Below are 57,671 nucleotides of genomic sequence, written 5' to 3'. Positions count from 1 at the left end.
GCTCTTCCGGCAGTTTGTCCGTATCCCAATGTTCAAACAAGACACCTTGCTTCTCCAAAAATGCTTTCACATTGTCATTTCCTTTAATACGCTCGTTTGTATTGCGGATGCGAATTTCAGCCATTGCCAATCCCTCTTTCTCCATAGTATTCCAATCGGAATTTATTGAATTCTCCCTAGTATTGTATCAAATATTTCGTAAAATTCCAGAGAATTTGCCAGCCCGAATATTTCGGTTCTACTTCCTTTATTATATCGCGGACGTCCACAAATAAAAACATCGCTGTTTGTCCTTTTGCTCCCATAAGTTGCTTGTTGCTTCCTCGGTCGTTTCCGGTTATATTGTTTGGTATCCAAATTGAATTACAATTTGCAACCGTCCCCTGTTTCTGGCACTTTTGATATCACGTCTTTGTATATTCTGTACACATCGGGAGGGCTTGCCATGAAAATTGAATTTAAAGGGAATCAACGAATCTCTGCTTACTTGGATCATGCCGAATTGACCGAACGAGGCTTCACGATCGGCGATTATGCCAAGAATGTCGAAATGATCAATGATTTGGTCGACGAACTGCTGTTGTTTGCCGAGTCTACTCAACAGTTCAGCAATGACCTCCCCTTCAAAACGGAAGTTTCTTATGTACCAGGCGAAGGAGCCTTCATCACCGTGACGATGCTCCAGGATGCGCCCGAACTTACGGAATCGGAAGTGTTTATCACTGCCGTTCCCACCAAAGACAACCTGGTCTTTCACTTCAAAGATGTGGAGGATTTGATTTCTTGCGGCATTCGGCTGGCGGACACGCCAGAGATTGACGGACAGTTGTTCCTTTATCAGGACAAGTACTATGTCGTCTTAGATAAATCACAGTCCATCGAAGAACAGGCTCTTGCCGAGATTGTTTCCATAATGGAGGAATACGCCGTTCACGCTGATCTCACCGTTTCTCTGTTGCAAGAGTACGGGAAGTCCCTGGTGGACAACCATCTGTTCCAACGATTTGCTGTCTATTTCGCATCATAACGAACCGCTGTTTGGGGTTAAAATACAGATAGCCTGGCGAATGGTGCTGCCGGGCTATCTTCATACATATGGGATGTCAAAAGATTTTTTTGCGATCCCGTTCTTCTTTTAGCAGTTCCACCGCTTCCCGGAATCGTTGCGAGTGCACGACCTCGCGCTGCCGCAAAAATTTCAAACCGTCCTGCAAATCAACATCGTCGGTCATGTCGATCAGCCATTGGTAGGTAGCCCGCGCCTTTTCTTCGGCCGCAATATCCTCATACAAATCGGCAATCGGATCGCCCTTGGCCTGAATATAGGCAGCCGTCCAAGGAACTCCCGAAGCATTTTGATAATATAACGCCTTGTCATGATTTACGTAATGATCAGCCAGCCCGGCCGCCCGCAACTGTTCCGGGGTGGCATCTTTTGTTAGTTTGTAGACCATCGTCGCGATCATTTCCAAGTGCGCAAATTCTTCTGTGCCGATATCGTTCAACAGCCCGATTACCTTGTTGGGAATCGTGTAGCGTTGATTCAAATAGCGCAACGCCGCGGCCAGTTCTCCATCGGCGCCGCCATATTGCTCCAACAATAATTTCGCCATATACGGATCACATTTGCTCACTCTAACCGGATATTGCAGTTTTTTCTCATAATACCACATATTCTTTTTCTCCTTCCCTTACACTTGCCACGGCCAAGGTGTGTCGTCCCATTGCCACGGAAAACCGGAAGCGCTGTTGCCAAAGCCTTGCAACGGTCCATAGGAGCTTTCGATTTCTCGCGCGATTTTCCAGCGCTCTTGCACATAATAGTTGAACTGGTTGAGCGCATCGACGTCATCGTTATGCGTATCCAGATAGAGGTTCAGTTCAACCAGCACAAAGTCCACCGCTTGCAATTGTTCAAGCAACTGGTAATAACGTTCATCCACCTGTCTCATATCGCTCATTTGATATCACTCATTTCTCGATCTCCTCGCCCTTCATAAGGACTGTAAAAAATTGGCCACAACGTCCCGTACTTCAAGGCAGCCGCCGGGGGGAATTGCTGCAGGTTCGGAGGCTGGAAGCCAACAAACAGGTTGGGAGGCACGATGTACGTTTTCACTTTTTGCGGCGGACACGGATCGAACGGGCTGATATAAGGGCGCCATGCCCTGATCTGTGAATGATGCAAATGAAATCCTCCTCGTATTTTTGTGTATTCAACTATTTCGAAATTACAATATGCGGCAAACGCACAGAGAGTGATGGGCAGCCGCCCTTTCCCCGCTTTCGCCAAAAAAATTAGCCCAACACGTTCTCCGTAGAAACACGCGTTGGGCTGCTTTGTTTAGCCAAAATTTCGTTCAAACCATGCGGTTGCCGCATCAACTTCCGTTTTCGTTAATTGATGGCCGGACCGTTCCCAGTGGATAGAAACGTCCGCTCCCGCGTCTCGCAACAAGCTGGCGAGCTCCTCCGTCTCTTCGCGGGAACAGATCGGATCGTTTGCTCCCGCTCCAATGAACACCGCTGTATCCATGAGTCCCGGCAGCTTGATGCCACGCCGGGGAACCATCGGATGGTGCAAAATGGCTCCTTTCAGCGATTGTCCATAATGAAACAACAGGCTGGCGGCGATATTGGCGCCATTGGAATAGCCGATGGCGACAAAATTGTCCCGCGCCACTCCGTACTGCCGGGCGGCATCCTCTAAAAATTGGTACAGTTCCGCTGTGCGCAGAACGAGATCTTCCTCGTCAAAAATCCCTTCGGCCAGTCGCCGGAAATAACGCGGCATTCCGTTCTCCAGTACATTTCCGCGGATGCTCAAAACGGACGAAGCGGGAGAAACGATCCGCGCCAACGGAAGCAGATCGCGCTCCGTCCCGCCGGTTCCGTGAAACAGGACAAGCGTTGGCGCGCTGCGATCTTCTCCTTGCGAAAACAGGTGGATCATTGCCGATCTTCCTCCAGTACCCGGACTTCGATCGGCAGCAAGCCTGCTTCAATTTGTCCGCGGTTTGCTTCAAACCATTCCGGCAACATCAATTTTTCGCCCAACCGGTCAAACTCCTCGTCGACCAGGAAACCTGGGGGATCGGTAGCAATTTCAAAAAGAATGCCGCCCTCTTCCCGGAAATAAATGGCGTGAAAATATTGCCGGTCAATAATTGGCGTTGGCCGAAAGCCGCTGGCCAAGAGATGGGTTCGCCATGCCTCGTGGTCGTCAAAATCTTGGGCCCGCCAAGCAATATGGTGGACAACACCTGCTCCGTCCGCTCCCCATGGCATCGGTCGTGCATTGATATCGATCACATTGCCCAGATCGCCGGCTGCCTGAAAACGAACGAGATCTCCTTCTTCCGCAACCTTTTGCAAGCCCATTACATCTGCCAATGTTTTCATGGTCCGATCAGGTACCGTGCTAAACAAAACAGCACCGCCAAAGCCTTTGATCGCCTTATCTGCCGGCACACCGCCAAACGACCACTTGCTGTCTTCGCCTGCTTCCCGTTCCACCAATTCCAACTGCAAGCCTTCATGGTCATTAAATTGCAGATAGGTTTCACCGAAGCGCATTGACTTGCGCACTTCAACGTTGAACCGGCCTAACCGCTCCTCCCAAAAGGACAGCGAACCAGGCGGCACGACAAAGCTGGTAGTTCCCACTTGACCGCCGCCAATCTTGCCGCGGCGAGCCGTTGGCCAAGGGAAGAAGGTCATAATCGTTCCGGGGCTTCCTTGTTCATTGCCAAAATAAAAATGATAAACTTCCGGCGCATCAAAATTAATCGTTTTCTTTACCAATCGCAGTCCCAGTACACCCACATAAAAATCAATATTTTGCTGCGGATTTTTGGCAAATGCGGTGATATGATGAATGCCTGTTGTTTGCTTGTTCACCGTTATCCCTCCGGCAAATTGTTTTGAATTTGCATATCTTAAATTTGAAATAATAGTACACCTGATTCTGACTCCTGTCAACGAGGCTTATAAAAAATCTCCCCATATACGAACGAAGGCAGGGGAGATCGTTGCGGAGATCAGCCAAGAAACGACTGCAACATCCATACATGCTTTTCCAGCGAAGTATGAATCGACAGCAGCATGTCCGCTGTTGTTTCATCATGGAGAGAAGCGGCTGTATCCATGCCCTTTTTCAATTCCTCGATCATTGCCGAAAAATCGGAGACAATCGTCCGCACCATCTGATCGGCTGTTTCCGTACCGGTCGCTTCCTTGATCGTCGAGAACTTCAGGTAGTCGCTCATCGTCGCAAGCGGCCGGCCATGAATGGCCAACAACCGTTCCGCCAATTCATCGATGTGCCCGGAGGCTTCGTTGTACAATTCCTCAAACTTGGCATGCAACGTAAAAAACTGATTGCCTTTGACGTACCAATGGTAATTGTGCAATTTGACAAACAGCACGCTCCAATTGGCAATCTGTTTGTTCAATACCTCTTCCATCTGTGCGTTTGTTGCCTTCATTGCAGAACCTACTCCTTTATTACGAATTTTGGACTCGCACCTTCTTCCTTAGTTTTCTTGGAAGCTTCGATTTCTAAACGGAAACGCCAAAAAATCACAACCAGCTTTGTCTGCCAACTGCTTTCTATTTATATATAGATAAAACTCGTCTGAGCAAAAAAAAGACTGCCGAGACGTTGCTCGACAGCCCCAAAAACGATATTTGCGATGGTTAAGAGCGGTTGGCTATCTTGAACTTGGCCAACTCTTCCTGCAGTTCCTGCGCCAGTTTGCTCAAATTGTTTGTCGAGCTGGAGATTTCCTCCATCGCCGCCAACTGTTGCTGGGCCCCAGTCAAAATTCCTTGCGAACGGTCATATGCCGCTTGCGACACATTGACGATATCGGTCATGGTTGCGGAAACTTCTTCTGTGCTCGCCGACATTTGCTGGGATGCGGCAGATACTTCCTGAATTTGCTCGGTAATTTGCTGGAACGTGTTGGAGATAGTATGGAAGACCTTGCCGGTATCATCCAGCAGTTCTGCGCCTTTCTCTACATCCACGACTCCTTCATTCATCGCTGTTACCGCTTTTACGATCATCCCCTGGATTTCGGTGATCAATTCGGTAATGTTGGCGGCAGAGTTTTTTGACTCCTCGGCCAATTTCTTCACTTCATTCCCGACAACAGCGAAGCCTTTGCCGTGTTCACCTGCCCGCGCCGCTTCAATCGAGGCATTGAGCGAGAGCAATTGCGTCTGATTGGAAATTTCCGTAATAACGGAAACGATCTGACCAATTTTTTGCGAATATTCCTCCAGCATCTGGACATCTTTCGCAGACGAGCCGACAGAATTCTTGATTTTCTTCATTTGCGAGATTGCATCGGCAATTCGCTGATTGCCCAGCTGCACCTCATCCATCGAAGAGAGGCATGCTTCCGAAACCGACGAAGAAGATTCGGCCACTCTTTGAATACCGATTGCCATCTCGTCCATAACGCGTGATGTTTGCTCGGAAGCCTGCAATTGATTTTCCGTTCCGCCCACAATTTCTTGAATCGAACGGGAGATTTGATTTGACGCCTGAACCGATTCAGCCGAAGTCGCTGTCAACTGTTCGGAAGATGCCGCCACTTGCTCCGACACTTGGCGAGCTTGTTCAATAATCGCGCTTAACGAATCGAGAGTGGCATTCAAATCGTGCGAGAGCTGACCGATTTCATCCTTGGAATTGATTTGCAGCCGCGGAGTCAAATCACCATTTGCCAGTGTCTTGATCGCACCGGATACTTGGAGGATCGGTTTGATCGCCCGGCGTGCCACGAAGATAGCCATAATGATCGCCAAAATCGCCACGACGACAATCAAGGTGATCGCCAACTGCATGGATGTGGTCAACTGTTCGAATACTTCTTCAGCCGGAACGACAATCACCAGTCTCCAGCCGAGATTGGGAATGGTTTTAAACGAACCGATTTTTTCGGAGCCATCGAGCGCGGTGAAGGTAAATGTACCGCTTTCTTTGGCAATTACATTATCTTTAAACACTTTGGCCAGTTCGGGGGTAAAGGCTTCATCCAGCGTTTTTCCGATCCGATCTGGTTCAGGGTGTGTCAATATCATACCGTTGGCAGAAATCAAATAACCATAACCGGTTTGTCCAACTTTGATACCCTTGGTCAGCTGCGACAAAATATCCGGATTGAGCACACAGTTTACTCCACCGATGTAGTTTTGGTTTTCATCCAGGATGGGAACCGCGGCGACGATAATATGTTTGCCATTTTTCTTGTTGATCAGCAAGTCGCTGATAAATGGCTTTTTCGTATCGCGGGATTGAATAAAATAATCCCGGTCGGTGACATTGGTCAGGACACCTTCAGCATTCACACTGATGCCGTCTTTGTTAATATAAGCAAAATATTCAACCTCGCTGTCCACTTCCGCAAACGCTTTCATCGTCTTCTTGATTTGTTCGACATCACCGTTGCGGAATTCGGGATGCTGTTTGATAATTTCCTGCGTCAGTTCAATTTTTTTGTTGACAAAATAGTCAACTGTCGTGGCATTCGCTTCCGCCAGGTTGTTCTCTTTTTCCTGAATCTCCTGGGTCATCATGTTGTCAAAATATGCCGAATAAAAAATAGTAGTACAGAGCATCGGCAACAAGGCGACAAGCAGTAATATTACGGCTAGCTTGAAGCGCAACGAAGTCGTATTGAACTTTTTGAAACTAAATTTCGTTTTCATTTCTTCTCCTTCTTCTTCGTTTTTTCGAGCTTGGTACTCTCATTCCCGGTTTTGGGTAAAAAAAAACCCACTTTTGGAAAGTGAGATCAGCTGAACCCTCTTCCTCACTTCGGCAGCCCGGCGATCATCGGATGTTGCCATCCATTAGACCCGTGGCTTTGCGTCCTCCCCTTTCGGCAGAGTTTGCCATTATCGTATTAGTAAAAAAGGATCTGTCAAAATTAAACACTACTTGCTATAACTAGTCAACAATCAAAAACATTTTTTTACATAATACGACATCGTTATTCAGTGTATTATCACCACTTTTCCATAATTTTAACATATGATTAAAATTTTATTTTATTAATTTAACCTTGTCGTATGCGTAATTGCTAATATATAATAAATTTCGACAAAAATCTCATTCACTGTTAGGGGGAAGTATTTTGCCGGAAAAAGATAGTAAGCAACCAGTAGACAATTCCCGACGCAACTTTTTGAAAAACTCTGGGTTTGCACTGGGTGGTCTCATCGTCGGCGGAGTCATCGGCGGTTCCTTGACTGGTCAGAAAGAAGCAACAACGAAAGAAGCGGAAAAAGTTGTTGAAAAACCGGTCGATTACAACAAAGCTCTGATGTTTTTCAATCAAGAGCAGTTCCAAACTACGGAAGCTGCCGTTGAATGCATCTTTCCGCAGGATGAGCACGGACCTGGCGCAAAAGAGTTGGGTGTCGCCTATTACATCGATCACCAGTTGGCCAGCCCATGGGGAATCAATGCGAAAGACTACATGCAAGGTCCGTTCTACAAAGGATCCGCGACACAAGGCATGCAATCGCCTCTTCGCCGTGCGGAAATCTTTACTATCGGTTTGCAAGGACTGAACACCTACAGTCAACAGAAGTACAACAAAAAATTCGCAGAATTGTCTGAAGCCGAACATGAAGAAGTTTTGACCGTTTTTGAGGAAGGCAAGGAGTTTCAGCTTACCGGAACGACAACGAAAGAATTTTTCAAAATGCTGCGCAGCCTGACACTTGAAGGCGTATACGCGGACCCGATGTATGGCGGCAACAAAGATATGCAAGGTTGGAAAATGCGAAAATATCCTGGCAATCAAATGGGTTATGCAAAAGACATCGAAAAAGAAGAGTTTATGACGATCGAACCCAAAAGTTTGCACGACCACATGGGTCATTAATCAAGAAAGGGCTGAATAAATAGATGGCAACCAAGTTACCTAAAGTTCCTGTCGTGATCGCCGGTATGGGCTGGTCCGGGGGAATCATCGCTGCTGAACTGACCAAGGCGGGCATCAAGGTAGTCGGGCTGGAACGCGGTAAAGGCAGAAGCACGGCCGATTACTATATGGCTCACGATGAATTGCGTTATGCGCAACGCAACGAAATGATGCAAGACCTGTCCAAAGAAACGATCACGTTCCGGCATAATACGAAAGAGCGCTCTTTGCCAATGCGTACATACGGTTCGTTCCTGCTGGGTGACGGACTGGGCGGATCTGGTTCTCACTGGAATGGACAAACCTACCGTTTCTTGCCGTATGACTTTGAAATCAAGTCCAAAACGATCGAACGGTACGGCGCCAAAAAGATTCCGGAAGGCATGACGCTGCAAGACTGGGGCATTACCTACGATGAATTGGAGCCCTACTTTGACAAGTTTGAAAAAATGGCAGGGATCGCTGGCGATCAGGAGCAAAATCCGATGGTTGGGAAACGTTCCAACCCATTCCCGCTGCCCCCGATGAAAAAGACGCCGATCATGAAAATGTTTGAAGAGGCTGCCAAAAAACTGGGATACCATCCTTACACCATTCCTTCTGCCAACTTGACCGACATTTACAAAAACCCGGACGGCATCGAACGCGCTGCTTGTCAGTATTGCGCTTTCTGCGAACGTTTTGGTTGCGAATACGGCGCAAAAGCCGATCCAGTCGTTACCGTTATTCCGGTTGCGCAAAATACCGGTAATCTGGAAGTTCGCACCTACTCCAATGTGACCCGGATCATTCATGATGGCAAAAAAGCTTCCGGCGTTGTTTATGTAAACACTTTGACCGGAGAGGAATTTGAGCAACCTGCAGATGTCGTCATTCTCGCCAGCTATGTATTTAACAACGTGCGCATTTTGCTCAACTCCAAGCTGGGCAAACCGTACGATCCGGTTGCGGGAACCGGGGTAATTGGCCGCAACTATGCCTATCAAGTGCAAGCGGGTAAAGCAATCGGCTTCTACGATGACAAAGAATTCAACACGTTTATGGGTGCCGGAGCTCTCGGTACGATCTTTGACGACTTCAACGGCGACAACTTCGACCATAGCGATTTGAACTTCCTGCATGGCGGCGGTATTCGCGTCGCGCAAACCGGCGCTCGTCCAATTGCCAGCAACTCGGTTCCAAAAGGCACCAAATCGTGGGGGAAAGAATTCAAGAGCACTTCCATCAAATATGCCAACTCGGTTATTACGGTAAGTACGCAAGGGGCAAACCTGCCTTACAAACACCATTTCCTTGATCTTGACCCTGTGTATAAAGACGCATATGGCATGCCATTGCTGCGCATTACTTACGATTTCGAGGATCAGGACAGAGAATTGACCAAATTCCTCGCTGAAAAAGCCGGCGAAGTCCTGAAAGAAATGGGTCCATCGAAAATGCAAGTTTCCGGTGAATTGGGACCATATGACATCACTCCATACCAATCGACACACAATACAGGCGGTGTCGTAATGGGAACAGATCCAAGCATTTCGGCCGTAAACCGTTACAGTCAAATGTGGGATGCGGAAAACGTGTTTGTCGTTGGCGCTTCTTCGTTTACGCACAACAGCGGTTACAACCCGACCGGTACCGTAGGCGCATTGTCCTACCTCGCCGCAGAAGGGATTCTCAAATATTTGCAAAAAGGCGGTTCTTTGGTGTAAACCATCCATCCGCATAACCGGAGCCTTGAGGAGCGCTTGTGGCGCTCTCTCAAGGTTCTTCTTCACCTTTCACAAAAACCGCTTGTGTACTTTCTTCCCGTCATACGTAAAGACAACGGGACGTTCTTCAACGATCGTCTCCAAATGGACATTTTTGCCCCAAAGCTGGTAAATGTAAGGGATTGTTTTCTCCAGGTATTTCAAATCCAATTCCAATCCTTCATAGCTGTGCTTGAGATAGAGCTCGCCCACCCTTAAATAATCGCCATCCTGTACCATCAGATAAGGAAATCCGCCATTAACCCGGCTGTTGGCCAGACCATCCCGCACCTGCTCCCATGCTTTTTCTTCGACAACCCAATCGTTCCCCTGCTTGGCAAACAAATAAAGGTCCAGATCGGTGACCAGTTCCTTGGTCAAGTAATTGCGGATAAAGCTAATATCGGATTCCATTTCCCGAACCTCAAAAATTTTGTTTCTTCCTTGCCCTGGTTTGCGGCCAAATCGCTCTTGCTCCTCTGCTGTCGGATGATCATATCTTTTTTCAATATCTTCAAAGATCTTTAGTCCCAAATGGTATGGATTGATGCTGGTCGTTGACGGTTGAATGACCGACGAATGAAGTTTGGCAAATTCGATCGTTTCTTCTTCGCTTAGATCCAGTTCGCGCAAAATCCGGCAATGCCAGTAGCTGGCCCAGCCTTCATTCATGATTTTCGTTTCCAGCTGCGGCCAAAAATAAAGCATTTCATCGCGCATGATCGTTAAAATGTCGCGTTGCCATTCTTCCAGAATGGAGCTGTATTCCTGAATAAACAGGAGCAAATCTTTTTCCGGTTGCGGCGGGAAACGTTTTGTCTTTTTGGGCTGCGGCTCCGCTTCCTCTTTTTGATCGAGATTCCACAGATCATCATACGGTGTCCGCCGTTCTGCCTTCACCGTTGCCTGTTCCGGCTCCTCCTGCTCTTTTTTCCAGCGAAGCTTGGGCTGCAACAGTCCGGGATCGATATGCTCCTGGATCGCCAGACAAGCATCGAGAAATTTTTCCACTTCCTCCTTGCCGTACTTGATTTCATATTGGCGGATACGTTCCGAACTGGCAGCCATGCTCTCCACCATGTCGCGATTGGTATTGGAGAAGCGCACATTGTTTTTGAAAAAGTCGCAGTGTGCCAGGACGTGGGCGACAATCAGCTTGTTTTGAATCAGACTGTTGCCATCGAGCAAAAAGGCATAACACGGATTGGAATTGATCACCAGCTCGTAAATTTTGCTCAGGTTCAAATCGTACTGCAATTTCATGCGGTAAAAGGTCTTGCCGAAACTCCAGTGCGAGAACCTTGTCGGCATCCCATAGGCACCAAACGTATAAATTATATCCGCGGGACAAATTTCATAACGCATCGGATAAAAATCGAGTCCAAAACCTTTGGCGATTTCCGTAATCTCATCGATCGCCCGCTCCAGTTCGAGCTTCTCGTCATTTTTCATTGTTCTCAGCTCCTTGCTTGCAGCTTGATTCATATATATGTTGATTCAAGCAAAAAGAAGCTAAGGAAATCACGCAAAGCGCCCGACGGAGTCCACGAATTTGTCCAAATTCAATTAGGCATTTTCCAGCCGTTTCATGTAAAATGAAAGCAGATAAAATTATTGCAAGTAAAGGAGATTTACATGGTGAAAACCTTTTTGCTGTTGGGCAGCCTGAACGGATTTCTTGCCGTAGCGCTCGGTGCGTTCGCCGCCCATGGTTTGAAATCGCGTTTGTCCGATTACTTGTTGGGCGTCTTTCAAACGGGTGTCCAATACGAAATGATTCATGCGATCGCTCTCATCCTTGTGGCCATTTTAAGCAAATGGTATCCAGACTCCACGTATCTCGTCTGGGCGGGCTGGAGTTTCTTTGCCGGCATCATCTTTTTCTCCGGCAGTTTGTATGCCTTGGCACTCAGCAACGTTCGCGTTCTCGGAGCCATTACGCCGATCGGCGGCGTACTCTTCCTGCTTGGCTGGATCATGCTGGCCATTCACGGCTGGAAAAGCGTCGCTTGATCAGAAATTCGAAATGATTTAAAGGAGTTACGCGCATGATTTACTGGTTTTGCCGAACAGCGGTCTACCTTTGGCTGCACATCCGCTTCCGCATTAAAATAGAAGGAATGGAGAACATTCCAGAAGGAAGCTGTATCTTAGGAATGAACCACACCAGCAACTATGATCCGCTCATGGTCGGCTCACACGTTCCCCGCAAAATGCACATCATGGCCAAAGAAGAGCTGTTTCGCAATCGCATCTTTGCCTGGTTGTTGTCAAAATTTGGCGCCTTTCCGGTAAAACGCGGACAAGCGGATGTCAAATCGCTCAAACAATCGCTCCGTTTGTTGCAGGAAGGAAAAATCTTCGCGATCTTTCTGGAAGGAACGCGCTCCAAAACGGAAGAAATGCAAGATCCCAAAAAAGGAATTGGCTTTTTGGTCGGAAAAAGCGAAGCGCCGGTCATTCCCACTTATATTTATGGTGTGAAGAAAGGCTGGCGGCAGCAAGCGGGCATTGTTTACGGCAAGCCGATGACTTTTGCCAAAGGCATGGATTATACGGAAATCGCCACAGCGATTGCCGAGGCGATCAAACAACTCCAGCACTCGATGCGACACTAGCCCCTTTTTCGAAAGGGGCTATTTGCCGAGCGCTCCAGTGACAGCAGTGACTGAAAAGATTTGGCTGGCCTTGTTGTCTGGATGGAGCCCTTGCATTTTGCTAGTATTAGAGTGGAATGATACAAGACCTAAGAACTAACAGACTGGAGTTAAGCAAACATGAAGATCGGTTCAACGATTCGTGCGATTCGCAAACGAAAAGGGATCACGATTGCTCAATTGTGTGAAGGCACCGGTTTATCCAAAGGCTTTATGAGTCATGTGGAAAACAACAAAACATCGCCATCGATCGCTACCCTCGACAGCATCGCCCAGTTTCTCAATGTCCCCCTGCCCTATTTGCTCTTGCATGAAGAAGAACGGCTGCGCATTGTGCGGAAGGATGAGCGTAAGCAAACGGTTTTGGGCAAGGAACAAATTCGCGTCGAGCATTTGATCGACGACGCAGGTTTGCGGCTGGTGATGATTGAATTGCCGGTTGGCGCTCCGGAAAATGAAGAGATGATGGTTCACGCCGGTTCAGAGGTCCATTATGTCTTGAAAGGAAAAGTGCTGATTCGGCAAGGGGAAGACTCCGCCGTCTTGGAAGAAGGCGACTCTTTCAGTTGGAAAGCTTGTGTTCCGCATCTGATTAAAAATGCCGGCGAAGAACCGGCCGTTCTGCTGATCGCCAACTATTCCGAGGAACGTACTGACATTACGTTATAACTGACCGCCTTGGCCCCAACGTTTTTTGTTGGGGCCGCTTGCTTTTCTCGACCGGTACGGTCAGGAGGAAAGCGACCTGCCTCGCCCGCTTGTGGCCGTTTGCTGCTTGGTTTAGGCCACTCTTTTCCCCAGCCAATGCGCGAACAGAACAAAAGGAAAGAATAGAAAAGCAAAAGGAATACTGATGGCAATCGTTTCCCAGGTAATCATCTGCCGGGCAAATAACTCCTGAAACAGGGCGGTACTATAAGGAAGAATAATGACGATGGAGGTGATGACTCCCGGTGTAAACGAACGGAAAAAAAGCGCCTGCCCGATATGAACGAAGGCATGCACAAAAAACACAAGCTGACAAACGAGGAAAAGATAAATATCGGAAACGGGAGCATGGTTGACATACTGGCTGGCCATCAGGGCCGAACAACTGATCAAAAGAAAGATAACCAGAACGGAAACGGCAAATTGTGCGGTAGTCAAGGAAAACTGCCGAATCATCCTCTCTGCCCATTTTCGCGGCAGCTTTTCATAGAGATTCGCCCGGTTCCGTTTGATCCATTTTTCCACCGTCACGATTTCTTCCAAATCATGCACTATAAACACGATCGGAAACAGCCAAATCAGCGTTTGAATGTCCAACATCGTCCTCCACTCCACGAACTTTTTACAGGAGGCTGCCTGTAGCAGTTGTTAAAGCCTTGCCAGTTAGTGCTGGTCATGGCGATTTTTCCACTTTCTCAGCGCGTACAAGTTAAGAAAATACAGGTAGGCGGCAATGACGCCCATCAGTTGAAACATTGCCGTAGGCAGAATCAATTCTTTGGCAATTGCCCAGAACAAGATCAGATTTGCGACATACCCGGCAAGCAGATAGAGGACACTTTCCGCCAAGAAAACGGCTTTGCTGCCCGATTTTCTGAACCGTTTCAGCAGCAAATCAATGCCGATCGACATGGGAATTCCCAAGAGAAAGATCGTGGGAAATGTAAACATGGCAAGCGGTATCACCATATTGCGATCAAAAAAAATCAACAAGGCCGAGCCAAAAGTGAACAATAAACCGGAGAGAAATCCGGCCAGCAGCCGTTGAATCATACCTTTCCCCTTTCTTCCTGATTCCGCCAGTTCAAGCGAATTTTTTGCCGAGACTTCTTTCCCACTTTCTCTCACGATTGTGAGTCTAGCAAAAAAGCAGTCAAGCGGTCCAGATCGTCAATCGCAAATACGGGCAGTCCGTCAACGGAAATGGGCGTCCAACTGACAATCGCCCGCACATTGCTGAGCTGCCCGATTAATTCGCGATCACGCGGGTCGCGCAGAAGTACGATCTTGGGGTAACTCTCCTGTTTAAATCCTTCCACAAACACATAGTCGGCGCCCGATTCGCGCATTCTTTCCACCAATGCGCCTAAAGAAACCGGGCGTTGCTCAATAAACGCGGTTTGGCTAAAAGAAGTAATCGCCACGAAGTCCGCACCTTTCTCCCGATACTTCCAGGTATCCTTGTCCGGCTGATCAATGGCTATGCCATGCCCGCCGCCTTCATGCTTGATCACGCCGATGCGCAGCTTGGGATCGGCGTGCTGCAGACGGCTGATCAGTTCGCCGATCAATGTCGTCTTGCCGGAGTTGGCATAACCGACAAACTGCATGACCATTGGCCGCTTCCTGCTCGTCAACATATTCTGTCCCCCTCAGCCCGTTTGTTTGAACCCATTCGCAAAAAAACCTCGACCACACCGGATAGGCGGTTTCGTGTTGGCCGCGTACGGTGGGGATCGAGGGTGTGTTTGCGCGAATCATTGCAAATAATGCTGGTAGCAGAGAATTTCTACTTCCTCACCCGCTCTTTTGCCGCGCCCGCCTGCCGGAATCACGATAAAACAATCGCTGCCTTTCAGCCTGCTGACATTTCCCGATTTGACAGGCGGATCAGGAATTGCATACAAAGTCGTGTTCCGCACTTCAATTCGTCCGCGCAAATAACGGGGAAACGGGCTCGGCTTTTCACAATCGGCGGCGAGGATCGCCCGCCAGCGAGGAGGCTCCGCTGGCAAATTTGCCATTTTTCTGATCACAGGGGCTACAAACAGGAAGAAGCCCAAATGACAAGCTCCCGGGTTGCCGGACAAAGCGCAGAGGGGCGTGCTCCCGATCATCGCCGCTGTCGTTGGACTGCCTGGCCGCATTGCGACATGGTTAAACAACAGTTCAACCTCCGCCTCATCGACCAGCGAAGCGATAATATCTTTGTCGCCGACGGACACGCCGCCGGTTGTAACCAGAAGATCCACACGGTCCGCGCAACGTTGGATCGTCGCTTTGACCGCTGGGGAATGATCGGACAGTCTGTCAAACAGGACGGGGATTCCCCCCGCCTGCAAAACGAGCATTTGCAACATCAGCGAGTTACTGTCGCGAATCATGCCCGGTCGGAGCGGCTGATCGAAATCGATCAGCTCGCTGCCGGTAGACAAAATGCCGATTGTTGGCTTGCGATAAACCGGCACTTCCGTGATGCCAAAGGAGGCCAAGAGAGCGACCATTCCGGCATCAACGGCCTCGCCGCTTCGGGCTATTACGCTCCCTTGCTCCACTTCTTCGCCCCGGCGGGAAACATTTTCCCAGGCGGTCAACTTGCGTTTGATTCCGACCTGTTGCACTTTCTCGCCAGGATTGACCGTTTGCTCAAACATGATCACAGCATCCGCTCCAACAGGCAGCATGGCGCCGGTCATGATCCGGCTGGCCATTCCTGGCCCTAGCGCCATTTTCGGCACATCTCCGGCCGCAATCTCTTCCACCACCTGTAAGTAGACCGGCTGCTGTACCGTCGCGCTTTCTGTATCGGTCGCTCTGACCGCATAGCCATCGAGCGGCGAGCGGTCAAAGCCCGGGTAATCGCAGGGAGAAACCAGGTCCTGGGCCAATATGCGCCCAAACGCTTCGCCAAGCGATACTTTTTCCTGCGTAGTCGGCGTGATTCGGGCCAACAATTTGCTGCGTGCCTGCTCCACGGTTATAGTTTGGCGATGAAAGCGCACCCTTTGTCCTCCTCTACCATTTCACCCTGTTTTCCTTGGTGATTAACTGATCTCTGTTTCCAGTTCGGCAATCCGTTTTTCCACGTATTTTGTATCTTTGTGAGCGTGGAATGTTTCCGCTTTTTCCACAATTACCGCTGTATTGTATTCGGGAATTCCCGCATAGCGCTCATATACCCCTTTGGGGATCAAGACGTTTCCTTCCGGCCAATACACTTGAATATTGCCCTGTCTGGTTGTGGCAAATTTGGCTCTTCCGTGGAAAGTCCCATATTCATTATATACGACGATAGCTTCGCCGTCTTTAATTCCAAGACTATTTGCGTCTTCCGGATGAATCAGCACATCGTAGCGATCGGCGCCGTTGAACGGATCGGTGTCACTGTAAAGCATGGAATTAAACTGTTTTCCCCGTCTCGTCGTCACATAGAAATGGCCTTCCGGTTTGCGCAGCTCAGGAATTTCGATCGCCAGCAAATTGCCGCGGCCATCGGGTGTCGGACAAATGCCGTCTTCGCACAGCCACGCCCCGCCCCACTGGAACACATCCCCCCGCTTTTTCAAATGCTGGATTCCATCGTAGTTCGGATTGGCGACAGCGATCTCCGCACGAATTTGCTCGGCCGTCTGGAACGCAATCAGGTGCTTTTTCTCGGGTCTGACCCGGGAAGCCAGATCGACGTAGATTTGCCATTCGCAGCGGGCTTCCTCAATGCGCGGGCCTTCAATCTCCGGACTGAAATAGACCATCCGCTCTGTGCTGGTCGATGTTCCGCCGCCCGGCTGCTCATAACGGGTCATCGCAGGCAGGACGATGACTTCTTCCTTCGCATCGACCAGAGTAGAAGTGTTGAAAATGATGTCCTGGTGAACACGCAATTCAACGTTCTCCAAGCATTGTTTCATAAAGTCAGGATTCGGCATCGTCTCCAGGAAGTTTCCTCCGCTCGTATAGAAGACGCGGGTCTTTCGTTCATGCTGATCGGGCAACAGCGCATTTTCCAACGAGACGCCGACAATATCCCCTTGCCATTTGGGCAGCTCAAATCCCCACACTTTTTCGATCCGCTGCACCGTTTTTTCGTCAAACTCACCGCCGGGCAAGCTGAACGGATCTGCGCCCATCTCGCCTGAGCCTTGCACACCGGAGTGACCGCGAATCGGCATCAAGCCACAGTGCGCCCGGCCGAGAAAGCCGCGCAGCAAAGCCAAATTGGCGACTTGTGAGATATTGTCCGTCCCGAAGCGGTGCTGGGTCAGGCCCATGCTCCAGACAAACACGCCGGAATTGGCATTGGCCAGCAGTTTGGCGAATTCCAGCATTCGCTCGCGGCTGACGCCGGCTGATTGTTCCAGCAGCGCCCAATCCTGCCGTTGCACGTGTTCCTTCAATTCCGCGAAACCGTTCGTATGCTCCTGCACGAATTTCAAATCGATGGCCGATCCTGGCCGCTCGTCCTCCATTTCAAACCAGTGTTTCATCACACCGTTCATAAAGGCGATGTCGCCGCCAATGTTGACCTGATAAACATCATCGACGATCTTCGTGCCGAACAGCGCGCTTTCCGCAATCGACGGAATCCAGTACTTCTCCATCGCCGGTTCGCGGTACGGGTTGATCATAATAATTTTCGTGCCGGCCTTTTTGGCCGCATACATATATTTGGTCGATACCGGCTGATTGTTGGCGGCGACCGAACCCCAAAACACCAAAACATCCGTGCCGATCCAATCTTTGTAGTTGCAGCTGGATGCGCCGATCCCGACAGAACGTTTCAATGCGGTTTTACTCGGGGAGTGGCAAATCCGCGAGGCGTTGTCAATGTTATTCGTTCCGATAAAGCGAGCGGCTTTGGCAGCGGTATAGTACACCTCATTGGTTATCCCGCGGGCAGTCAGGAAGAAAGCGATCTGTTTCGGATCAACCGCTTTCATTTTGTCGGCAATCCGCTGCAGGGCGTCATCCCAAGTGATCCGCGTAAACTTCTTCTCCCCGGGTTTGCGCGACAACGGATACGGAATCCGTCCCAGCTTTCGCAGCTCCGTGCTGTTCAGCTTGCGCATCTCCTCCACATTTTCCAGCCACTTCGGATCGATCGCGGGCATGGTGTTCAATCGCAGCACATTGAGCCGCGTGGTACACAAATGCGGTCCGGTCAAGGTTTGATCATGCAGACCGGATACCCCCAATGCGCAGCCGTCACAAACGCCCTGGGTCAGGATGCGGTAAGCGTACGGCAAATTGTCGCGGTTATCATAAACGACCTTCATCGTATCACGAATATGATGCGGCTTGATTTTGCCCAGTCCCATCGGCATCAGACCGGCCCAAAGCGACGGTTTCAGCGATGTATCCAATTTAATCGGACCCGTATGTTTTGTTTTTCCCATCTGAAACACTCCTTTCCGTGTATTCCGCTCATCTGTTTCCCTGCTGCGTATTCGTTTCCGCCTTGCTGCTATCTGTATTCAGCAGAACCGAAAAGCGGATCTGGCCAACCTTTGCACCTGACTTTAACTAAAAAAACGCCATGAACCACAACTTGCCTACTGCGACAAGAACGGGATCACGGCGGTATCTCTTTAGCAGGAACGCTGCCAAGCGTCTACGGTCCGTATGGATGCTATATTGTGCCAGACCAACAGCAGGAACGCTGCCTTGAATCGGCGGATTACTCGCAAAACTTTTTCTGAATGTCTTGATCGAAGACAAAGATTGACATGCCAAAGTCACGGTCGATATCAATATCAACAAATAAGTCGACAAGGTTTGCGCCTAGAAGTGCTTCCATTTCGACCGGACGGTTTTTCCGGTAAATTTCTTTGACCATTTCCGTCCGTGCCGCCCTGAGCATCTGTTTTCCTTCCTCGGCAGTGGCGATAAATTTCTCCACGGGCGACAAATTGCCTTCCATTTCGCATATCGCCCAGCACTTGCAGAAGGTGGTTACAATTTTGCTCGGGCCTTTTCCCATATGACGTTTGCGGAAAGCCCTTACCAGGTTGCTAAACTCTGCCTCGTATTTATTCATGGTAGTCGGTCACCTTTAATCGTAAGTTTCGTCAATCTCGTCCATCTATTACAAATTTACCGCATTGTTCCAGCTAATTCAACGGAAGATTCATGTGCTGATGCTTGCGCTTTCAATTTTTTGATATCCTGGCGAATCCACAGCGAGATCAGCAAAGCGACGGCAAACATCGCCGAGAACACCATCAGCGAAGTGACATAGCTGTGCGTTACCCCGTAAAGCCAGGTGTTAAACAATGGTCCTACCAACCCCGCTGCCGACCAGGCGGTCAAGATATAGCCGTGGATTGCCCCCAACTGCTTAGTGCCAAACAAATCGCCGATATAGGCGGGAATGGAAGAGAATCCTCCACCGTAACAAGTCATCACCAGGTAGAGAACGACTTGGAATAAAATCGCGCTGCTGAGATTCGGCATCAGGAAAAACGCAACGATTTGGATAATAAAGAAGGCGGTGTACGTGTTCGGTCTGCCGATGTAGTCGGACAACGATGCCCAGGCGATCCGTCCGCCGCCATTGAACAAGCCGTTCAAACCTACGACCGCTGCGGCTTGAACGGCAGTCAACCCGACAAGCTCTTGCGCGATCGGCGAAGCTACGGCAATAATCGCAATCCCGCAGGTGACATTGATAAACAGCATCAACCACAATAAATAGAAACGACGCGTTTTTACCGCTTCATTGGCGGTCAATTGAACCAAGTCCCGCTTCAATTGTTTGCTGCCCGCGTCCACTTGCTCTTGGAAGCCTTCTGGCAGCCAACCGGCAGGCGGCGGTGCGAGATATTGAGCAGACGCAAACATGATGATGAAATAGATGATACCAAGAATATAAAAGGTACCTGCAATGCCAACGCTTTCAATTAATGCCTGCATAATCGGACTGGCGATCAATGAGGCAAATCCGAAGCCCATAATCGCCAAACCGGTGGCCAACCCGCGCCGATCAGGGAACCATTTGACCAAAGTCGATACCGGTGTGATATACCCGACTCCCAAGCCGATTCCGCCGAGTACGCCATAAGAAGAAATAGAGCAAGTAAATGTTCTCAAAGTGGATGCCTAAGCCGGAACCGAAGATACCGACCCCAAAAAACAAGGATGCCAAAATCCCTGCCTTGCGCGGGCCGTGCTTTTCAACGTAATGGCCGAGAAAAGCGGCAGACAGACCGAGAAACAAAATCGCGATGCTAAAAGTAAAAGTAACCGCGGATAAGTCCCAGCCCAACTGGCTTTGGATCGGTTTGGTAAACACACTCCAGGCATAGACGGAGCCGATGGAAATGTGTATCCCTACGGCTGCCAAGGCGATTAGCCAGCGATTTTTCACTTTCTGACTCAATGTTTCTTCATCTCCTTTTTGATCAGTGGATTTTTGCAGGGATATATCCCCAAAAATAAGAAAAAACTCCCGTATCAATCAATGTTCATGAAACTGCAGCGGGTACATGAACATTGAATCAACGGCAGTTAATCTTCGGCAGGATCGCTACGTCCGCATTAACAGCGTTATGTCAGATCGCGTCATAAGAATAACCGGTGACAGGCGCGCTATCCCGTATCATTCCGTTTGACAATTTGCTTTTTTGAATTTTTTGTGACAATCTAGTTCTCAAGTAGTATACTACCATGGAAAACATAGGGAGACAATATTTTCCGCCAAAAAATTTTCATAAACTGGTTTTACAAGGAGGATTTCCCATGTCCAATCTGGCTGATACGATTTTGAAACCGGTCATTAAAGTGCGGCAAGGGCAATTTTTGCAAGAAGACGATGTGATTGTCACGGAGTATCCCTTGACCATTTTTTTAAATGACGAAGAGTTCGCGACCGTTGTTTGCACCCCAACCAACCTGGAAGAGCTCGTAATCGGATTTCTCGCCTCCGAAGGAGCGATTCGGTCCTATGACGAAATCAAACAAGTTTCGATTGATACCGAGCAAGGGTTTGCCTATGTCGATCTGCAAAAACAAACACAGCTCCAGCAAAGTTTTTATTCCAAGCGACGAATCACTTCCTGCTGCGGGAAAAGCCGCCAATCTTTCTACTTTTTCAGCGATGCCCGCACAGCCAGACCGGTGCAGACCAGTTTGAAAATCGGGGTGGCGCAATGCCTTCGCCTGATGGAACAGTTGCAATCCGCTTCCGTGATTCATCAGACAACAGGCGGTGTACATAATGCCGCGCTCTGCACCCCGGAACAAGTAGAATTGCAGTATGCCGATATCGGCAGACATAACGCCCTGGACAAAATATATGGGTACTGCTTGCGCCATCAGCTCCATACCGCTGACAAGCTGCTCGTCTTCAGCGGCCGGCTTTCTTCGGAAGTGCTGCTGAAAGCGGCAAAAATCGGCTGTGGTATTTTGATCTCCAAATCGGCACCGACCGAATTGGCTTTGCAACTGGCCGAAGAGCTGAACATTACCGCCATCGGCTTCGTCCGCAACGAAAACATGAACATCTATACGCATCCGGACCGCATCGCCGAGTATGCGGCAAAAAAGGTGGGCTCTTAAAGCCCACCTTGCTTTTGTTTTGCCTCGGCTTCCCTGCGGCATTTTTCCAACAGCGCTTCGCGATATTGTTCCGGCGTGTTGGCATTGTATGTGGCCCAGCGATCAAGCAGCTTTGGCGGAATGATTTTCATCCGCAGGCGGGCGAGCGTATCCATCAGGCGATACTGTCCAGCCTGCAAAGCTTCCCGCCAGCATGCTTCCGTCCGCCGATGATAGACGGCCAGCAACGGGTGAAGTTTCTGCCCGCTTGCCGCCACGAGCGCGTCCCATTCCTGCTCGCGGCGAGCAAAAGCAAGCAACTGGCCGATTGCCTGTTCGTCGAGAAACGGCAGATCGCACGATACGACCAGCAGCGTCTCGGCCTCTGTATGCTGAAATCCGGTGACGATGCCGCTGATCGGCCCGTAAGATCCGCCCTCGTCCGGTTTGATCGTTACCCCGAGCTTGCTCAGCTCGTAACTAGGGAGTCGTTCCGGTCGATTGCTGATCACCAGGCAAGGCAACTGCTCATGCACGATCGCTTTGGCCAAATGCAAGATCAGCGGTTGACCTCCCCAATCGAGCAATTCCTTCGGGGTCCCCATTCGACTGCTTTTCCCCCCGGCCAAAATAACTCCGCAAACGTCCATCCGTGTCATCCTTTTTTGCCTGACCTCAAAAAATATTTGCTTTTATTATAACCAAATATTACATTTTATTTGAATCTTTATCCATTTTTCTCATTGCTTTAGGAGGGAAGGCATGAAAAAATTTTTTCGGAAACTTCGGTTGGGAACAAAGATCAATCTCTTTTTCAGTTCCATTCTGATTCTATTTGCCCTGATCACGATTGTATTGGTATCGAATCAATTGGAAAAGGGAATTAAAGCAACCGCGCTGGAAAAAGCCAAGTCAGATCTTATGCTCGGTTACGAACTGATTGACAAAAAGTATCCGGGCGAATGGAAGATTGAGAATGGCGCCTTATACAAAGGTTCCGAAAAAATGAATGACAACGTTGCATTGGTTGACGAAATCGGTCAATTAACGGGCGGAGATACCGTCACCATCTTTCAGGGGGATACCCGGATTGCTACCAATGTGCAAACCGCCGAAGGCAAACGGGCTGTCGGCACAAAAGTGTCGGAGCAGGTGGCCCAGGTTGTGCTGAAAGCAGGGCAAATTTATTTGGGCGAAGCCAACGTTGTCGGCAAACTTTACCAATCGGCCTATCAGCCGCTCAAAAACGAGCAAGGCGAAATTATCGGCATTTGGTATGTGGGAGCTTCGCAAGCGTTGATCGAAACAAGCAAAGCGACCATGATGACGTATTTTCTGCTTGTTCTCGTCCTGGTCATCGCCTTTGCGCTTTGTCTCGTTTATTTGTTTTCGCGGAAGTTGCGGAAGCGCTTGCATAAAATTGCCCAAGCGGTAGCCTGCGCGGGCGAAGGCGATTTTACCTATACGCTTGATGAACAGAGTGAAGATGAGATTGGCCAGCTGGCCCGCCATTACAACCAGATGCGCAACAAACTGAACTTGCTGCTGATGCAGGTGGCGGAAGCGTCCGACAAAGTGACGAACGCTGCGGAGCAGTTCACGTTGCATGTCGGTCAGCTTAGCAAAGCGTCGGAACAGATCGCAGACAACATCTCATCGGTAGCCGCCAGTGCCGTCAGTCAGGCGGAAAGCTCCCAGCAAAGCTATCATTCCGTCCATGAGCTGTCCAATGGGGCCAAGCAGGTGGCAAATGGCGCAGAAATGATCAGAGAGGTCACAAACAACGCTTCCGTCACGGCAGACAGCGGAAGCCAAGCGGTGGGACAAGCAGTGGATCAGATGGAACTGCTTCAAGCCAAAATCGAAGAGCTTGCCGCGATCATCCATCAGTTGGGCAGCCATTCCAGTGAAATCGGCCAGATCGTTGAGGTGATTACCGATATTTCCGGACAGACCAACTTGCTGGCGTTGAACGCGGCGATCGAGGCGGCAAAAGCGGGTGAACATGGCAGAGGTTTTGCGGTCGTCGCCGATGAGGTGCGCAAGCTGGCGGAGCAATCTTCCCGATCTGCCCAGCAAATCAGCAGCCTGATCGCAACGATCCAAAGCGTGACGAAAAGCGCCGTCATCTCCATGGAAACCGGATTGGAAGAAGTAGCTCGCGGAAAGAAAATCGTCAATCAAGCGGGAGACTCTTTCCGATCGATTCAACGAAGTGTGCAAGAGACGGACCGGGAAGTGGCCGATGTGTCCGCGGCCGCGTTGCAGATGTCTGCGATGGCCGAGCAAGTGGTCGAATCGATACGCCTGATTTCGGAGAGCGCTGAATCGGTGGCGCAAAGTGTGCAAAATGTGACGGCTGTCTCGCAAGAACAATTTGCGTCGATGCAAGTCATCGCCGAGACCGCTCAATCGATTTCCCAAGCTTCCCATCATCTCAACGATTTGATCAGCAAATTCAAGACAGACCATGCTTGACGGGCAGGTTAAGCCGCTCGCGGCAAATGCCGGCAGGTCAGGAAGTGCCTTGCAAAATCTGGCGGCGAACAATCCATTGGTGGTAGAGATATTCCGCAATCCCTAGCAACGAGGCCAGCAGCAACGCGCCGTCCAGCGTGACGCGCGCACCGTCAAAAGCGAACGGGCTGAGCATAAGCAATGCCGTATACAGCATGACATCAACAATGGTAGTTGCCCACAGCCTTCCCGGACGCAGAAACAAAATTTCCACAAAGTGGCCGACCACCGCCAGCATGATGCCGATCAGGATCGTCTGGACAAAAGCTGGATAAAAGACCGGACCAATCAAAAAGTCGAGGAATAGCACAAGCGCCGGAACGATGATCAATTTTAGCACAAGACCGCTCAATCTATATACTCCCTCCTCGTCAAACAAACAGCGTCCTTTTTACTATTGGCATTAGCTGGTATTTTATGCATCTGGGCAATCGCTGGCTGTTTTGGGGAAGCCGGTCTACACAAGGAAAACAGCCATGACGGACAAGCACAGGCGAAAATTTGCCTGCAGTCTGCCGTTGTGGCTGTTTTGCTTGCTGTTTCATTTAGACATTGGCCAGTTCATAGATCGCTTGCGCATAGATAGCGGTCGCTTTCAGCAAGTCTTCCACATAGAGGTGTTCATCCGCTTCGTGCGCACATTCTTCACGGTTGGGGAACAGCGGTCCAAAAGCAACTCCCGCCTTTAGCGAACGAGCGTATGTACCGCCGCCAATCGCCAACAAATCGGCGGGCTGACCGGTCTGTTCCGTATACACCCGCTGCAAAGTGGTAATCAAAGGATGCTTTGGATCAACATAATGCGGTGTTTGATGCATCATCACTTCGAGTTCGTAGCCGAGCGAGGCAAACGGGCGGTTGAGCAGCGGCTGCCAATCCTCATAGCGAATCGTATGCGGATAACGGATATCGATGTCCAGCCTGCTTTCTCCTTCAGCTTCATAGCGCATCACACCTGTATTAACGGTCAGCGGCCCCATGTCCCGATTGTCGTGGGCAATGCCCAGCGCCTCGCCAAAATGCTGCTGATGCAGATAGCGCGCAATCAAGGAAACAAACTGTGCGGCCCGCTGATCCAATGTCAGCTTTGCCAAAAAATGGGCGAGCATCGTCCCCGCGTTCACGCCTTTCTCCGGCGTCGAACCGTGTGCTGCCACACCGTTGATACTCAATTGGAGTCTGCCTTGCTCTTCTTTCGCTTCTCCCGTAATTCCCTGTTCGCTAAGCCAGGTTTGGAACAGCCGGGTCAACTCATCTGCTGTTTTATCTCCCGGTTCAATCACTGCCACAGCCCGTGCCGGTACCATATTGGATCGCGAGCCGGCCGAAAACGAGACCAGCTGGCACGCTCCCTTAGGGGAAGGATCGGTGCCGCTCATCCGGCGATGCTGCTCGTACGACTGACGATAGATCAAATGGGTCAAGCCTTTTTCGGCATGAATAACAGGAAAGTCGGCATCCGGTGAGAAGCCCATCGTCGGCATCTCTTCTGTTTGAAAATAGCGTTCCACGCAAGCCCACTCATTTTCTTCATTCGTTCCGAAGATAAGTCTGACCCGTCTGCGCAGCGGCAGGCCCAGTTCCAGGATGAGTTTGGCTGCAAAGACAGCGGCCATTGTCGGTCCTTTGTCATCCAACGCCCCCCGTGCGACGATCTTTCCGTCCACGATTTCCGCTGCAAACGGAGGCGTACTCCAGCCTTCCCCTTCAGGAACGACATCAACATGGCCAAGAATCCCGATTAATTCCTCGCCTTGCCCGAATTCCGCGTGAGCAGCATACCCTTCAACATTTTTCGTTGTCATCCCCGCTTCCGCACATACACCGACGACAAATTCCAGCGCGCGGTTGATCTCTTCGCCAAACGGCGCACCCGGACGCGCTGTCTGTTCATCCAGGACGCTGGGAATTTGCAAAAATTGTCGGGTGACGGCAATCAATGCATCCTTTCGTTTCTCTACTTCATGCAACCAATCTTGTGCATTCATTTTTACCTATCTCCTTTTCCAGTTGCTTACCACATAATTCTGCCCAAAGAAAGCAAAATCCTGTTGCAAAGAAGGAGCCGTTAACATGATCGTTAACGGCTCTTGGTGAATGCTGCTTATTTGCTTTCTGTTTCGGACTTGGCGATCGAAATTTTGCTGCCGTCCTTCAACATCGTTTGCCCTTTGACCACGATCTGATCTCCTTCGGCTAGACCGGAAACAATCTCGATATAATCGCTGCTGCTTTGCCCGGTGGTCACTTCGACTTGCTTGGCGGTGTCCCCTTCCACTTTGTAAACATACTGCTTGCCTCCGCTTTCGACGACGGCAGCGCGGGAGATCACCAACTTGTCGTCACCAGACCCGGTTTGGAAGACAACATTTACGACCAGATCGGGTTTTAGTTCGTTGTTTGGATTCGGAATGGAAATTTCCACTGGATAAGCTTTCAATTGCTCATCCATTACCGGACTGACCGCGGTCACTTTCGCATCGATCGTTTGATCGTATGAAGGAATGGTGACTTTCGCGACTGTTCCCACTTTGACGTTGCGAATATCGTTCTCGGACAGATTCGCCTTCACCAGCAGCGGATTGGTGTTGACCACGGTCACAACCGGCGTTTGCGCCGAGGCCATTTGCCCTACTTCTCCGTCAACGCTGGCGATAAAACCGCTGATCGGCGCGGTAACCGTTGCGTTTGCCAACTGCTCCCTGGCGTTTTGCAAACTGACTTCGGCCTGTTTGACCGACGCTTCCGAAACGACGACACTGCTCATCTGCTGCGCGGATTGCAGCGTTTGCTTGGCATTGTCATAAGCCGTTTGCGCATTGGTCAAGGCCGTGTTGGCTTGCTCCATTTGCTGCGCGGAGATCGCGCCTTGGCTAAACAATTGTTGCATCCGTTGTTGGTCCCGTTTGGCATCCGCCAACGCTTGCTCTGCCTGTCTCAAGCTGTTTTTCGCTTGCTCCAGCCCGGAAGTCGAACTGTTGCCGGACTGTTGCAAATTGGCGCGGGAAACCTGCAAAGCTGCCTCCGCCTGGCGAACCGAATTTTCCAAATCCTGTTTATCTAGTTGAAACAATACTTGCCCTTTGTTGACATACTGTCCCAGTTTCACCGGCAGAGAAGTAATCTTGCCGCTGACTTTCGAGCTGACCTGGACTTCCTGGAAAGGAGCAAGTTTGGCGGTGAAGCCGGCTTCCAGATTTACTGCCCCTTTCTTGACTGTATCGACAATCACCGGTGTTACCGTTTCTTCCTGTTGGGCAGGCTGCGGCTCGGCAGCTTCCTTGCTGGAACAACCGGCCAGCAAAAGCAATGCTGATAAGATGATGGTGATATTCCGTTTCTTCATGATTGGATTCTCCCTCCTTTATTCCCACATATGGCTATGCTTCTATAACCGGATTGTTTTTTTGCTTTTTCAGCCGTTTCTTTTCCCGTCTGTTTTTAAACTTGGCTCCGATGTCATTGAATACGGTAAAGACAACCGGAACAAGCACGAGCGTAATCAATGTGGAGAAGCTCAGACCAAAGATAACGGCGATCGCCATCGGTTTCTGCGATTCGGCTCCGGAACCGTGCGCAAGCGCCAGCGGCCCAATCGCCAAAATCGTCGTCAACGTGGTCATCAAGATCGGACGCAGACGGATCGGTCCTGCATGCAGGATCGCTTCGCGCAATTCCCATCCTTTTGCCCGCAGCTGGTTGACATAATCGACCAACACGATCGAGTTGTTCACAACGAGACCGACCAGCAAAATATACCCGATCAACACCATTACACTCAGGCGGGTATCCGTGACGAGCAAACCGATCAGCACGCCGGTAATCGTCGGCGGAACCGAAAACATGATGATAAATGGACTATAAAACGATTCGAACTGACCGGCCATAACCATATAAACCAGCACAACAGACAGCACGATGGCCAGTGCCAGGCTGCTGAACGATTCAGCCATGTCTTCGCTTTGTCCGCCAAAATCAAAGTAATAGCCATCCGGCAGCGACATTTTATCCAGTTTGGCGTGAATGTCCGTCATAATCGAGTTCAAGTCACGTCCAGCGACATCACCCGTGATTTCAACTGTCCGGGTCTGATTATCGCGGTTGATGGAGAGCGGAATATCGGTCTTAACCAATTGCGCGACAGAACTGATCGCGATCTGCGCACCGCTGGCCGTTGTGATCCGCAAGTTTTTCAGGTAATTGACATCTTCCTCATAATTCTCCGGCATTTTGATCCGAACGTCAATTTCATCATCGCCAGTCCGGTATTTCGTCGTTGTTTGCCCTTGGAAAGCGGTTTGGACCGCCGAGATGATCTGACTGGTCGTCAAGCCGTAGAGACTGGCTTTTTCGGCGTCTACACTTACTTCGAATTCTTGTTTGGAATCTTCCAGGCTGCTTTCCACATTGGTTGTTCCCGGAATCGCCTGCACTTGTTCTTTCACAACATCACTGATGTCTCGCAGGACATCCAGATCGTCACCTTTGATGCTGATCGAGATTGGAGAGCCGGTTGAGAACCCGGATTCGGAAGAAACGGTAATTTCTGCCCCCGGAATATCTTTCACTTTGCTTTGCAAATCCTGCATCACCTCTACAGAAGAACGCGTTCGTTCTTCCACATCGACCAGGATCAGATAGATGGTCGCCTGGTTGGAGGAAGCCGTACTGGCAACAGGGGAAGAGGTAGCCCCAACCGATGTGGCCATAATATCAAGTTCCGGTACCTTGGCAGCGATTTGCTCCACCTGTTTTGCCACTTTCTCGGTTTCGGCCAAGACCGTCCCATTCGGCATCTTGATATTGATCGTAACTTGACCCTGATCCATGCTCGGAATGAATTCCGCACCAATCATCGGCGTTAATGCCAAGGAACCGACCAGCATGACAATGGTGGCGAAAATAATCGTTTTGCGGTGGCCCAAAGCCCATTTCAACAGTCTGTAGTAGCCATGCTCCACCTTTTTGAAGCCAATATTAAACCAGACCAACGGGTTGATCCCGCGATATCCTTCATGCAAAGAATGATTCGGTAATTTTTTCAAAATGCGTGAACTGAGCATTGGTACGAGCATAATCGAGAAAACCAATGCGGCAATGTGGGAAAACACAACGGTCAAAGCCAATGGTCCGAACAATTCGGCGGCAATGCCTTCTGTCAGCGCGATCGGCAAAAATACGCAGATTTGAGCCAACGCGGATGCCATAACGGCCGTGCCTACCTCTTTGGAACCATCCAAAGCCGCTTCCATCATGCCTTTTCCTTGTTCACGGTGGCGGAAAATATTTTCCAAAATAACGACCGCGAAGTCAACCAGCGAACCTAAGCCCAAGGTAAGACCCGACAAAGAGATCAGGTTGATCGTCTGGCCGGTCATATACATCAGCAAGAAGGTAGCGACGATAGAAACCGGCAGTACGATAAAGGCAATCAGCATCGAGCGGAAGCTGCCCAAGAAGAACAGCAACAGAACGATCCCGATCAATCCGCCGAGCAAGGCGTGTTCGCCGGTTGAATAAATCGAATCTTTAATATAGGTAGATGTATCGATGACGGTTTTCACCTGAACCCCTTCGGGCAAGGTTTTCTCGATCTTCGCCAATTCTTTCTTCACGGCATCGGCAATGTCGATCGTATTGCCGCCGGAAGCTTTTGTAATAGAGATGCCCAGGCTCGGTACGCCATCCGCATAGCTGACCTGGCTCACTTCTTCCCGCGTATCTTTTACTTCGGCTATATCTTTCAAGCGAAGAGAGCCATTGCCGGTAACAACCGGTGTAAGCCCAATTTGCTCAACATCGGCGAATTCTCCGTCAACACGGATATTCAGCTTGCTCTCCCCTTCCCGCACTTCCCCTGCGGAAGCGGAGAGGTTGTTGCTGGCGATGGCCTGCTTGATCTGATCAATCGTCAGTCCGTAGGAAGCAATTTTGTCCGGATCAAGAGTCACGTCAACAATGCGGTCTTGACCGCCGGCGAGAGAAACGGCGGCGACACCATCAATTCTCTCCAACGGAGCCTCAATCATATCTTCGGCGATTTGCTTCAATTGGTTGACATCCTGCTTCCCGGTCATGGCCAATTGAATAATCGGCTGACTGTTCGGGTCGAATCGCATGACCCGCGGCGCATCAGCCGTATCGGGCAGTTGTCCGCGCACCTGATCTACCTTTTCCCGCATGTCCAGGGTAGCCTGATCGAGATCCGTCCCCCAGTTAAACTGCAGGATAACCATCGAGGCACCCTCATTGGACGTTGACCGGATCGAATCGAGATCGGAAACGGTCCCCAACGCATCTTCAATCGGTTTTGTGACCAGTTTTTCAACCTCTGTCGGCGATGCGCCGTCCACGGAGGTTACGACGACGGCCACCGGAAATTCCATGTCTGGCATCAAATCAATTGCCAAGCGAGGCAGCGAAACCATCCCAAAAATTAACATAGCGACCGTCAACATAATAATCGTAACCGGTCGTTTAATCGAGAATTCAGATATATTCAATTTATTCACCTCTCTTAATCAAGTTAAGCCCGCCGCTATGTAAACCTGTTTGAACCAGCGGCCATATTGCAAGATTTTACTGGACAATAACGATGTGCTCTGTCTTGCGTGTTGGAATCGTCGGCCAGTTACAGCTCGTTCTCCATCAGTATGATCCTCCCACACTTTTTTCTCCTTCTCAATTGTTTTTCATTTCCAAATGCTCGGTAATAATTATACATTCTAATTGTAAGTCTTCTCCGAAGCAAATAAGTCTACCAGAAAGTTAAAAATTAATTCAATTGCTCTATCAGATGATACAATACTCTGCGGGTCCGGTCTATCTGGAGATGGATGACACTCCATGTTAGAATTAAAATTAAAGATTCAGGAGAGGAGATGCTGTGTTGTTTGACCGACTGATTACAGCAGCGATCCGAAAGCCGTTTGCGTTTATTTGGCTGTTCTTGATGATGCTGCTCACCTGGTTGCCCAATGCCTATGCAAAGGCTCCTCCCTTGCAATTTTTTCTGTCCTTTTTGCTGTTTTGCTGTTACCTGTGTTTGTTCGCTACGGTAAAATACTGGAAAACGAATCTGCGGATTCAGGCGGCGGTGCTCGTACTTGGGATCATCACTTTGCTGAAAGGGTTTTTCTTCGGAAACGATTCGTTCGGCATGATGCTCTTGCTCTGTATTGTAATCGGCGTCCATATGGAAGCGATGCTGTCCCTGGTTTACGCCGTTATTTTTTTCGCCGTCACTTCAGCGCTCATCCTCTTTACGGAAAGTTCCTATTTAAATGTCGTTTCGTTTGTATTAACCTATATTGGCTGCTATATCGGCGCCCGCGGCTACCGGGTGGAAAAAAGGGCTTATCAACTAAACCAACAACACCTGGAAGAGTTGCAAAAGGCGCACGAGGAACTGCAAGATGCCCATAATGAACTGCAGGAAGCGGCGGTCCAGACGATGCAAATCGCCGTGCTGGAAGAACGTGCGCGAATTGCCCGCGACATCCATGATTCCCTGGGACACAGCCTCACTTCTTTGATTGTCCAGCTTCATGCGCTGCAATACATGCTTCACGAAGGGCCCGCGCATGCCAAAGAAGCCGTCAACAACATGCTGTTTGTGGCGAAGCGCAGTCTGGAAGAAATACGCAGCTCCGTGCACACGCTGGCCGTTGACGAACATTCCATCGGGTTGGGACCGCTGCGCGCCTTTTTGTCACAAACCGCAAGCAATACCGGGCTTGCTTGCGAGCTGATTGCCCCTGAACAGGAGATGAATATCTCAAAGGAAATCACCCTCGTCTTCTATCGGGTGCTGCAGGAAGCCGTTACCAATACGCTGCGCCATTCCAATGCCAAGCATCTGCAAGTGATCGTGGAAAAGAAAGCGGGTGCCATCATCCTCACGATTCTCGATGATGGAAAAATTACTAAAGCGGACAACTTTTCACCGGGATTTGGACTGACGGGAATGAAAGAGCGGATTGGCAAGCTGAATGGCACGCTGGAATATTTCCCGCGCGAGCCGCATGGTTTTCAGATTATTGCAGCAGTACCTTTTCAAGATGAAACAGAAAGGGATACTTGATCATGGCGGAAAACAGTTCAAAACGCAAAATCAGAGTGATGCTTGCCGATGATCAGACGATGATTCGGCAAGGATTGGGTTACGTGATACAAGTTCAATCCGACATGGAAGTTGTAGGAGAGGCAGCAGACGGACAAGAAGCCATTGAACTGGCTGGCAAGCTCTGTCCCGATGTGATCCTGATGGACGTGCAAATGCCGAAATGCTCCGGAATTGAGGCGACCCGAGAGATCTTAAAAACATTGCCGCAGACCAAGATTTTGATCCTGACCACCTTTGATGTGCAAAACTATGTCGTGGACGGTATCCGCGCCGGAGCCGTAGGCTATATGCTCAAAGACGCCGATTCGCAGGAAATGCTGGAGTTGATCCGGCGAGCCTATCAGGGAGAAGCGCTGTTTCACACAGCTACCGCCGCCAAGGCGCTGGCAGAAATCCTGAAGACACAACCAGTCGCTGAACCGCAGCCTGCGCCGGCGGAGCATCATTTTCTGCTCGACGAATTGACCGAACGGGAGCTGGAAGTGCTTCAGCAATTAAGCTATGGATACCGCAATGATCAAATTGCGCAAAATTTGTTTATTTCCGAAGGCACAGTTAAAACGCATGTCCATCGCATCCTGCAAAAAATGGGCGTGGATGACCGGACACAAGCGGTTGCTTTGGCGCTTCGCCATAAACTTGTAAAATAGCGCTTGGAGAAAGCATCCATCCCATTATATAACAAATCCTTCGGCTTGATGAGTAAAAAGTCTGTGAAGATTGAAGCGAATCTCTCAACTGCTGGCGAAAAAGAATTTTGCGGCGGTTGGGAGTTTTTTTGCTGGTAACCCGTTGCGATATTCATCGGCAGAATGTCGCAATTTGTTGACAGATTTACCGCGGCAGGTACGATCAGCGAAAAAAAAGCATTGCCCGCAGATCTCTCTGCAACAATGCTTCCCCATTCTCTCGATTCTGTCAATCCGATTATTCCGCGCGAATATAACCTTGCATTTTCCCTGCTGGTATTTCCTTGAAATCGGGCAAAGCAGTCAAACCTTTCTCCGCTCCGCCGGGATTGTAAAAAGCGAGCAGGCGCAACGGTTCCCAGCCAACATTGTAGGTGGAGTGGTAAATCCCTTGGGGAATATAGATAATATCGCCGGCTTTGATCGCAAAAGGCTGTTCGTCATTCACCATCTGCTCTCCTTCACCGGACAATACATATAGAATCTCTTCCGCATCAGGGTGATTGTGCCGCTCATGCCCTTGTTCCGGCAGCAAGATCACTTCTCCGCACGTTACCTTTGCCGATTCCGTTTGCTCCGGCGTGACAAACCATTTGATCATTCCCCAGTTGAAAGAATGTGTCGATACTTGATTCGGATTGATTGCACCCATGTCCGCTTCCCCCCGCAAAAGTTAATGAACTGATACCTACTCAGGAAAAGCAAGTTTGGTGCCAGCGGTATTGGGCAGTACTTGCTGCTTTTCCCGGGAAGTTTCTTTCCACCTTCCAGACAAAAGCGGAAATGTTTTTCCCGTTGTGGGAAAGCCCAGACGATCGATTGGTTGAAGCGATGCGTTACCAAGAGTGCGCCACCTCGCAAACCAAACAGTCAGACTGCCGGTACAACGCAAAAGAGCACTGCGCCAGTGCTCTTTTTGACGGTTATTCCGTTTTGGGGGGAAGCGGATCATTCACGCGATATCTGGGTTTGTGTTCGGCCAATTCTTTTGGCGTAAACGCCGGGTCGATCGGATTGTAATCGAGATCATTGACCTGTTTTTCCTCGTTGTCCTTTTTCAAAGCTCTCACCTTTCCATCTGACTTTCGTCCTGTTTGCGCTTAGTGTGAGCCTGCATGGAAAATTTATTCATACAACGGCGCTTGGCGGAAAAAATTTGGCTTTTGGATCGTGTTGTCATATCGTCTATGATAAATATGGGTCGCGGCCGGAGACATTGGCGGAATTAACCAAGCCCAATTGCCGGTCACCTGACGCCGGTGATCCGCTTCACTTTGTTCAAATAAACGAAACTGTTCCGCAGCGGTATGGTGATCGACGATACTAACACCGGCTTCCCGATAGGAATGCAGCACAGCCCGGTTCAACTCAACCAGTGCCTGATCCTTCCACAACGAGCGATTCGTTCGGGTATCAAGCCCGAACAAGGCGGCCACTTCCGGCAACAGATTGTAACGATCCGGATCGGCGAGATTGCGGGCCCCGATTTCCGTACCCATATACCATCCGTTGAACGGAGCAGCCGTATAACGAATCCCGCCGATTTCCAACACCATATCGGAGATAAACGGAACGGCGTACCAACGAGCTTGCAGTTGCGCAAACTCCTTCCGCTCCGGGTGGCGAATCGGCACTTCCAGCACGAGCGACCGGGGAATTTCATACCATTTTGGCGGCCGTTGATCGATTTGAATAACCAAAGGCAGCACATCATAGGAGGAACCTTCTCCCCTCCAGCCCAAGCGTTGACATGCTTTTGTAAGGCGCAGCGATTGAGAGTCGCCGACAACCCCGCTCTCGGATTCGTAACCGGCGTAGCGAATCAACTGATGGTTCCAAATGCGTATCTGTCTTCCCGCGCGCTCCGGTCGGGCGATCGTAATCGCCGGCCTGATTTTCCCCTCGTTCGTCGCAAATTCGATGTGCTTCCAGACTGCCGCCGCCAGCTCATCTTCGCTGTCCAGCTGTCTGGCATCAAAGACCTCCAATGTTTGCCAAAACAACCGGCCAATACACCGGTTACTGTTGCGCCAAGCCATTCTCGCTCCATGCGCCAATTCTTCATACGTGTGATCATAGAACCCGCTGGTGGCAATCTCCCGGCGAATTTGCTCCAGCCTGTCCGCAATCTGGCCGGAGGTCTTGCCCAGCTCCTCATAACAGCTGGTGATGAATCGTTCCGCTTCTTCGTACAGTGGATGGAATTGTTGCATGACAACCTCGCATATCCATATTTTTCTTCTTCTTATATAATGGATTATACCAAACGAGACTTGCGGCAAGAAAAATCGCCGATGACAAAACGGAAAACTTTTCAACCCGAGACAATTTTGAGGTGAGCGGATGGGCCTGCTTTTTTATCCTGACCAGTATGCCGTAGCGCGCGGCCATGAACAAATCGCGCTGCTTCCAAAAGAATATGCGCTGTTGTTCTGCCTGTATGAAAGCAAAAACCGTTCCTTATCAAGAGCGGAGTTATTGGACAGGGTATGGGGGTTGGAAGAGCCGACCGATCGAACGGTGGACGACCATATTTATCGATTGCGCAAAAAACTGCTCCGTTGGAACGATATCCTCCGCATCGAGACCGTTCGCGGCTACGGCTACCGGCTTCATCTTGCGGAACCGTTCGATCCGCCCGCCCCCCTGCCGCAGCTTACCGAAAACGTTCATCAGCTTTTGCAAACGTATCACGGTCTGGGCATGGGCGGAGCAATGCAAATACTGTCTGAGCACCATCAACTGCTCGGAGCGGACCCTCATCCTTTTTACTCCGTCTATCTTCATTTTGTCACCGGGGATTTTCATTGGATTGCCGATGCCGATGAATTGCCGCTTTGGGAAAAGCTCATCTATTTGCTCCACCTTCATTGGATGATCAAAACAGAGCCGAACAGCACGCTTGAGCTCTGCCTGCGCTTGCTTCAAAAAAGAGAGAACCTTCCCGGAAACTGGGCCACCGAACTGCAGATCAACCTGGTGACGATGTATGCGGAGACAAAACAGTTTGCCCAGGCAGCCAAACAGCTTGACCTGGCCGAACAGGAAACCGCCGTCATCCGATCAGACAGTTTTACGCTGCATCTGCTGTTTGCCAAAAGCTATCTTGCATTGCTCGAGAACGATACCGCTTTGGCCAAACAGTGGATCGATCAGGCTCGCCAACGATTGGACGCGGCCCGGCAACCGTACCAACGCGAAGAAGGACTGCTGGCCTTGATCCGGGGATTATGGCTGTATCAAACCGGCAATATACCGGCCGCGCGGGAAACGGTCGATTCCGGGTATCAAATTTTGCTGCATACAAGATTTATCCCGCATCTGCTGCAAGGAATCCGTCATCTTTGTTTTTTCCTGCACGAATGGCGCTGCGATGCGGAATGGCTGGATCGCTATCAGAAGCGCTGGCAACAATATGTCAACCACTTTCGCCTCATGGAATTGGAGCCAAAAATCGATCGGCTGTTTGCCCGCTCTCTCTGATATTCTTCTGACATTTCCCCTTTATCATAAAAGGAACAATCCGTGAAAGGGGAATGACCTGAGATGCTGAGGCAAAACCGCTCATTTCGCAATCTGTTTATCGCCTACGCTTTGGCAACGCTCGGCAGCTGGTTTGACTTTATCGCCATTGCCATCCTGCTTGCCTATGTCTGGCACGCCGATCCGCTGACAATCGGCTTATTGCCCTTGATGTATGCCGGGCCCGGCCTGCTTTTTGGGCAGCTTTCCGGGATTATCGCCGATCGCTGCAACAAACTGACGATCATGCTGCTGGCCGATTGGCTGCGAGTGCTGATCACATTGCTGATGGTTGTGGCCCCAAACGTCTACTGGCTGCTGCCGCTGATCTTTTGCCGTTCCGTCGCCGCCGTCTTCCATACACCGGCCCAACAAGCGATGACGCGGGCCGTCGTCAGCGAAGCGCAGCTGTTGAAAGCTACCACGCTCAATGGCATGGTGTTTCAAACCGGCAAAATTTTTGGTCCGCTGATCGGCAGTTCGCTCGCCGCGATCGCCTCACCCAAGCTTTGCCTCTTGATCAACGCCGGCTGTTTCCTGCTGTCCGTTTGCTTTTTACGAAAAATCAAGCCATTTCGCCTGCTCCCGGATTCGCCGCAATCCAGTCAACCGGGCGAGAGCTTCGTTCAAGCCTGGACTGCGGGTTGGGCGATCTTGTTCGGCAACCGCCAGCTGTTTTTCAGTTTGCTGTTTTCGTTAATCGGGATCATGGCGATTCAAATGGTTGACGCCCAATTTCCAGTGCTGTTCCGCGAACAGGCGCCAGCCTATCCCCAACTGGTCGGTTGGACGGTCTCGGCTATCGGGATCGGCGCCCTGTCGGTCGTAACCTGGTTAAATCGCTGGCAACAGATCCGTCAATACGGCTGGATGTTTGGCGCTGGAATGTTGCTGGTCGGACTGCTGTTCGCCGCTTTTGGCCATTATCAAGCAGGTCAATCCTTGATTTGGCTGCTGCTTCCCGCTTTGCTTGGCGGCGTGGGCACAGGCCTTGCTTCCGTCGCTTCGAATTATTTATTGCAAAAGGAGAGCCCGAAAGAAGCAGTCGGCCGGATGATCGGCATTTTTGAAACGATGCAAAGTGCCGTCTTTGTGGCCGCGCCTGTGCTGGGGGGCCTGTTGATCGAAACGATCGGAGCCAGCCTATCGTTTCGCTGGATCGGTTATGCGATCATATTGATCGGCCTCGGCGGAATTGTCTGTCAGCGTCTGATCTGGGGAACAGCGAACAGAAAAAAGAGCCCGTCCACGCAAGCGGATCAGGCCTCTGTCTAAATTCGCAAACAAACAATTAGGAGGATACGTTTTGAAAATCATCCGCAAAAACCCGGAAAACCTTGCTCCACCGATAGGTTCCTACGCTCATCTCTCCATCATCCCGAGAGATGCGGAAATTCTTGTCCTGTCCGGACAGGTAGGAAACGATCTTGAGGGAAACTTCCCCACAAACATTGAAGCACAACTGCGAAACGCCCTTGACAATGTGCTGCGAAATTTGGCAAGCGAAGGCGTTTCCGTTGAAGGAATTGTGAAAATCAATATTTGGATGACGGAGTTGATCGATCGGGCTGCCTTCGTGACCATCTGGAACGAATTCCATGGCGGCAATCCTCCCTCAACCACGTTGGCCTATGTCACGGCACTGGTCCAACCCGCTGTTAAGGTCGAGGTGGAAGCGTGGGCTGCCCGCTAAGCAAGGACAGGAAAAGGGGAAAGATTCTCGGCTCGCAAAGCCGAATCTTTCCCCCCCCTTTCGCCCGTCAGCTGAAGCGTGACAAAGCGTGGAGCATATAAGCGACCAAGCAGCCCAAGACAAGGCCCCCGGCAATTTCAAGCCGTGTGTGTCCCATGCTCTCACGAAGCGGCTTGTCCATCCCCTCCTGGGGAAAGCCTTCCCTGGCCAGACGATTGAGTCGCTCGGCATGTCGGCCAACCGCCCGGCGGAGGCCAGTCGCATCGATGATGACGATAAAGGCAACGGCAACTCCCAAACCAAAAACCGGCGAAAAGAATCCCTCTTGAAAACCGATCAGCATGACGGTTGACGCCATCACAGTCGTATGTGTACTCGGGAAGCCGCCATTTCCGATACGATGCCTGGCTTCAGCGCCGAAACGAAAATAATTGATAACGAATTTCACCACTCCGGAAACCAACCATCCGATGAAAGGTGCTAAAAAGTAAGCCACTCTGCGTCCCACCTGTCATTGACCAAATTGTAGACACTTCTTAACGTTCAAAATTGCTTAAAATTACCATCACCGAAATCGCGTACAAAATGACGGTAAACAAAATATGTTTGTCTTCGAACAAGATCTTGTCCGGTTTCCCGCCTTTTCCTTTTACATGGATCAAATACAAATAGCGGAAAATCCCATAGAGGACAAAAGGAATCGTCCACATCAAATAAAGCGTCCGACCGGATGTGAATGTAAACAGCGCATAGCTGGTAATGGTTGCCGAGGTGACGATACTGTTCAGCTGGTTGAGCAGATCGGGGTTGTAGCTTTCCAATACTTTGCGGTGTTCCGTCTTGTTCTCTTGCAGCAGGTATAATTCATGTCTGCGCTTGCTGATGGCTAGAAACAGGGCAAGCAACATGGTGCAAATCAAAAACCACGGCGTAAACGGCACCTGAATGACCAATGCGCCTCCAATCGCGCGAAGCACAAAGCCGGAAGCAATGACCATAATGTCGGCAATCACCACATGTTTCAAGCGCAACGAATATGCAAGATTATTCATAAAATAGATGGTAAGCAAGACGCCAAACGAAACATTAAAAACAAACGCCCCTGCGATAGACACGATCAATACAATGAGACCAAATAAGAGCGCCATATACGGATTCAATGCCCCAGAGGCCATCGGACGGTTTCGTTTTTCCGGATGTTGGCGATCCGCTTCCCTGTCAACAAAATCATTCAAAATGTAGACACAGCCGGAAACAAAGGAAAACAGCAAAAACCCGACAATCGACTGCATAAACATCGTCATCGTCACGTTTGGGAATGAAAACACAAGCGCAGCAAGAACAAGCAAGTTTTTGCTCCACTGTTTCGGACGCATTTGGACACATAACAGACGGATTGTTCCCAAAAGGCCTTCTTTGCGTGAATGTTCCAAATGAGCTTCGTATGTTTTATTCATGTGATTAACAACCCCCTCCGACTACGATTGTGAAATAATCAACACCCCGACTACAACAACCGCTAATCCAATTGCGCGTTGCCAGGAAACCGGTTCTTGAAAGAGCCAGTAGGAAAGCAGAAACACCACGACATACCCGCAAGCCACCATCGGGTATGCGTAAGTCAAGTCTACTTTGGCGATGGCAAGAATCCAGACAAGTGCGGAAAGAGCATATAAACAAAGTCCCAGCAATACAGACCAATGAAGCAAATACTGAAGAAGCTGATGCAGCACGCCGCTCTGCAAGGCCTTCACCTGCATCGTTCCCCACTTCATCGCCACCTGTCCGCCAGCACCAAGCAGCACGGACAGCAAGATCAACAAAAGAGATTTTCCCATTCGTTACACCCCCTGTTTTTGCACACTGCGAAGGTAGCGAAACAAGCCTATCCACCCTTGCTTCAGCCAAACGCAGACCCTTGCCAGAACAACTGCAGCAAAGATAAGCAGAAATGGTTCCACGATTGATCGATATCGGTCGGCATAGTAAAGGACAAGGATCATCGTCTGATAAGCGACAACATACCCGACGAGGGGGAACCAGCTTTTCCACCGTCTGATTTCCATAACGAGGAACATCAGAAACAGATACGTCAAATACTTCATCTCGATCAGCGGAATTCCATACGTCTGCTCCCAAAACTGCGTGGCACTTCCGTCCCAAAACTGCCCCGTTTTCGTCCAGAACAGACTGAATTTTGTTCCCAGCAACTTCAGTTCCTCGTCCAGATGGGTGCGGATATAGTTCCATCCTTCTTCATAGCCTCGCTTCTCACCCTCCGGCGTCCCGGCAAGCTTGATCACATCGCTGTTGACATCCACTTGGACCCATTTGCCATTGGCTTTCTCGTTATGGGCGATATAAAAGTTGAGACCGCCGACAGCGCTTGAAGTGATGACTTTGCCGTACAGTGCATAGTTATGGGCGATCCAGGGAGTGAGGATCAATAAGCCGGCGATCGCGCAGGCAGGGATTTGCCGGAAAAAGAAAGACCGATACGTCTCCCGCTGTTTTGTAAGCAGAAACCAGACGACAAAAATGACGGGCAAAGGAATCAGAATCGGCCGAACCAAATGAATCAAGCCAAACAGTATTCCACTCATCACCGGATAGAAGAGTCCTCCAGTTTCACGCCATTTGTAGAGTGCCAGCAACAGCCAGGGAACCAACCAAAAAAACAAATTCTCGGCAAAGATCAATGAACTGTAGAAAACAAGCGGCGGGTAAAACGCCAGCAAGAGCAGCGCGAGCATCCCCGGCAGACGGCCGAACCACAGTCTGGCCAGCAGGTAAAACCCGGCAAGACAGCTGACCGAAAGCACGCTTTGCAGCAGCCGATAAGCGAGATAATTGTGTTCATTGCCAATCAGCGGAATCAGCCATCCCAGGAAGTAGACAACACCTGGCGACCAATAGATGCCAAAATCTGTCGGATAAGCCCCTGTTTGCGCAACCGCTTCGGCAAATCTGGCCATATAAACGGAATCGCCGAACAGCTCGGCCGGATACCTCAAATTAAAGTCAATGCGCAGCACTACTGCGGCAAGCAAAATAATGAGTATCCAAATGATTTCGAATGTTCTTCGCAAAGGGAGAAACACCTCTTTATTAAAAGACTGGGGTTAGTGAATTATTTCTTGCGATCAGTTGCTTAGACGAGGCATCGTTCCAAAAGGTTACAGCGAAGCATATGAGGCAATTTTACATTATAATCATATATTACCAGATTTTTCAATACCGCCGCCGACGTCAAGTAGACTGTCTCATTGGCAACTCAAAGATTTAACCGAAAGATTGGCCGACACGAGCTAAAAAGGTTTAACGCTCGCCCATCCGTGGTACATATAGATCAGAACCGATCAATCAGTGGATAGCGGCAAACAAACAGGAGGTTTTTTACGCAAATGAAGTGGACAATCCGCAAAAAGATCATGACAGCGTTTCTCGGACTAACGGCTGTTCTGTTTTTCACGAACAGTGCGGGAATAAACAATCTTTTCAATGCAAATACACAGTTGAATGAAGTTGCATACCGCTGGATGCCTAATGTGATCAATCTGGAAAAACTTAGTACGGATGTGGTCGATTCACAGAGGATGCTGATGGCCTATGCAACCCAAATTGATCCAACCCATCAAGAAGAGATTGAAACAGCCATACAAGAGTCCGTAGCAAAAACAAGCGAAGACTGGAACCGTTACGCATCATTGATGACCACAGATGAAGAAAAGCAATTATACAAGCAATTTTCCGCCAACTGGAAAACATACCAGCAGAGTGTCGACGAGACGATAGCCGCCGTAAAGGCGAACCAACCGGAACAATTGCAAGCAGCTATGAGTTCTTCCCACACGGCCTTTGAACAAGCGCGCCCGATTCTGGAAAAGCTCATTGAGATTAATGAAAAAAATGCCGAGGCCGCCAAAGAAGCAGCCGTCCAAACAAGCGAGAACGGACAAAAGATGGCCCCTATTTTTGCGTTCATCGGACTGCTCGCAGCGATCATTCTCGGGTATCTCCTCTCTGGCTACCTCACCCGTCCGATCGTGAAAGTCGCCAAGCGAGTGGAATTGGTGGCGGCAGGCGATTTTACCCTGGAGCCGTTGGAAATTCGGAGTAAAGATGAAATTGGGCTCCTTACCAAAGATTTTAACCAAATGACCGCTCACCTGCGGGAAATGATCCAGCAGGTAGCGAATCGCGCCCAAGACGTGACAGCCACCTCGGAAGAATTGACCGCCTCTTCCAGCCAGACTGCTTATGCCACCGGAGAAATCTCCAAATCGGTTCAGGAAGTAGCTGATGGCGCCGAATATCAAATGGAAAGCGTGAACGGTTCCAATCAAGCGATGAAAAAGATACTCAAAAGCATGCATGATATTTCCGTCAGCATGGGACAGGTCGCGGACAGCTCGCAGTTGGCGACGGAAAAGGCAACAAGCGGGAATGAGGTCATCACGAAGGTGCGTAACCAGATGACCGCTCTCTCGACACATTCAACCGAGACAGAAGAAGTGGTAAACGCCCTTGGCGAAAAGTCGCAAGCAATTTTTGGCATCGTGGAAGCCATTAACGGCATTGCCGAACAAACCAATCTGTTGGCCCTCAATGCGGCTATTGAAGCAGCGCGGGCCGGCGAACACGGCAAAGGCTTTTCCGTTGTCGCTGACGAGGTGCGCAAGCTGGCCGAGCAATCCCAGCGGGAAACGACGCGAATCCAGACGATCATTGATGGAATCCGGCAAGATATTGATCGGGCCGTCCACTCGACACAGGAAGGAAAAGGCTTTATCGCGGAAGGATTGGCGATTACGGATATGGCCGGCATTGCCTTTCGGGAAATTTTGTCGGCCATTCAACATCTGAATGGACAAGCCGCCGAAGTAGCAGCCACGATTGAACACGCCCATGCCAGTACCGAAGAAATGGGCGCTTCCATGGAGCGAGTGGTCTCAATCTCCAAACAAGCCAAAAACAATACGCTGACGATCGTCTCGTCCGTGGAAGAACAGACCGCTTCGATGGCGGAAGTCGCCAAAGCTGCCGACAATTTGTCGGCAATGGCCGAGCAGCTTTACGCACTGATTCACCGTTTTAAAGTATAGCGAACACGCCAAAGCCCCCACCAACGTGGTTGAACACAGTTGATGGGGGCTTCTTGTCGTAAAAGCGCAGGTGTCAGTTTGCCTGGTTTGGTCGAGGTGCAGGCGGGTCAGGTCGCCACTTGCTCCTTCTTGCCAAAAAACTCTTTGAGCGCCTTATAGACCTCTCCCTTCTCCCGAATGACGCAATGCATAAATTTCGGGTCCTTGATATGCCGATAGGCCGACATTAACGTGCTGTGCCGGTTGTATTGATTGACTTCGCCATAGCCGAACATATTGCAGCGATCCATCAGTTCCTTGACCAGTTTCAGGCAGCGTTCATTGTCCGAAGTTAAATTGTCCCCGTCGGAGAAATGGAACGGATAAATGTTGTATTGCGTCAACGGATAGCGGCTGTCGATAATCTCGATCGCTTTTTTGTAAGCGGAAGAACAAATCGTTCCCCCGCTCTCCCCTTTGGAGAAAAACACATCTTCCGTCACTTCTTTTGCTTCCGTGTGATGGGCGATGAACACAATTTCCACATGCTCGTATTTGGTGCGCAAAAAGCGGAGCATCCAGAAGAAAAAGCTGCGAGCGATGTATTTTTCAAAGACGCCCATCGATATGCGTATCCCATAAATAAGCTAGTCTATTTAAGGGAAGCCCATACTTACGCACGTTTCATAATTAACTAAATTTGTATTTGAAGTCTACAGCGATTTCCTCACCGTCAAACTTGATTTCGTTGATAACATCATGCAGGAAGTCCCGCAGCTGCCTGGTGGTAAAGCTTCGCAAATCCTTGGCCGATTCACGCAGCTTTTGCAGTACCGATTTATCGTTTTCCGATTGAAGATGCAGCTGCTTTTGGTGCTGGATGAATTGGATTTCCTTTTCGATAAATTCAGCCTGGCCTTTTAGTTCCATCATCTGTTGCGTGTAGCTTTCTTCGGTGAACAAGTCCCGTTGTGCGAATAAGTCCCGTTGGTCTTTCTGAATCTTTTCCTTTTGCTTCATCCTGGCTTTAATGTCCATTTCGATTTTTTCCAGCACATCGTCCTTGCCCTGGTCAACCATGTATTCGTCCAGTTCCAGCGAATCAAAATGCTTTTGGACTACCTCAATGACATGCCCCTCTATCACGTCTGCATTGACATTCGCCACGTCACAGGCACTTCTGCCGTACTTGTGGTAGGTCTTGCAGATATAGTACCGGTATTCCTTGTTGTTATGCGTTCGCTTCTGGCATACCATGCCTTCCCCGCACTTACTGCAAACCAGGATACCCGTTAAGGGGTGATACGCCCTACGTGGCGTTCTGTGGTGGCTTCGTTGGTTCAAAATTTGTTGCGCCTTGTAGAATGTTTCTTCGTCAATGATCGGCGGGTGGGCATTTTCGATGATTGTCCATTCTGCGTCTTTAATTAGCCGCTGGACTTTCCGCTTACTCATTTTCCCTGTGTCGTCATACGTTCTTTCTAGTTCATTTCGTCTTGTTCCGTACACCACGCAGCCGATATACGCCCGATTGGTCAGCACATTGTTGATCGTTTTTCTGCTCCACAGATTCCCGTTCTTCGTCAATAAGCCCTGGGCGTTCAGCGTTTGGGCCACTTTGAACGTCCCCAGCCCTTCGGTGGTATACAATCTGAAAATCAGTTCGGGTATGCTCCGCTTTTCTTCGTCAATGACCAGCTTTTTTGTTTCGCTGTTCACTTTATAGCCTATCGGCGGTTCCCCGTTCCACTGCCCCCGTTTCGCTTTCTGCTTCTTCGCACTACTAACCCTAGCAGAAATTTTCCGGCTTTCTTGTTCCGATAACACAGAAAGAATATCGAATGTCAGGCTGTCTTTGTTAAGGGAATCGTAGTTGTCGTTAATCGCAATTACACGGACGCCGTACTGTTCAAATGAGCCGATAATTGCAGGGTTTTCTTGTTTGTCCCTTCCTACACGGCTGATTTCCTTAAACAGAATCACATGGAATTTCTGCTTCTTGGCGGCTTCCCTGGCGTTCTTCATGGCCTGCCGGTCAAACACGCTTGTATAGTAGCCAGAAACGGCTTCATCAACAAAAATCAATTCTTCGTCATATTCATAATTGGGGCCAAGCCTTTGTATGTACTCCTTGGCCTGGCTTATCTGGTTTTCGATGGAATCCCCTTGCTTGTCCGTACTGACACGGGCGTAAATCGCACACTTGACTTTTTTCATTTGCGGCCTCCTTTCTATGGTTAATTATGCCACACCTACAACAAAAATAGAAGTACCTTAATTAACTAAAAAGCGACATATTTCTATGTCGCTTCCTTCACTTCTTCGGTTTCTTCTTTGGGTACTATCTTCACGCTTACGTCCATACCCAGGGTTTCCTTTGCGTATTTCTTTATCCATTCGGCGTACCAGTCTCTAATGTGTACGTCACCGTAAGTTACCTTCACCTTGAAAGCCATACGCCCTCCCCCCTCATTAAAAGTCTATGCGGGGCCGCTTGTCCGTTTTTCTAATGCGTCCCATATTTATTCCTGGCCACGCCTTCTACGTTCCAGGCGCTTCCTGGCCTTGTCCATCGGGTGCAGGAAGTCGTCAATTGTCAGCTGCCTGTACGTCTTACCGCATTGGTAACAATGCCAGGCCCCACGCTTGCGGCTGTTTATGCCAGGCCGCAGGTACGTCATTTTATGGCCACAATCTAGGCAGTTCATGGCTTTCCTCCCTTGTTAGGATTAAAACGCCCGTTGAATCTCTTTCTTTATGTCCCCTGTATGTGTTATGTCAATGGTCAGCAGTTTACGGTAGGCGGCTGCCTGATCTAGCAAAACGCTTTTTGCCAGCTTCGTTTTAGTAGGGTCATTGGCCGCCGATTCTGCCCATTCAGCGTATTGCCGTACGGCTGCTTTTTGTTTTTCCGATAGGTTGAGTTTTATCACGTTTCACACCCCGTTTACCCATTCATAGGCTTCCTTCCAGGTCTTGAAGTCCTGGGGGTCGGCGTGGGGAATATATGCCTTAATCGGGTACATGCCCCAGCGCCGGTACATCCGAAAGCGTATGCCTTTAACGTGGCCCGCCTTACGTGCAGCTGCTTCGTACCAGGTGCGTTTCATACCACGCCCCGCAGGATACGGGCCGTTTCTGCTTTCCAGGCGTTCAGTACGTCCCTTGTAGTTCCCGTTCCTTTTGCGTCATAATTCCAACCCCCTACCCCTCAAATTGTTTCCTGAATTGCTACCCCACCTGGTGTTAAACGGTATTGCCCACGTTTATCGGGGTTCATCTTAACGAGTCCTTTGCGTATTAGCGCTTTTAATGGTTGATTAACATAGGAGCTGCCGTTCATTTCAACCCAATAATCGCTCGATTTATGCTCATCCAAGGTTCCCTGCATTTGCATCACACGCGCGATCTGTGTCGGTGTTTGCCACTCTGTAGTCATTGCTTTTAAAACCGCTGATTGTTTTACCGTCAATTTCATAGAAAGAGCCTCCACAGTAATTGTAGTTAGTCCCAGCCGTTCGCCTGGCGTACTTCATGCAGCAGCTGCGCCGGTATCGGGCTGCTTTGGTTACAAAAGCCGCATACGACACGTTCCCAGTCCAGTAGGATACTTTCGGCTTCTAGCGATTTCATAAAGTGCGGCGTTCCGCACACTTCGCAGACAAAAGCTAGTACGCCGTGCTTAATTTCTTCACCGGTTGGCGGGAATGTGTTTATTGCGTCTTGTACGCCGAATGGTTGGCTGGCCTTCGGCGTATCATCCTGGTCGCTTTCAGCCGCAGCAATCGGGTACGCCGGTTCATGGGCCAGGTCAGTCTTGCAGTTGGGGCAGGGCCAAGCCCCGCCTTTTTCGTTGCTGAAAGATTCTGTCTTGCAGTTGGGGCAATATTTTACGAACATGGCAGCGCCCCCTTACCCCTTTTCGTTCCATCCCGTGTACGCCCTGGCGGTCTTACGTTGGGGTGGTACGCCGGCAGTTTTTCGGATTTCGTCCACATAATCGCCCAGGTATGCTACCGCTTCTTCTAAGTCGGGCAGCGCAGCGTGTGGCATGACTACCACGGTGTTTGTAGCCAGTACGCCGGTACTTGCGGCGTAATGAAGCAGCAGGCTTTCCAGGCTGTCGCTGTTCATGGCATCCAGGGCAGCTACGCCGTTGATAAATGCCGGCAGATAGTACGTTTTGTCGGCGTACTCTTCCTGTGCGCCTTCCAGTTGTATCTTCTGTTCTAGGAACGTAAGGCGGGCCGTAAACGGTATCGGCCCTTCCTTCGGCCCTGCCGCCTGCGGCGGCTCAACCATCGGCAAGCCTGGAAGCTGCGGCTGTTCGTACCATACTTTGATATGGTCGTAGTGCTGGCTTGTCCCCAGGTCTAAAATAAGGTCGTTCTGCGTATGGTATTCCTGACCAGTGGCCAAGATTACGGCGTACTTATATGCTTCTTCCAAGCTAATGAACATGGGTAAATCAATCACGTAGGCTTGCAAGCCTTTTTTAATTTCAGCCTTTATCATGTGCCTTCAGCTCCCGTTTCTTAGCCAGTTCGTCCTTCCTGGCCAGGTATTCGTCTTTCGTCATGCGGCTTATGCTTACCAGGTCGTGGCCGTGGCGCTCAATTTCACGTAGCAGCTGCCGTATACCCCTGGCAGGAAGCGGCTTTATCTTGGTCTTTACCCTCGGCTTTGGCTGCTGGGGGTCAATGCGTTGCCGGTACTTGACTTCGGCGTATTCCCGTATCATTCATGGGCCGCCCCCTCCATGTTTCTGATATATTTCCGCAATTCTGTAGCAGTTTGTTCGTACTCTACAGCCCTTCTTGCAATAGTGGCCAGGAAGCTTAAAGGCGGGTCTGTTACCGTTCTATAAGGTGCTTTTTTCACGATACGGCAGCCCATTTCTCTTACTTCGATTAAGCCGGTTTCTTCGGGTATTTCGTTCGGGTCTACTAGACCGGCTGGCGTTACAAAATAAAATTCATTGGATAGTTCCAGCCCTTTTTGTCTCTTTTCAGGGTTACGCAGTTCATGTAAAAAGTCGCTGCGGCTTACTTTAATTTCATAGCATCTACGCATCATGCCCTTACTAGGCCAAAGGTTAATTGCCCAGGCATCAAAACGCTGTTCAGATTTTGGGCCATAACCTGTACCAGCCCGTAATTCTTCAAAAAAGGCCCATTCTCTACCAGCAGGCCCGTGGTATCTTCGCAGGGCTTCTAACACTTCTGCTGCCCTCATTCCCCTGCCCCCTTCTTCACAATCCATACCTGGCGTTTCTGTCTGCCCCATTCCAGGGCTGTGTCCAGGTCGTCAAAATATAAGTCAATGTGCCGGCCATTTACGCCCCCGCCCTTGTCCTCTACGATTCGTTCTCCCAGGCCTTCTATGTAGACAATCGTTCCTGGCGGTAGTACGTCCCAATCGGCGGCAATCGTGCGGCCCTGGGCTACTTTCGCGCCGGTTGCGGTTATCCCGTAGCCTGGTTCACCTGGGCGCTTTTGGGTGGATTCATAGCCGGCGGTGAAGCCTGTTATAGTAAACGTCCCAGCATGTATCCTAGTAATTGGGCTACGCTTGACACTACCGCCCCTACTAGCCAGCCTTTGCTGAAAGCTGTTTTCTTGTCTTTCAGCAGCTTTTGAATGTAAGCCGCCTGGTGGTTGATTACCGTTTGATCGGCTTCCCGTAGGCCCCGTTCCTGTTCCAGCTGCCGGTGCAGCGTTTGTACTTCCGCTGCCAGGTCTGCTACTTCTTTCAAAATGCCCATTCGTTCCATTCCCTTCTTGCTCCCCATTGGCGCTCGTAGTGGCTTGTCGTGGTGCTTGCGGGGGGTCTTGTATTTTTTCATGGTCATACCCCAGCCCCCAATACGTGGCTAGGTAGAAGGCAGCCCCGACAAGCACCGCCCCTACTGCTAGCTGTTTTTTCATTCCGGCCCCCTTAATGCGTTCCTGGCAATTTCCCCAAAGTACCCTTCTGCGTCTGCCAGCTTTTCCAGGGCTTCTGTGTAAAGCAAAAGCTGATTGTTCAGCCTGTAGGTTGTTTCTTCCGCATCGTTCCGCTGCTTTCGCATTCCTTCCAGCTGCGCCCGTAGTTCCTGGTTTTCCCTGTCCAGTTCGTCATACATGCGGCCCAGGCCCAGTACTGTGTCCCGCAGCCGGTTATTCTCTTTGGTCAGGTATTTCAGCCCGTCTACGGCTTCTTCCAGGGCCATAGCGTTCCAGTCGTACCCGTCAGCTGCGTCTATGGTTTTGCCGTATTTGTCGTAGCCCTTGTCGTCCTGGGCGTCTACCACTCTGGTAAACAGGTCAATCACTTGCTGGGATACCTTCGGGCGTTCGGTCAGTTTTCTTTCCACGGTGCTTCCCCCCTAAAAACCTACTTTGCTGCGGTACACTTGCAGGGCGTCTACCATTCGGCTAAATTCCACCCGTACCGCCTTCATGCGTTCTTCTACCATCTGTTCAGCCAGGCTCTTTGCCATGACTTCTGCCATACGTTCGGCCAGCTTCCTTGCCTTCTGTGCCGCTAGCCGTTCAATTTCTTCCTGGGTCTTTTGCGCTTGTGCCGCCGGCAGCTTGCTTGATAGCCATTCTTCGGTGCTAAATGGCGGGCAGCCGTAGTTACATGAGTACCGGCGCTTTATTACGCCGTTACTTAGCTGGCCGCTCTTTATCAGTTGGGCCGTTCTTCCGCAGCTGGGGCATTTCATACGCTATTCCCCCCGCTTTATTGGCCCGTGGCGTTGATCTCGCCGTAACGGACTGACTACCCAGGCAAGTACCAGAGGGTTAAAATCCCCTGGCTTGTGGTTCTTCGGTTGCACAGCAATTACACCGACCACCCGCCCCTTTGGGTTCTTTTGTCGTAGGGTGGCAAGCCGTACCCGTGTGATTGGTTTCATGGTTTTGCCCCCTATTCTGACCGGTTGATACTTGCCTGGCTGTTGAAGCCGTCGGGGTATCGCTTCCGCAGCTTTTCAATGTTGGCCGCAGCCACTTCTTCCAGGGTCGTTCCCAGCACTTCGCAGCCCAGGGCGATATACCAAAGCTGGTCGCCCAATTCTTTAGCAAGGGCCTGCTTGTCCAATTCATGGCCCTGGTGCAAATGCTTTTTAATCATGTCAGCCACTTCCCCAGCTTCACCCGCCAGGCCCAGGGCCACGTTTGTTAGCTGCTCTTTTTCATCAAGCGCCTTGTTCGCTGTGACAAGCGCCAGGCGTTGGTATTCATTCAGATTCATAATGGGTTCCCCTCTCGTTTGTTGCGTTTCGCAACAACATAGGTATAAGAAAACAAGCCTAAAAGGGATTACGATACCCTTTTTTGCTCAAGCCATTTATTTACGTCCATCTTGTCGCCCCAGCTGTATCCTACGCTGGGTTCCGCTTCTACCGGTACTGGGAAGTCGGGTATAGGCGGCTGTTCCATAATGCCCTTGATAAAGTCTTTTGCCCGTTCTACTACGTCTGGATCATCGTCCATTTCAAAAATGATTTCGTCATGGATTTGGGCAATCATATCGGTATGCCCGTGTACCAGCGTCAGGCCTTCCAGCGCTGTGGCTTCTGCCATATCAGCCGCCAGGCGTTCAAAGTATACCGCTGTGTCTTGCCCAATTTTGTCATACACCTGGTTCTGGCATTTCTTCATAACGTCAGCTGCCGTACCTTGAATCGGCGTATTACCGGCCCGTCTTTCGTCACTGCCCCTGTCGTATCGGTTGGCACTGTTGATATGCGGCAGCATACGAATGTAGCCGTAAATCGTGTTCACCCATCCTTGTTCCCTGGCTTGCAGCACAATTTCCCGCTGGTACTTAGGGATATGGTTATAGGCTGTCTTAACGGCGTTGACTACCTTAGCGCAGTAGTCCAGGGTTTTCCTCATGCCGTAGTCTGTCTTGTACGTTTTTTGTAGGCTGTGTTCCGTACCGCCGTAGGCAATTCCAAAGTTTGCGGGCTTGGCGTCCGTCCGTTCCACTTTGGTTACTTCTTCTTCGGGCTTGCCGGTCAATTCGGCAGCCGTTTTGCGGTGCATATCCCCGCCGGTGCGGAAAATCTCAATCATTACTGGGTCGCCCGACTTCCACGCCATGATACGCAATTCAAAGCCCGAAAAGTCGATAAAGAACATGATTTTGCCAGGGCCAGGAATGTAGAAGCTGCGTATTCTAAATTCGTCATTGTCCAGGCGTGGCACGTTCTGGCCGTTCGGGTTGAAGCTGTTAAGGCGGGCCGTTTCTGTCCACGGGCTATACCCTGCGTGAATCCTGCCGCTTATTTCGTTCAAGTACTTTTGCCGGCCTACAATATGGCTGGAAAGCAGCGTAGTGTACTTTTGAATCTTGTCCATTTCGGCAATAAGGGCCAGGGCAGCATCTTTGTATGGGTGTTCCTGGCGCTGCGCTATCCGTACTGCGCCCCTGGTTGCTTTGTCCAAGTTCGGGTCTTTGTCGGGGTCAATGTTTTCCCAGCCTGGGGGCAGCTCCACCGCTAGGTATTCTTCTTCGTCCAGGCTTACCAGCTTGTTTTCGAGCATAAAACGCATATCTATCAGCGCTTCTTCGTCCAAGCTGGCCCCTGTCTTGCCCCACTTGGCCGCCGGCACTTTCATAAGGTCGAAAAGAACGTGCTTCACATCCCCTGTTTTGCCGGTCTTGCCTGGGTTTATCTCAATCCCGAATGTGTCCCTAGCGATTTGCTTAATGCGTTCTGCTGCGGCTTCCTGGGCGTTTTCCGCTTCCTGGCGGCGCTGTTCTGCCAGTTCCTTGTTCCAGGCCATGCCCCAGTATTCCATAAGCCCTATAACACGGCTGAATGGCATTTCGATGTTGTGCAGCCATTCGCTGTAGTTCTTATTGGGGCAATCTTCGGGCAAGGTAATCTGTTTGGCTACTTCATCCCAATACAGGTAATGTTGTAGGCCGTAGTCGCTGTCCTCTGCGGAATATACCAGCCCGTCCCCCTGGCTAGCGTCAATTTCGTCAAAGAATTGTACGCCGTGTTTAGCAAGCAGCTTTTGGAAGTCGTTCATTTCTACGCCGAATATGTTTTTTGTGGCCGGCTTCAAGCCCCAGCCGCTTGCCGGCTTCTTCGGGTCTTTGATTTTTTGCGGCGCTGCCACTTGCAGTACCCGCACCCACATTACCAATGGGTCAGCTGCTGGCATCAGAATATACTTGGCGTATTTGGTTGCGTACTTCGTTTCAAAGCTAAGGTTTACGGCAATCTTCATTACCTGGTCATTTCTGAAAATCATTCGATCAAGCGTATCCATGAACAGCTTGCGGGCTTCGTCCCTGGATAGCTGCGGTTCAAACACCTTGCCCTTTTTATGGCTGATCGGTACTACCCTGGCTTCGTGCGGTGCTGCGGAAAGGGAAGCCGTACAAATTTCGCCGCGCCACGGGTCAAGGGGCGACTTTAGAAAATCTTCCAGCTTGGACTTGTGTTCGGCTTCCAGGGCCGCCAGCTGCTTGTTCAGTTCCTTTATCTCGTCCCCGTCACTTGAAGCATCATACACGGCCTGTACCGCTGCCTTACGTTGCTCCCAGTCTTGTAACCAGGTAGCAAAGCGCTGGCGTTCTGCTTCACTTGCTGCGGTTTCCCAGTCAAAGCTGCAAAGCTTGGTTTCAATGCAGCGCTGCAAGTAGGCTTCCAGGTCGGCCAGCGTCAATATGGCTTGGTAGTCCTTCATTTTCTGCGGCTGCACTTTTGGCCAGATAATGTTAAACTGCCCTGGCTTCGGCTTTGCTGCAAGTTGAGACTGCATGTTTTGGGCTGTTCCCGCCGGCGGCTGCGGTGCGGGCTTTGTCGGCACTTTTGCTAAGGTTTTAGGGCGTCCGAATAGTGAGCCTAATTTCATTTCCCTACCCCCTTCACTCTTTTTCTACAAAATGGGGCGTCATACAATCGGTGCAAGCTACTACGCTTTTCGTTTCTGTCACCCTGTAAAGCCCTATAAAGTTTTTACAACCGCATTTCTTGCATGTCATTTCCCCAGCCCTCCTAAAAATCTTCGTTGATATTATCGAATAGGCCCAGTTCAAAGCACTTACCTACATAGGCGTTAAACCGTGGCGTCTTGCGGTAGCCGCCGCTTGTCATTTGTATCATTCGCATTTTGGTAAGGCGCTTAATGAGTTCCTTTATTTCTTCTTTGTCCACGGCTAGCATTGCTTCCATATCACCCAGGCGTAGGTACTTCTGCTGGGCAAAAAGCTTGATGAAGTCAAAGAATTTGCTGTCATTTTTCAGCCAATCCATGCCCTTTAGGTTCGCCGTGATTTTGTCGTACAGTTCTTCGGTCATTTCTTCTTCCCGAATGGCAAGGCGGGCGTAGTAGTTCAAGCCGCAGCCTGGGGCGTTATACAATTCCTTCAAATAGGCACCGATAAACTCCACATGCCCAGGCCATACCTGGATACGTTCGCCCGATTCGTCCACGCTGTGCGTAAGGGCTGCCAGGGCCACCGCAAGGCGGGCCACCTTGTTACGTTGGTCAGACGGTGACACCAGCGGTACGTCTGTGGCGTTCCCGTAAATCTTGGAAAGTTCCGTGGCCACTTCCAGGATTTTTTCTATGGTATCGTCCGTAAAAATCACATGTTCGGGCTTGCGTGACCAGGCAAACAATATAGAATTTTTCAGCGCTTCGGCGTTGATAAAGCTAGGAAAGTGGCCCAGCTTTTGGTTGTACTGTTCGGGGTCAACGTCAGACGAACGCAGAAAGGCTGCAAAATCAAACCGGCGTATATCCTCATTGTTGAAAATGTCCTTTAGCACTTCCACGCCCTGGCCATAGTTGGCCAATCGTTTACCGCCTGGGGGATTCCCCGACATAACGGCCCGCACACGGCAAGGCGTTTCTGCGGTTACTGCCTTTTTTACTTCCAGCTTCCCGTCCGAACGGGCGAGGGTCATTTCCCCGTATTCGTCCTTCTGAATTCCGGTATCTTCGTCAATCCATATAAGCTCTTTGTCTGATAGTGGCCAGGCCCCCCACACGATGTACCAGGCCCCGCTTGAACCGGTCTGCTCCATTTTATAGGTCAACCCTGTACGGCTGGTACTTTCAGCGTTTACCCGCGTCCCCAGGCCTGTGAATTTCATTAGCTTGTCGATCATTTCGCTTTTACCTGTCCCCGTGTCGCCCACTATCTTAAATTCGAGCCAGCCACGTACCGGCTGGGTGTTCCAGGGGACATTAAAGCGCAAAATGCTGTGGTAGGTGAGCAGTACGCCGAGAAGGGCCTCGTCCCGTTCCACGATATGGGTTACATTGTAGGTCAGGTCAGCGCATAGGGCGGCTAGCTTTTCTTCAATGGCTGCGGCGCTGTAATCTGCTGGCTGGAAAACTGCCAGCTGTTCCCTCACTGCATCCGTCAGCTTGAAGCTTTCTACCACGTCTTGCAACGGCTTGGCGTCCTGTACCAGTATGGTAGCTTCCTGGGTCTTCGGGTGGGCGAATACATAGCCGGTGATTTGGTAGTATTTGTTCTCGCTGATAGGCAGACTTCCCACGGCGTATACTTTACGCAGCACGTACTTGCCTTCGTTTACGGATTCTTCGGTGATTTCCTGCCCGTTTTCGGCCATCGGGATAACAAGCATTTCAACAATGTTTGTCTGCTCCACCACTTCGGTATTGTACTTGGTGCAGTTTGGGATTCCCGACAATTCCCGCAGGATTCCCTTGATGTTGTCGTCCCCGCTGCCGGCCATCTGAATGAGTTCCCTATCATTTACGCCCAGGTCTTTATACGCCGTACCCGTTGGAATATCGAATAAGGGACACCAGTATTTTTTGCAGCCCTTCCGTCCCCAGCAGTGGTACTCGATTTTGGATGGTACGATGTATGGCGTAGCTCGCATACCTGCTACCATTACGTTTGTACGTACCATGGTGTTAGCCAGTTCAGCGTTTCCCGTCTGCGAAAGGTGCAGCGTTTGTACATCCTCTTGCGCTACGTTTTTCTGCTTCACGCAAGGGCAAAGCGCACCGGAGCAGGCCACCCGATCATATTCTTTTTGTCCTGGGGTCTTTTCCCCATGCAGCGAGCGAATGAAGGCGCAGCCGAATTTGTATTCATTGTCAGGGCTGAATACGGCGTCTATTACGCTGCGGGTGTTCGCTACCCGCTTTTCTACTTCGTACTGATTTTCTGCGCTGGTGTGCTTACGTACCCAGGCTTCCAGGGCGGTTGTGGTTTCTTCCTTGCTGTGGCCAGCGTCCTTATAGTAGCAAGCCAGCTGCACCGTGGCCTGGTTTCTGTCGCCTTCCTTCTTCCATCCGTTGTTATAAATGTCTTGTACGCATACAGGCGGCTGGCCCTTCTTGAAGGTGTATTCTTCCTTCTCGTAACGGGCAGACGCCGTAGCAGCTGCTTGCTGGTATTCCTTTAGCTTGTTTTCGTACAAGTTGTTCGCCTGTACCCGTAGGCCTACTGCGTCTTTTCGTTCCTGGGACGTAAACGGCAATTCCCTGCGTGGCTGCTGGGCCATTTCCCTGATTTCGTCCAGGCTTAGGGTTTTCAGTTCTTCTATGCTTAGTTCGATCTTGTGCAGCTTGGTTTTTTGGTGTACCGAATTAGGCAGCCGCAGCATACGCCGGCTTGTGTATACTACCAGGTCAAGCGCTGTCAGTTGCAGCCGGTGTACCAGGTAGCCTGCAATATGCTTGAAAATCTTGTGCAAGTCATTACGGGGCGTAATCCCCAGCGCTTGCGAATTGATAAGGATATGGAAGCCTTTGCTGCCACTAAAGTACACCCATACGTCTGTAGGCTGTACGTCCAGTTCTTCGGTGAAGAAGTCTACCAGCTTGATAGCGTCTGCCTGGCTTATCGCTGGGTTTTGTGCGTGGTCAAGGTCAAAGTATAACGGTGCTATGTAATCTTCCCCGTCTACCCTGTCCTGGCTTGCAAAACGCTGGACAGTGGCAAAGCAGTTGAAGTTAAAAGCTTCTTCCTGCTGCCAGCGTGGTACGTCTGTGGCTTCAATCCGCTGCCACGGACTACTTTTTCCATGAACGTCTGTAAACCAGGCTTCCACGTATTTGTATTCTGGCTTGCTGCTTCGTGCCATGTTAAGCCTGCCCCCTCTATCAGATAAAACAAAGGCCGGCCCATAAGCCGGCCCCCGTTAAAAGTAGTCTTATTCTTGTGCTGGTGCTTCGTCGGTCGTGATTCCAAAATCAGCTGGATTGAACATGCCCACGGCCAGGAAGGTAAGGCCAAGCCAGCTTTGGGAAGCGTTGCTGCGGCTCTTTTTATCTTCCGTGGAAAGGCGGGTAACGATTTTGTTAATACCGGTACGGGCAGGGATTCCAGCAGCTTTTCCTTTACCCTGGAAAATCCCCATAGCCCAGCGTCCGTACTCAATCGTTGCGGTAGGGCTGAAAGACATAAGGTAAACCTTCGGGAAGTCGTCTTTGCCCAATGTTTCCACCGGCACTACGTAGGCCATGTAGCGCAGTTCAATGTCTTGCAGGCTGTAGCGTTCAGCAGCTTGCGGGTTTTGGGCCAGCCAGTCAGCTAGGGCAGCTTCGGCGTCAGCCAGTTCCTTTTCCGCAACAATCAGCATACCTTCTTCTGGGCTACCTTCCAGGCCCCACAAGCTGTAGCGCTTTTCACCCTGACCAATTACTACGTCAATCGAATCACCGTAGCATACGTTCGGGTCGTCCTTCTCAATGAAGCGCCCTTTCTTGTCCAGTACCAGCCAGTCCCCGACACGTACAAAGTCCATATCCAGCCCGTCATTGGCTTCCTGGAAGCTTTGTTTCAAGTCATTCAGTACCATCGTGATGTAGTTAGCGCCGGCGTTTGAAGCCACTACTGCTGTATTTCCTTGTACTACCAGGTCTTTGTTTTCCGTTGTCATTCCGTGTTTCCCCTCTCGTTTTTAGGAGTGATTTATTTGATGAAGGCGATTAGGGCCGCCTTCGTTACCCACGGGTGTTCTCGCCTAGCAATTTATCCAGGCTGTGTTTGAAGTATGGGCGTATCAAGTCCCACACCGCGTAGGCGTACTGGGTAATTTCATCCTGGGCGTCATGCTTCGTTCGTTCAGATATGAAGAAGGCGACACCTTGCAGGCTGGCTGTCCAGCGCCATACGGTATACATGAAGTACATACTTGGTAGGAATCCCCTTGCCATTTCGGGGGCTAAACCCTGGGCCATAGCTGCGTTATACGCCAGCATACCGTCCTGTATATTGACTTTCAGCATGTGGGTGAGTGCGTGGCCTTTATCTGCGGGTAACGGTTCACCGCTGCCCTGCTTCATGTTTTCGGGTGCGCTGCGCCACTCTGTCGGCCCAGGTACGTACCATTCGGGTTCAAGCGTCACGTAACGGCGGCTTGCTTCGTTTCTGGCTGTGATCGGAAATTCCCTAAACTGGTCGGCCCCTAATGGAAGCCATTGAACGGCTGCCTTTAGGAAGTCAAATACTGT

58 protein-coding genes, 2 pseudogenes and 1 riboswitch (2 of these 61 cut by a window edge) are annotated in these 57,671 nt (G+C 50.2%); of the genes and pseudogenes, 14 read left to right on the top strand and 46 right to left on the bottom strand.

Annotated elements, in window-relative coordinates:
* Window positions 1-124, bottom strand: partial view of a 1,2-dihydroxy-3-keto-5-methylthiopentene dioxygenase gene (locus JOD01_RS14285; protein ID WP_204518991.1) — the beginning only. 416 nt of this gene lie to the left of the window's left edge; 124 of the gene's 540 nt are visible here — the first part of the coding sequence; it begins with the start codon at window positions 122-124; its stop codon lies beyond the left edge, outside the window.
* A gap of 321 nt (window positions 125-445) precedes the next feature.
* Here JOD01_RS14285 and JOD01_RS14280 point away from each other — a divergent pair, with 321 nt between their 5' ends.
* The gene (locus tag JOD01_RS14280) at window positions 446-1,027 is read left to right on the top strand and encodes an adaptor protein MecA (RefSeq protein ID WP_204518990.1); all 582 of its coding nucleotides are present in this window, start codon (window positions 446-448) and stop codon (window positions 1,025-1,027) included.
* Window positions 1,028-1,103: 76 nt separating this feature from the next.
* Here JOD01_RS14280 and JOD01_RS14275 read toward each other — a convergent pair whose 3' ends face one another.
* The 7 genes from JOD01_RS14275 to JOD01_RS14245 form a co-directional block, all read right to left on the bottom strand.
* Window positions 1,104-1,673 (bottom strand): manganese catalase family protein, encoded by a 570-nt coding sequence (locus JOD01_RS14275; RefSeq protein WP_204518989.1) that lies wholly within the window; start codon window positions 1,671-1,673, stop codon window positions 1,104-1,106.
* Window positions 1,674-1,691: 18 nt separating this feature from the next.
* On the bottom strand, window positions 1,692-1,961 hold the full coding sequence (locus JOD01_RS14270) for a spore coat protein CotJB (RefSeq protein WP_204518988.1): 270 nt from the start codon (window positions 1,959-1,961) through the stop codon (window positions 1,692-1,694).
* A complete protein-coding gene (locus tag JOD01_RS14265; RefSeq protein ID WP_204518987.1) occupies window positions 1,958-2,188 on the bottom strand; it encodes a spore coat associated protein CotJA in 231 nt (76 codons plus the stop codon). The genes JOD01_RS14270 and JOD01_RS14265 overlap by 4 nt, the downstream gene beginning before the upstream one ends.
* 156 nt (window positions 2,189-2,344) lie before the next feature.
* A complete protein-coding gene (locus JOD01_RS14260; protein WP_204518986.1) occupies window positions 2,345-2,953 on the bottom strand; it encodes an alpha/beta hydrolase in 609 nt (202 codons plus the stop codon).
* Window positions 2,950-3,900, bottom strand: a complete 951-nt coding sequence (locus JOD01_RS14255) for a VOC family protein (protein ID WP_204518985.1) — start codon at window positions 3,898-3,900, stop codon at window positions 2,950-2,952. The genes JOD01_RS14260 and JOD01_RS14255 overlap by 4 nt, the downstream gene beginning before the upstream one ends.
* 140 nt (window positions 3,901-4,040) lie before the next feature.
* Window positions 4,041-4,487, bottom strand: a complete 447-nt coding sequence (locus JOD01_RS14250; protein ID WP_204518984.1) for a Dps family protein — start codon at window positions 4,485-4,487, stop codon at window positions 4,041-4,043.
* A 211-nt stretch (window positions 4,488-4,698) separates the two neighbouring features.
* Complete coding sequence (locus JOD01_RS14245) at window positions 4,699-6,720, bottom strand: methyl-accepting chemotaxis protein (RefSeq protein WP_204518983.1); 2,022 nt, start codon at window positions 6,718-6,720, stop codon at window positions 4,699-4,701.
* A 108-nt stretch (window positions 6,721-6,828) separates the two neighbouring features.
* Window positions 6,829-6,918: riboswitch (cyclic di-GMP riboswitch) on the bottom strand.
* 230 nt (window positions 6,919-7,148) lie between these two features.
* Between JOD01_RS14245 and JOD01_RS14240 the strand changes: the two genes are divergently transcribed.
* Both JOD01_RS14240 and JOD01_RS14235 read left to right on the top strand, forming a co-directional pair.
* Window positions 7,149-7,904, top strand: a complete 756-nt coding sequence (locus JOD01_RS14240) for a gluconate 2-dehydrogenase subunit 3 family protein (RefSeq protein ID WP_204518982.1) — start codon at window positions 7,149-7,151, stop codon at window positions 7,902-7,904.
* Window positions 7,905-7,927: 23 nt separating this feature from the next.
* Entirely contained in the window at window positions 7,928-9,649 is a 1,722-nt protein-coding gene (locus JOD01_RS14235) for a GMC family oxidoreductase (protein ID WP_204518981.1), read from the top strand.
* 69 nt (window positions 9,650-9,718) lie between these two features.
* Here the strand turns inward: JOD01_RS14235 and JOD01_RS14230 are convergent, their stop codons facing one another.
* On the bottom strand, window positions 9,719-11,140 hold the full coding sequence (locus tag JOD01_RS14230; protein WP_204518980.1) for a SpoVR family protein: 1,422 nt from the start codon (window positions 11,138-11,140) through the stop codon (window positions 9,719-9,721).
* A gap of 186 nt (window positions 11,141-11,326) precedes the next feature.
* Here JOD01_RS14230 and JOD01_RS14225 point away from each other — a divergent pair, with 186 nt between their 5' ends.
* The 3 genes from JOD01_RS14225 to JOD01_RS14215 all read left to right on the top strand — a co-directional run bounded on the left by JOD01_RS14225 (window position 11,327) and on the right by JOD01_RS14215 (window position 13,014).
* On the top strand, window positions 11,327-11,701 hold the full coding sequence (locus JOD01_RS14225; protein ID WP_204519019.1) for a DUF423 domain-containing protein: 375 nt from the start codon (window positions 11,327-11,329) through the stop codon (window positions 11,699-11,701).
* A 35-nt stretch (window positions 11,702-11,736) separates the two neighbouring features.
* On the top strand, window positions 11,737-12,306 hold the full coding sequence (locus tag JOD01_RS14220; protein WP_204518979.1) for a lysophospholipid acyltransferase family protein: 570 nt from the start codon (window positions 11,737-11,739) through the stop codon (window positions 12,304-12,306).
* Window positions 12,307-12,465: 159 nt separating this feature from the next.
* Complete coding sequence (locus tag JOD01_RS14215) at window positions 12,466-13,014, top strand: helix-turn-helix domain-containing protein (protein ID WP_204518978.1); 549 nt, start codon at window positions 12,466-12,468, stop codon at window positions 13,012-13,014.
* A gap of 111 nt (window positions 13,015-13,125) precedes the next feature.
* Here the strand turns inward: JOD01_RS14215 and JOD01_RS14210 are convergent, their stop codons facing one another.
* The 7 genes and pseudogenes from JOD01_RS14210 to JOD01_RS14180 all read right to left on the bottom strand — a co-directional run bounded on the left by JOD01_RS14210 (window position 13,126) and on the right by JOD01_RS14180 (window position 20,428).
* Window positions 13,126-13,653 carry an HXXEE domain-containing protein gene (locus JOD01_RS14210; protein WP_239565461.1) on the bottom strand — a complete coding sequence of 176 codons (528 nt, stop codon included), beginning with the start codon at window positions 13,651-13,653 and terminating at the stop codon, window positions 13,126-13,128.
* Window positions 13,654-13,716: 63 nt separating this feature from the next.
* Window positions 13,717-14,106, bottom strand: a complete 390-nt coding sequence (locus tag JOD01_RS14205; protein WP_204518976.1) for a hypothetical protein — start codon at window positions 14,104-14,106, stop codon at window positions 13,717-13,719.
* 71 nt (window positions 14,107-14,177) lie between these two features.
* Complete coding sequence (mobB, locus tag JOD01_RS14200; RefSeq protein ID WP_204518975.1) at window positions 14,178-14,693, bottom strand: molybdopterin-guanine dinucleotide biosynthesis protein B; 516 nt, start codon at window positions 14,691-14,693, stop codon at window positions 14,178-14,180.
* Between the two features lie 117 nt (window positions 14,694-14,810).
* Window positions 14,811-16,055, bottom strand: a complete 1,245-nt coding sequence (locus tag JOD01_RS14195; RefSeq protein WP_204518974.1) for a molybdopterin-binding protein — start codon at window positions 16,053-16,055, stop codon at window positions 14,811-14,813.
* A 42-nt stretch (window positions 16,056-16,097) separates the two neighbouring features.
* Entirely contained in the window at window positions 16,098-18,446 is a 2,349-nt protein-coding gene (locus tag JOD01_RS14190) for an FdhF/YdeP family oxidoreductase (RefSeq protein WP_204518973.1), read from the bottom strand.
* A 281-nt stretch (window positions 18,447-18,727) separates the two neighbouring features.
* A complete protein-coding gene (locus JOD01_RS14185; protein WP_204518972.1) occupies window positions 18,728-19,087 on the bottom strand; it encodes a Na-translocating system protein MpsC family protein in 360 nt (119 codons plus the stop codon).
* 56 nt (window positions 19,088-19,143) lie between these two features.
* Window positions 19,144-20,428: pseudogene (locus tag JOD01_RS14180) on the bottom strand (L-lactate MFS transporter).
* 359 nt (window positions 20,429-20,787) lie between these two features.
* On the opposite strand from JOD01_RS14180, the gene fdhD reads away from it, so the two are divergent.
* Window positions 20,788-21,606, top strand: coding sequence for a formate dehydrogenase accessory sulfurtransferase FdhD (gene fdhD, locus JOD01_RS14175; RefSeq protein ID WP_204518971.1), 819 nt, complete (start codon window positions 20,788-20,790; stop codon window positions 21,604-21,606).
* On the opposite strand, the gene mobA is transcribed toward fdhD, so the two are convergent.
* Entirely contained in the window at window positions 21,603-22,235 is a 633-nt protein-coding gene (gene mobA, locus JOD01_RS14170) for a molybdenum cofactor guanylyltransferase (RefSeq protein ID WP_204518970.1), read from the bottom strand. The two genes, fdhD and mobA, sit on opposite strands and share 4 nt — an antisense overlap.
* Window positions 22,236-22,347: 112 nt before the next feature.
* On the opposite strand from mobA, the gene JOD01_RS14165 reads away from it, so the two are divergent.
* Window positions 22,348-24,063, top strand: coding sequence for a methyl-accepting chemotaxis protein (locus JOD01_RS14165; protein ID WP_204518969.1), 1,716 nt, complete (start codon window positions 22,348-22,350; stop codon window positions 24,061-24,063).
* A gap of 37 nt (window positions 24,064-24,100) precedes the next feature.
* Here JOD01_RS14165 and JOD01_RS14160 read toward each other — a convergent pair whose 3' ends face one another.
* The 4 genes from JOD01_RS14160 to JOD01_RS14145 all read right to left on the bottom strand — a co-directional run bounded on the left by JOD01_RS14160 (window position 24,101) and on the right by JOD01_RS14145 (window position 30,605).
* On the bottom strand, window positions 24,101-24,454 hold the full coding sequence (locus JOD01_RS14160) for a hypothetical protein (protein WP_204518968.1): 354 nt from the start codon (window positions 24,452-24,454) through the stop codon (window positions 24,101-24,103).
* 193 nt (window positions 24,455-24,647) lie between these two features.
* Complete coding sequence (gene pepV / locus JOD01_RS14155) at window positions 24,648-26,090, bottom strand: dipeptidase PepV (protein WP_204518967.1); 1,443 nt, start codon at window positions 26,088-26,090, stop codon at window positions 24,648-24,650.
* Between the two features lie 116 nt (window positions 26,091-26,206).
* A complete protein-coding gene (locus tag JOD01_RS14150; RefSeq protein WP_204518966.1) occupies window positions 26,207-27,448 on the bottom strand; it encodes an efflux RND transporter periplasmic adaptor subunit in 1,242 nt (413 codons plus the stop codon).
* 34 nt (window positions 27,449-27,482) lie between these two features.
* Window positions 27,483-30,605, bottom strand: coding sequence for an efflux RND transporter permease subunit (locus tag JOD01_RS14145; protein WP_204518965.1), 3,123 nt, complete (start codon window positions 30,603-30,605; stop codon window positions 27,483-27,485).
* A gap of 383 nt (window positions 30,606-30,988) precedes the next feature.
* On the opposite strand from JOD01_RS14145, the gene JOD01_RS14140 reads away from it, so the two are divergent.
* Window positions 30,989-32,185, top strand: a complete 1,197-nt coding sequence (locus JOD01_RS14140; RefSeq protein WP_420829089.1) for a sensor histidine kinase — start codon at window positions 30,989-30,991, stop codon at window positions 32,183-32,185.
* Between the two features lie 2 nt (window positions 32,186-32,187).
* Entirely contained in the window at window positions 32,188-32,877 is a 690-nt protein-coding gene (locus JOD01_RS14135; RefSeq protein WP_239565459.1) for a response regulator, read from the top strand.
* A gap of 277 nt (window positions 32,878-33,154) precedes the next feature.
* Here the strand turns inward: JOD01_RS14135 and JOD01_RS14130 are convergent, their stop codons facing one another.
* From JOD01_RS14130 to JOD01_RS14120, 3 genes are all read right to left on the bottom strand, one after another.
* On the bottom strand, window positions 33,155-33,568 hold the full coding sequence (locus JOD01_RS14130; RefSeq protein ID WP_204518964.1) for a cupin domain-containing protein: 414 nt from the start codon (window positions 33,566-33,568) through the stop codon (window positions 33,155-33,157).
* Between the two features lie 271 nt (window positions 33,569-33,839).
* Window positions 33,840-33,977: a hypothetical protein gene (locus JOD01_RS14125; protein ID WP_204518963.1), complete on the bottom strand. Its 138-nt coding sequence runs from the start codon at window positions 33,975-33,977 to the stop codon at window positions 33,840-33,842.
* 63 nt (window positions 33,978-34,040) lie between these two features.
* Window positions 34,041-35,129: a nitric oxide synthase oxygenase gene (locus JOD01_RS14120; protein WP_204518962.1), complete on the bottom strand. Its 1,089-nt coding sequence runs from the start codon at window positions 35,127-35,129 to the stop codon at window positions 34,041-34,043.
* A 130-nt stretch (window positions 35,130-35,259) separates the two neighbouring features.
* Here JOD01_RS14120 and JOD01_RS14115 point away from each other — a divergent pair, with 130 nt between their 5' ends.
* The 3 genes from JOD01_RS14115 (at window position 35,260) to JOD01_RS14105 (ending at window position 38,131) form a co-directional block, all read left to right on the top strand.
* Window positions 35,260-36,399, top strand: a complete 1,140-nt coding sequence (locus tag JOD01_RS14115) for a winged helix-turn-helix domain-containing protein (RefSeq protein WP_204518961.1) — start codon at window positions 35,260-35,262, stop codon at window positions 36,397-36,399.
* A gap of 63 nt (window positions 36,400-36,462) precedes the next feature.
* Entirely contained in the window at window positions 36,463-37,713 is a 1,251-nt protein-coding gene (locus tag JOD01_RS14110) for an MFS transporter (protein ID WP_204518960.1), read from the top strand.
* A gap of 31 nt (window positions 37,714-37,744) precedes the next feature.
* Entirely contained in the window at window positions 37,745-38,131 is a 387-nt protein-coding gene (locus JOD01_RS14105; RefSeq protein ID WP_204518959.1) for a RidA family protein, read from the top strand.
* A 67-nt stretch (window positions 38,132-38,198) separates the two neighbouring features.
* Here JOD01_RS14105 and JOD01_RS14100 read toward each other — a convergent pair whose 3' ends face one another.
* From JOD01_RS14100 to JOD01_RS14085, 4 genes are all read right to left on the bottom strand, one after another.
* Complete coding sequence (locus JOD01_RS14100; RefSeq protein ID WP_204518958.1) at window positions 38,199-38,627, bottom strand: divergent PAP2 family protein; 429 nt, start codon at window positions 38,625-38,627, stop codon at window positions 38,199-38,201.
* 40 nt (window positions 38,628-38,667) lie between these two features.
* On the bottom strand, window positions 38,668-39,507 hold the full coding sequence (locus tag JOD01_RS14095; RefSeq protein ID WP_239565468.1) for a decaprenyl-phosphate phosphoribosyltransferase: 840 nt from the start codon (window positions 39,505-39,507) through the stop codon (window positions 38,668-38,670).
* 102 nt (window positions 39,508-39,609) lie between these two features.
* Complete coding sequence (locus JOD01_RS14090; RefSeq protein WP_204518956.1) at window positions 39,610-39,969, bottom strand: DMT family transporter; 360 nt, start codon at window positions 39,967-39,969, stop codon at window positions 39,610-39,612.
* 3 nt (window positions 39,970-39,972) lie between these two features.
* A complete protein-coding gene (locus tag JOD01_RS14085; RefSeq protein ID WP_204518955.1) occupies window positions 39,973-41,220 on the bottom strand; it encodes an ArnT family glycosyltransferase in 1,248 nt (415 codons plus the stop codon).
* Window positions 41,221-41,535: 315 nt separating this feature from the next.
* Here JOD01_RS14085 and JOD01_RS14080 point away from each other — a divergent pair, with 315 nt between their 5' ends.
* Window positions 41,536-43,236 (top strand): methyl-accepting chemotaxis protein, encoded by a 1,701-nt coding sequence (locus JOD01_RS14080; protein ID WP_204518954.1) that lies wholly within the window; start codon window positions 41,536-41,538, stop codon window positions 43,234-43,236.
* 107 nt (window positions 43,237-43,343) lie between these two features.
* On the opposite strand, the pseudogene JOD01_RS14075 reads toward JOD01_RS14080, so the two are convergent.
* The 18 genes and pseudogenes from JOD01_RS14075 to JOD01_RS13995 form a co-directional block, all read right to left on the bottom strand.
* Window positions 43,344-43,841: pseudogene (locus JOD01_RS14075) on the bottom strand (DUF444 family protein); the annotation flags it as partial.
* 64 nt (window positions 43,842-43,905) lie between these two features.
* Entirely contained in the window at window positions 43,906-45,432 is a 1,527-nt protein-coding gene (locus tag JOD01_RS14070; RefSeq protein WP_204518953.1) for a recombinase family protein, read from the bottom strand.
* 83 nt (window positions 45,433-45,515) lie between these two features.
* Window positions 45,516-45,671: a hypothetical protein gene (locus tag JOD01_RS14065; protein ID WP_007785689.1), complete on the bottom strand. Its 156-nt coding sequence runs from the start codon at window positions 45,669-45,671 to the stop codon at window positions 45,516-45,518.
* Between the two features lie 273 nt (window positions 45,672-45,944).
* Window positions 45,945-46,148: a hypothetical protein gene (locus tag JOD01_RS14060; RefSeq protein WP_204518952.1), complete on the bottom strand. Its 204-nt coding sequence runs from the start codon at window positions 46,146-46,148 to the stop codon at window positions 45,945-45,947.
* Between the two features lie 278 nt (window positions 46,149-46,426).
* Window positions 46,427-46,693 carry a helix-turn-helix domain-containing protein gene (locus tag JOD01_RS14055; protein ID WP_204518951.1) on the bottom strand — a complete coding sequence of 89 codons (267 nt, stop codon included), beginning with the start codon at window positions 46,691-46,693 and terminating at the stop codon, window positions 46,427-46,429.
* Between the two features lie 26 nt (window positions 46,694-46,719).
* Window positions 46,720-47,115 carry a hypothetical protein gene (locus tag JOD01_RS14050; protein ID WP_204518950.1) on the bottom strand — a complete coding sequence of 132 codons (396 nt, stop codon included), beginning with the start codon at window positions 47,113-47,115 and terminating at the stop codon, window positions 46,720-46,722.
* 12 nt (window positions 47,116-47,127) lie between these two features.
* Window positions 47,128-47,676 carry a hypothetical protein gene (locus JOD01_RS14045; protein ID WP_204518949.1) on the bottom strand — a complete coding sequence of 183 codons (549 nt, stop codon included), beginning with the start codon at window positions 47,674-47,676 and terminating at the stop codon, window positions 47,128-47,130.
* A 40-nt stretch (window positions 47,677-47,716) separates the two neighbouring features.
* Window positions 47,717-47,956, bottom strand: a complete 240-nt coding sequence (locus tag JOD01_RS14040; RefSeq protein ID WP_204518948.1) for a hypothetical protein — start codon at window positions 47,954-47,956, stop codon at window positions 47,717-47,719.
* Complete coding sequence (locus JOD01_RS14035) at window positions 47,953-48,450, bottom strand: NUDIX hydrolase (protein WP_204518947.1); 498 nt, start codon at window positions 48,448-48,450, stop codon at window positions 47,953-47,955. Before JOD01_RS14035 ends, JOD01_RS14040 begins: the two co-directional genes overlap by 4 nt.
* Window positions 48,447-48,644, bottom strand: coding sequence for a 3D domain-containing protein (locus tag JOD01_RS20055; RefSeq protein ID WP_420829090.1), 198 nt, complete (start codon window positions 48,642-48,644; stop codon window positions 48,447-48,449). Before JOD01_RS20055 ends, JOD01_RS14035 begins: the two co-directional genes overlap by 4 nt.
* Window positions 48,645-48,742: 98 nt before the next feature.
* Window positions 48,743-49,066 carry a hypothetical protein gene (locus JOD01_RS19720; protein ID WP_237716679.1) on the bottom strand — a complete coding sequence of 108 codons (324 nt, stop codon included), beginning with the start codon at window positions 49,064-49,066 and terminating at the stop codon, window positions 48,743-48,745.
* A 72-nt stretch (window positions 49,067-49,138) separates the two neighbouring features.
* A complete protein-coding gene (locus JOD01_RS14025) occupies window positions 49,139-49,570 on the bottom strand; it encodes a hypothetical protein (protein ID WP_204518945.1) in 432 nt (143 codons plus the stop codon).
* Window positions 49,571-49,582: 12 nt separating this feature from the next.
* Window positions 49,583-49,924 carry a hypothetical protein gene (locus JOD01_RS14020; RefSeq protein ID WP_204518944.1) on the bottom strand — a complete coding sequence of 114 codons (342 nt, stop codon included), beginning with the start codon at window positions 49,922-49,924 and terminating at the stop codon, window positions 49,583-49,585.
* Between the two features lie 203 nt (window positions 49,925-50,127).
* Window positions 50,128-50,454 carry a nucleoside triphosphate pyrophosphohydrolase family protein gene (locus tag JOD01_RS14015; protein WP_007785671.1) on the bottom strand — a complete coding sequence of 109 codons (327 nt, stop codon included), beginning with the start codon at window positions 50,452-50,454 and terminating at the stop codon, window positions 50,128-50,130.
* Between the two features lie 68 nt (window positions 50,455-50,522).
* Window positions 50,523-53,078 (bottom strand): bifunctional 3'-5' exonuclease/DNA polymerase, encoded by a 2,556-nt coding sequence (locus JOD01_RS14010; protein ID WP_204518943.1) that lies wholly within the window; start codon window positions 53,076-53,078, stop codon window positions 50,523-50,525.
* A 143-nt stretch (window positions 53,079-53,221) separates the two neighbouring features.
* Complete coding sequence (locus JOD01_RS14005; protein WP_204518942.1) at window positions 53,222-56,299, bottom strand: DNA primase small subunit domain-containing protein; 3,078 nt, start codon at window positions 56,297-56,299, stop codon at window positions 53,222-53,224.
* A 69-nt stretch (window positions 56,300-56,368) separates the two neighbouring features.
* Entirely contained in the window at window positions 56,369-57,097 is a 729-nt protein-coding gene (locus tag JOD01_RS14000) for a hypothetical protein (protein WP_007785665.1), read from the bottom strand.
* 64 nt (window positions 57,098-57,161) lie between these two features.
* Window positions 57,162-57,671, bottom strand: partial view of an FAD-dependent thymidylate synthase gene (locus JOD01_RS13995; RefSeq protein WP_239565458.1) — the 3' portion only. Its footprint extends 219 nt past the window's final position; 510 of the gene's 729 nt are visible here — the last part of the coding sequence; its start codon lies off the right edge, out of view; its stop codon occupies window positions 57,162-57,164.

The sequence above is a fragment of the Brevibacillus fulvus genome, assembly GCF_016908525.1.
Lineage (GTDB): Bacteria > Bacillota > Bacilli > Brevibacillales > Brevibacillaceae > Brevibacillus_G > Brevibacillus_G fulvus.
This window is presented reverse-complemented; position numbering and strand designations above follow the sequence as displayed.

Coding starts and splice junctions, on each gene's coding strand:
- JOD01_RS14220 (WP_204518979.1), top strand. CDS start 11,737: ATGATTTACTGGTTTTGCCGAACAGCGGTCTACCTTTGGCTGCACATC.
- JOD01_RS14010 (WP_204518943.1), bottom strand. CDS start 53,078: ATGAAATTAGGCTCACTATTCGGACGCCCTAAAACCTTAGCAAAAGTG.
- JOD01_RS14035 (WP_204518947.1), bottom strand. CDS start 48,450: ATGAGGGCAGCAGAAGTGTTAGAAGCCCTGCGAAGATACCACGGGCCT.
- mobB (WP_204518975.1), bottom strand. CDS start 14,693: ATGTTGACGAGCAGGAAGCGGCCAATGGTCATGCAGTTTGTCGGTTAT.
- JOD01_RS14270 (WP_204518988.1), bottom strand. CDS start 1,961: ATGAGCGATATGAGACAGGTGGATGAACGTTATTACCAGTTGCTTGAA.
- JOD01_RS14005 (WP_204518942.1), bottom strand. CDS start 56,299: ATGGCACGAAGCAGCAAGCCAGAATACAAATACGTGGAAGCCTGGTTT.
- JOD01_RS14245 (WP_204518983.1), bottom strand. CDS start 6,720: ATGAAAACGAAATTTAGTTTCAAAAAGTTCAATACGACTTCGTTGCGC.
- JOD01_RS14095 (WP_239565468.1), bottom strand. CDS start 39,507: ATGCGTCCGAAACAGTGGAGCAAAAACTTGCTTGTTCTTGCTGCGCTT.
- fdhD (WP_204518971.1), top strand. CDS start 20,788: ATGTCCAATCTGGCTGATACGATTTTGAAACCGGTCATTAAAGTGCGG.
- JOD01_RS14050 (WP_204518950.1), bottom strand. CDS start 47,115: ATGTTCGTAAAATATTGCCCCAACTGCAAGACAGAATCTTTCAGCAAC.
- JOD01_RS14135 (WP_239565459.1), top strand. CDS start 32,188: ATGGCGGAAAACAGTTCAAAACGCAAAATCAGAGTGATGCTTGCCGAT.
- JOD01_RS14020 (WP_204518944.1), bottom strand. CDS start 49,924: ATGAAATGCCCCAGCTGCGGAAGAACGGCCCAACTGATAAAGAGCGGC.
- JOD01_RS14150 (WP_204518966.1), bottom strand. CDS start 27,448: ATGAAGAAACGGAATATCACCATCATCTTATCAGCATTGCTTTTGCTG.
- JOD01_RS14015 (WP_007785671.1), bottom strand. CDS start 50,454: ATGAATCTGAATGAATACCAACGCCTGGCGCTTGTCACAGCGAACAAG.
- JOD01_RS14090 (WP_204518956.1), bottom strand. CDS start 39,969: ATGGGAAAATCTCTTTTGTTGATCTTGCTGTCCGTGCTGCTTGGTGCT.
- JOD01_RS14070 (WP_204518953.1), bottom strand. CDS start 45,432: ATGAAAAAAGTCAAGTGTGCGATTTACGCCCGTGTCAGTACGGACAAG.
- JOD01_RS14115 (WP_204518961.1), top strand. CDS start 35,260: ATGGGCCTGCTTTTTTATCCTGACCAGTATGCCGTAGCGCGCGGCCAT.
- JOD01_RS14205 (WP_204518976.1), bottom strand. CDS start 14,106: ATGATTCAACGGCTGCTGGCCGGATTTCTCTCCGGTTTATTGTTCACT.
- JOD01_RS14165 (WP_204518969.1), top strand. CDS start 22,348: ATGAAAAAATTTTTTCGGAAACTTCGGTTGGGAACAAAGATCAATCTC.
- JOD01_RS14235 (WP_204518981.1), top strand. CDS start 7,928: ATGGCAACCAAGTTACCTAAAGTTCCTGTCGTGATCGCCGGTATGGGC.
- JOD01_RS19720 (WP_237716679.1), bottom strand. CDS start 49,066: ATGACCATGAAAAAATACAAGACCCCCCGCAAGCACCACGACAAGCCA.
- JOD01_RS14230 (WP_204518980.1), bottom strand. CDS start 11,140: ATGAAAAATGACGAGAAGCTCGAACTGGAGCGGGCGATCGATGAGATT.
- JOD01_RS14250 (WP_204518984.1), bottom strand. CDS start 4,487: ATGAAGGCAACAAACGCACAGATGGAAGAGGTATTGAACAAACAGATT.
- JOD01_RS14045 (WP_204518949.1), bottom strand. CDS start 47,676: ATGTTCATTAGCTTGGAAGAAGCATATAAGTACGCCGTAATCTTGGCC.
- JOD01_RS14055 (WP_204518951.1), bottom strand. CDS start 46,693: ATGAAATTGACGGTAAAACAATCAGCGGTTTTAAAAGCAATGACTACA.
- JOD01_RS14210 (WP_239565461.1), bottom strand. CDS start 13,653: ATGTTGGACATTCAAACGCTGATTTGGCTGTTTCCGATCGTGTTTATA.
- JOD01_RS14080 (WP_204518954.1), top strand. CDS start 41,536: ATGAAGTGGACAATCCGCAAAAAGATCATGACAGCGTTTCTCGGACTA.
- JOD01_RS14215 (WP_204518978.1), top strand. CDS start 12,466: ATGAAGATCGGTTCAACGATTCGTGCGATTCGCAAACGAAAAGGGATC.
- JOD01_RS14120 (WP_204518962.1), bottom strand. CDS start 35,129: ATGCAACAATTCCATCCACTGTACGAAGAAGCGGAACGATTCATCACC.
- JOD01_RS14040 (WP_204518948.1), bottom strand. CDS start 47,956: ATGATACGGGAATACGCCGAAGTCAAGTACCGGCAACGCATTGACCCC.
- pepV (WP_204518967.1), bottom strand. CDS start 26,090: ATGAATGCACAAGATTGGTTGCATGAAGTAGAGAAACGAAAGGATGCA.
- JOD01_RS14110 (WP_204518960.1), top strand. CDS start 36,463: ATGCTGAGGCAAAACCGCTCATTTCGCAATCTGTTTATCGCCTACGCT.
- JOD01_RS14000 (WP_007785665.1), bottom strand. CDS start 57,097: ATGACAACGGAAAACAAAGACCTGGTAGTACAAGGAAATACAGCAGTA.
- JOD01_RS14260 (WP_204518986.1), bottom strand. CDS start 2,953: ATGATCCACCTGTTTTCGCAAGGAGAAGATCGCAGCGCGCCAACGCTT.
- JOD01_RS14185 (WP_204518972.1), bottom strand. CDS start 19,087: ATGAATAAATACGAGGCAGAGTTTAGCAACCTGGTAAGGGCTTTCCGC.
- JOD01_RS14275 (WP_204518989.1), bottom strand. CDS start 1,673: ATGTGGTATTATGAGAAAAAACTGCAATATCCGGTTAGAGTGAGCAAA.
- JOD01_RS14280 (WP_204518990.1), top strand. CDS start 446: ATGAAAATTGAATTTAAAGGGAATCAACGAATCTCTGCTTACTTGGAT.
- mobA (WP_204518970.1), bottom strand. CDS start 22,235: ATGGACGTTTGCGGAGTTATTTTGGCCGGGGGGAAAAGCAGTCGAATG.
- JOD01_RS14065 (WP_007785689.1), bottom strand. CDS start 45,671: ATGGCTTTCAAGGTGAAGGTAACTTACGGTGACGTACACATTAGAGAC.
- JOD01_RS14130 (WP_204518964.1), bottom strand. CDS start 33,568: ATGGGTGCAATCAATCCGAATCAAGTATCGACACATTCTTTCAACTGG.
- JOD01_RS14190 (WP_204518973.1), bottom strand. CDS start 18,446: ATGGGAAAAACAAAACATACGGGTCCGATTAAATTGGATACATCGCTG.